At 44.4% G+C, this 57,671-nt stretch carries 55 protein-coding genes, 1 tRNA gene and 1 other RNA gene (1 of these 57 running past the window's edge); 9 read left to right on the top strand and 48 right to left on the bottom strand.

All coding sequences use genetic code 11. The features are described 5' to 3' along the window. Positions 1 to 389: the 3' portion of a DNA topology modulation protein gene (locus tag C4K46_RS04035; protein WP_209627595.1), read on the top strand. It extends 121 nt beyond the left edge of the window; the window shows 389 of its 510 coding nt (coding positions 122–510); its start codon lies off the left edge, out of view; the stop codon is at positions 387 to 389. Positions 390 to 481: 92 nt separating this feature from the next. After that, a complete protein-coding gene (locus C4K46_RS04030; protein ID WP_209627594.1) occupies positions 482 to 1,930 on the top strand; it encodes an alpha-amylase in 1,449 nt (482 codons plus the stop codon). A 119-nt stretch (positions 1,931 to 2,049) separates the two neighbouring features. On the opposite strand, the gene C4K46_RS10605 is transcribed toward C4K46_RS04030, so the two are convergent. From C4K46_RS10605 to pcrA, 26 genes are all read right to left on the bottom strand, one after another. Beyond that, the gene (locus tag C4K46_RS10605; protein ID WP_209627593.1) at positions 2,050 to 2,274 is read right to left on the bottom strand and encodes a 2-dehydropantoate 2-reductase N-terminal domain-containing protein; all 225 of its coding nucleotides are present in this window, start codon (positions 2,272 to 2,274) and stop codon (positions 2,050 to 2,052) included. Beyond that, positions 2,261 to 2,464, bottom strand: a complete 204-nt coding sequence (locus C4K46_RS10600) for a ketopantoate reductase family protein (RefSeq protein ID WP_209627592.1) — start codon at positions 2,462 to 2,464, stop codon at positions 2,261 to 2,263. The genes C4K46_RS10605 and C4K46_RS10600 overlap by 14 nt, the downstream gene beginning before the upstream one ends. Next, entirely contained in the window at positions 2,461 to 3,864 is a 1,404-nt protein-coding gene (locus C4K46_RS04015; protein ID WP_209627591.1) for a sensor histidine kinase, read from the bottom strand. Before C4K46_RS04015 ends, C4K46_RS10600 begins: the two co-directional genes overlap by 4 nt. Continuing rightward, on the bottom strand, positions 3,854 to 4,528 hold the full coding sequence (locus C4K46_RS04010) for a response regulator transcription factor (RefSeq protein WP_209627590.1): 675 nt from the start codon (positions 4,526 to 4,528) through the stop codon (positions 3,854 to 3,856). Before C4K46_RS04010 ends, C4K46_RS04015 begins: the two co-directional genes overlap by 11 nt. A 136-nt stretch (positions 4,529 to 4,664) precedes the next feature. After that, positions 4,665 to 5,096: a hypothetical protein gene (locus C4K46_RS04005; protein ID WP_209627589.1), complete on the bottom strand. Its 432-nt coding sequence runs from the start codon at positions 5,094 to 5,096 to the stop codon at positions 4,665 to 4,667. 199 nt (positions 5,097 to 5,295) lie between these two features. Continuing rightward, positions 5,296 to 7,836 (bottom strand): M1 family metallopeptidase, encoded by a 2,541-nt coding sequence (locus C4K46_RS04000; RefSeq protein ID WP_209627588.1) that lies wholly within the window; start codon positions 7,834 to 7,836, stop codon positions 5,296 to 5,298. Positions 7,837 to 8,145: 309 nt separating this feature from the next. Continuing rightward, positions 8,146 to 8,799, bottom strand: coding sequence for a phosphate signaling complex protein PhoU (gene phoU / locus C4K46_RS03995; protein WP_209627587.1), 654 nt, complete (start codon positions 8,797 to 8,799; stop codon positions 8,146 to 8,148). 33 nt (positions 8,800 to 8,832) lie between these two features. Continuing rightward, positions 8,833 to 9,591: a phosphate ABC transporter ATP-binding protein PstB gene (gene pstB, locus C4K46_RS03990; protein ID WP_209627586.1), complete on the bottom strand. Its 759-nt coding sequence runs from the start codon at positions 9,589 to 9,591 to the stop codon at positions 8,833 to 8,835. Positions 9,592 to 9,603: 12 nt separating this feature from the next. Further along, complete coding sequence (gene pstB / locus C4K46_RS03985) at positions 9,604 to 10,407, bottom strand: phosphate ABC transporter ATP-binding protein PstB (protein ID WP_209627585.1); 804 nt, start codon at positions 10,405 to 10,407, stop codon at positions 9,604 to 9,606. An 8-nt stretch (positions 10,408 to 10,415) separates the two neighbouring features. Beyond that, the gene (pstA, locus tag C4K46_RS03980; protein ID WP_209627584.1) at positions 10,416 to 11,306 is read right to left on the bottom strand and encodes a phosphate ABC transporter permease PstA; all 891 of its coding nucleotides are present in this window, start codon (positions 11,304 to 11,306) and stop codon (positions 10,416 to 10,418) included. After that, positions 11,296 to 12,210: a phosphate ABC transporter permease subunit PstC gene (gene pstC, locus C4K46_RS03975; RefSeq protein WP_209627583.1), complete on the bottom strand. Its 915-nt coding sequence runs from the start codon at positions 12,208 to 12,210 to the stop codon at positions 11,296 to 11,298. Before pstC ends, pstA begins: the two co-directional genes overlap by 11 nt. 9 nt (positions 12,211 to 12,219) lie before the next feature. After that, a complete protein-coding gene (locus C4K46_RS03970) occupies positions 12,220 to 13,086 on the bottom strand; it encodes a phosphate ABC transporter substrate-binding protein PstS (protein ID WP_338059774.1) in 867 nt (288 codons plus the stop codon). Between the two features lie 86 nt (positions 13,087 to 13,172). Continuing rightward, a complete protein-coding gene (locus tag C4K46_RS03965; RefSeq protein WP_209627581.1) occupies positions 13,173 to 14,480 on the bottom strand; it encodes an RsmF rRNA methyltransferase first C-terminal domain-containing protein in 1,308 nt (435 codons plus the stop codon). Next, complete coding sequence (locus C4K46_RS03960) at positions 14,481 to 15,248, bottom strand: inositol monophosphatase family protein (protein WP_209627580.1); 768 nt, start codon at positions 15,246 to 15,248, stop codon at positions 14,481 to 14,483. Next, positions 15,238 to 15,516: a UPF0223 family protein gene (locus C4K46_RS03955; protein WP_209627579.1), complete on the bottom strand. Its 279-nt coding sequence runs from the start codon at positions 15,514 to 15,516 to the stop codon at positions 15,238 to 15,240. Before C4K46_RS03955 ends, C4K46_RS03960 begins: the two co-directional genes overlap by 11 nt. 3 nt (positions 15,517 to 15,519) lie before the next feature. Then, positions 15,520 to 15,921 carry a Spx/MgsR family RNA polymerase-binding regulatory protein gene (locus C4K46_RS03950; protein WP_209627578.1) on the bottom strand — a complete coding sequence of 134 codons (402 nt, stop codon included), beginning with the start codon at positions 15,919 to 15,921 and terminating at the stop codon, positions 15,520 to 15,522. A 124-nt stretch (positions 15,922 to 16,045) separates the two neighbouring features. Beyond that, the gene (locus C4K46_RS03945; RefSeq protein WP_209627789.1) at positions 16,046 to 16,963 is read right to left on the bottom strand and encodes a bifunctional riboflavin kinase/FAD synthetase; all 918 of its coding nucleotides are present in this window, start codon (positions 16,961 to 16,963) and stop codon (positions 16,046 to 16,048) included. 25 nt (positions 16,964 to 16,988) lie between these two features. After that, a complete protein-coding gene (gene truB / locus C4K46_RS03940) occupies positions 16,989 to 17,867 on the bottom strand; it encodes a tRNA pseudouridine(55) synthase TruB (protein WP_209627577.1) in 879 nt (292 codons plus the stop codon). A 49-nt stretch (positions 17,868 to 17,916) separates the two neighbouring features. Continuing rightward, entirely contained in the window at positions 17,917 to 18,351 is a 435-nt protein-coding gene (locus tag C4K46_RS03935; protein WP_209627576.1) for a GNAT family N-acetyltransferase, read from the bottom strand. A 38-nt stretch (positions 18,352 to 18,389) separates the two neighbouring features. After that, on the bottom strand, positions 18,390 to 19,667 hold the full coding sequence (locus tag C4K46_RS03930) for a DUF2130 domain-containing protein (RefSeq protein WP_209627575.1): 1,278 nt from the start codon (positions 19,665 to 19,667) through the stop codon (positions 18,390 to 18,392). Positions 19,668 to 19,678: 11 nt separating this feature from the next. Next, a complete protein-coding gene (locus C4K46_RS03925) occupies positions 19,679 to 19,861 on the bottom strand; it encodes a hypothetical protein (protein WP_209627574.1) in 183 nt (60 codons plus the stop codon). After that, positions 19,824 to 20,858: a hypothetical protein gene (locus tag C4K46_RS03920; protein WP_209627573.1), complete on the bottom strand. Its 1,035-nt coding sequence runs from the start codon at positions 20,856 to 20,858 to the stop codon at positions 19,824 to 19,826. Before C4K46_RS03920 ends, C4K46_RS03925 begins: the two co-directional genes overlap by 38 nt. 100 nt (positions 20,859 to 20,958) lie before the next feature. After that, the gene (locus C4K46_RS03915; RefSeq protein ID WP_209627572.1) at positions 20,959 to 22,716 is read right to left on the bottom strand and encodes an ABC transporter ATP-binding protein; all 1,758 of its coding nucleotides are present in this window, start codon (positions 22,714 to 22,716) and stop codon (positions 20,959 to 20,961) included. Further along, on the bottom strand, positions 22,709 to 24,487 hold the full coding sequence (locus tag C4K46_RS03910) for an ABC transporter ATP-binding protein (RefSeq protein WP_209627571.1): 1,779 nt from the start codon (positions 24,485 to 24,487) through the stop codon (positions 22,709 to 22,711). The genes C4K46_RS03915 and C4K46_RS03910 overlap by 8 nt, the downstream gene beginning before the upstream one ends. Then, a complete protein-coding gene (locus C4K46_RS03905; RefSeq protein ID WP_209627570.1) occupies positions 24,480 to 25,112 on the bottom strand; it encodes a TetR/AcrR family transcriptional regulator in 633 nt (210 codons plus the stop codon). Before C4K46_RS03905 ends, C4K46_RS03910 begins: the two co-directional genes overlap by 8 nt. A 130-nt stretch (positions 25,113 to 25,242) precedes the next feature. Then, positions 25,243 to 27,528 carry a DNA helicase PcrA gene (pcrA, locus tag C4K46_RS03900; protein WP_209627569.1) on the bottom strand — a complete coding sequence of 762 codons (2,286 nt, stop codon included), beginning with the start codon at positions 27,526 to 27,528 and terminating at the stop codon, positions 25,243 to 25,245. Between the two features lie 185 nt (positions 27,529 to 27,713). Here pcrA and C4K46_RS03895 point away from each other — a divergent pair, with 185 nt between their 5' ends. After that, entirely contained in the window at positions 27,714 to 28,910 is a 1,197-nt protein-coding gene (locus tag C4K46_RS03895) for a cation diffusion facilitator family transporter (RefSeq protein ID WP_209627568.1), read from the top strand. Positions 28,911 to 29,049: 139 nt separating this feature from the next. Here C4K46_RS03895 and lepB read toward each other — a convergent pair whose 3' ends face one another. The 4 genes from lepB to C4K46_RS03875 form a co-directional block, all read right to left on the bottom strand. Continuing rightward, positions 29,050 to 29,607 (bottom strand): signal peptidase I, encoded by a 558-nt coding sequence (lepB, locus tag C4K46_RS03890; protein WP_209627567.1) that lies wholly within the window; start codon positions 29,605 to 29,607, stop codon positions 29,050 to 29,052. 959 nt (positions 29,608 to 30,566) lie between these two features. Further along, positions 30,567 to 32,069, bottom strand: coding sequence for a pyruvate kinase (gene pyk, locus C4K46_RS03885; protein WP_209627566.1), 1,503 nt, complete (start codon positions 32,067 to 32,069; stop codon positions 30,567 to 30,569). A 63-nt stretch (positions 32,070 to 32,132) separates the two neighbouring features. Then, on the bottom strand, positions 32,133 to 33,140 hold the full coding sequence (gene pfkA / locus C4K46_RS03880; RefSeq protein WP_209627565.1) for a 6-phosphofructokinase: 1,008 nt from the start codon (positions 33,138 to 33,140) through the stop codon (positions 32,133 to 32,135). An 83-nt stretch (positions 33,141 to 33,223) separates the two neighbouring features. After that, on the bottom strand, positions 33,224 to 36,322 hold the full coding sequence (locus tag C4K46_RS03875) for a DNA polymerase III subunit alpha (protein WP_209627564.1): 3,099 nt from the start codon (positions 36,320 to 36,322) through the stop codon (positions 33,224 to 33,226). A gap of 235 nt (positions 36,323 to 36,557) precedes the next feature. On the opposite strand from C4K46_RS03875, the gene C4K46_RS03870 reads away from it, so the two are divergent. Together C4K46_RS03870 and C4K46_RS03865 are read left to right on the top strand one after the other, a co-directional pair. Then, a complete protein-coding gene (locus C4K46_RS03870) occupies positions 36,558 to 37,262 on the top strand; it encodes an ATP-binding cassette domain-containing protein (RefSeq protein ID WP_209627563.1) in 705 nt (234 codons plus the stop codon). Positions 37,263 to 37,273: 11 nt separating this feature from the next. Further along, entirely contained in the window at positions 37,274 to 38,065 is a 792-nt protein-coding gene (locus C4K46_RS03865; RefSeq protein ID WP_209627562.1) for a hypothetical protein, read from the top strand. A gap of 142 nt (positions 38,066 to 38,207) precedes the next feature. Here the strand turns inward: C4K46_RS03865 and C4K46_RS03860 are convergent, their stop codons facing one another. From C4K46_RS03860 to C4K46_RS03825, 8 genes are all read right to left on the bottom strand, one after another. Continuing rightward, positions 38,208 to 38,561 (bottom strand): hypothetical protein, encoded by a 354-nt coding sequence (locus C4K46_RS03860; protein WP_209627561.1) that lies wholly within the window; start codon positions 38,559 to 38,561, stop codon positions 38,208 to 38,210. Positions 38,562 to 38,582: 21 nt separating this feature from the next. Continuing rightward, positions 38,583 to 39,335, bottom strand: coding sequence for a hypothetical protein (locus C4K46_RS03855; protein WP_209627560.1), 753 nt, complete (start codon positions 39,333 to 39,335; stop codon positions 38,583 to 38,585). A 22-nt stretch (positions 39,336 to 39,357) separates the two neighbouring features. Continuing rightward, positions 39,358 to 40,122, bottom strand: coding sequence for a hypothetical protein (locus C4K46_RS03850; protein WP_209627559.1), 765 nt, complete (start codon positions 40,120 to 40,122; stop codon positions 39,358 to 39,360). Positions 40,123 to 40,124: 2 nt separating this feature from the next. Further along, on the bottom strand, positions 40,125 to 41,039 hold the full coding sequence (locus tag C4K46_RS03845) for an ABC transporter ATP-binding protein (protein WP_209627558.1): 915 nt from the start codon (positions 41,037 to 41,039) through the stop codon (positions 40,125 to 40,127). A 114-nt stretch (positions 41,040 to 41,153) separates the two neighbouring features. Continuing rightward, a complete protein-coding gene (locus C4K46_RS03840) occupies positions 41,154 to 41,309 on the bottom strand; it encodes a hypothetical protein (RefSeq protein WP_209627557.1) in 156 nt (51 codons plus the stop codon). A gap of 19 nt (positions 41,310 to 41,328) precedes the next feature. Next, the gene (locus tag C4K46_RS03835) at positions 41,329 to 43,128 is read right to left on the bottom strand and encodes a serine hydrolase domain-containing protein (RefSeq protein WP_209627788.1); all 1,800 of its coding nucleotides are present in this window, start codon (positions 43,126 to 43,128) and stop codon (positions 41,329 to 41,331) included. Positions 43,129 to 43,445: 317 nt separating this feature from the next. Beyond that, on the bottom strand, positions 43,446 to 44,255 hold the full coding sequence (locus tag C4K46_RS03830) for a CPBP family intramembrane glutamic endopeptidase (RefSeq protein ID WP_209627556.1): 810 nt from the start codon (positions 44,253 to 44,255) through the stop codon (positions 43,446 to 43,448). A 92-nt stretch (positions 44,256 to 44,347) separates the two neighbouring features. Then, entirely contained in the window at positions 44,348 to 46,147 is a 1,800-nt protein-coding gene (locus C4K46_RS03825; protein ID WP_209627787.1) for a serine hydrolase domain-containing protein, read from the bottom strand. A gap of 250 nt (positions 46,148 to 46,397) precedes the next feature. On the opposite strand from C4K46_RS03825, the gene C4K46_RS03820 reads away from it, so the two are divergent. Next, positions 46,398 to 47,072 (top strand): response regulator transcription factor, encoded by a 675-nt coding sequence (locus C4K46_RS03820; RefSeq protein WP_209627786.1) that lies wholly within the window; start codon positions 46,398 to 46,400, stop codon positions 47,070 to 47,072. Continuing rightward, positions 47,069 to 47,968, top strand: a complete 900-nt coding sequence (locus C4K46_RS03815; protein ID WP_338059773.1) for a sensor histidine kinase — start codon at positions 47,069 to 47,071, stop codon at positions 47,966 to 47,968. Before C4K46_RS03820 ends, C4K46_RS03815 begins: the two co-directional genes overlap by 4 nt. A gap of 181 nt (positions 47,969 to 48,149) precedes the next feature. On the opposite strand, the gene C4K46_RS03810 is transcribed toward C4K46_RS03815, so the two are convergent. From C4K46_RS03810 to dnaG, 5 genes are all read right to left on the bottom strand, one after another. Continuing rightward, a tRNA-Ser gene (locus tag C4K46_RS03810) sits at positions 48,150 to 48,237 on the bottom strand. 25 nt (positions 48,238 to 48,262) lie between these two features. Continuing rightward, positions 48,263 to 48,611, bottom strand: a transfer-messenger RNA (tmRNA) gene (gene ssrA / locus C4K46_RS03805). A gap of 99 nt (positions 48,612 to 48,710) precedes the next feature. Then, positions 48,711 to 49,049, bottom strand: coding sequence for a metal-sulfur cluster assembly factor (locus tag C4K46_RS03800; RefSeq protein WP_209627555.1), 339 nt, complete (start codon positions 49,047 to 49,049; stop codon positions 48,711 to 48,713). A gap of 30 nt (positions 49,050 to 49,079) precedes the next feature. Further along, positions 49,080 to 50,192 (bottom strand): RNA polymerase sigma factor RpoD, encoded by a 1,113-nt coding sequence (gene rpoD / locus C4K46_RS03795; protein ID WP_209627554.1) that lies wholly within the window; start codon positions 50,190 to 50,192, stop codon positions 49,080 to 49,082. A gap of 2 nt (positions 50,193 to 50,194) precedes the next feature. Further along, positions 50,195 to 51,982 carry a DNA primase gene (dnaG, locus tag C4K46_RS03790; RefSeq protein WP_209627553.1) on the bottom strand — a complete coding sequence of 596 codons (1,788 nt, stop codon included), beginning with the start codon at positions 51,980 to 51,982 and terminating at the stop codon, positions 50,195 to 50,197. A gap of 149 nt (positions 51,983 to 52,131) precedes the next feature. Between dnaG and mscL the strand changes: the two genes are divergently transcribed. Then, on the top strand, positions 52,132 to 52,512 hold the full coding sequence (gene mscL / locus C4K46_RS03785) for a large conductance mechanosensitive channel protein MscL (protein ID WP_209627552.1): 381 nt from the start codon (positions 52,132 to 52,134) through the stop codon (positions 52,510 to 52,512). A 92-nt stretch (positions 52,513 to 52,604) separates the two neighbouring features. Here the strand turns inward: mscL and rpsU are convergent, their stop codons facing one another. Continuing rightward, positions 52,605 to 52,781, bottom strand: coding sequence for a 30S ribosomal protein S21 (gene rpsU / locus C4K46_RS03780; protein WP_000048054.1), 177 nt, complete (start codon positions 52,779 to 52,781; stop codon positions 52,605 to 52,607). A gap of 253 nt (positions 52,782 to 53,034) precedes the next feature. Here rpsU and C4K46_RS03775 point away from each other — a divergent pair, with 253 nt between their 5' ends. Continuing rightward, complete coding sequence (locus tag C4K46_RS03775; RefSeq protein ID WP_209627551.1) at positions 53,035 to 53,451, top strand: hypothetical protein; 417 nt, start codon at positions 53,035 to 53,037, stop codon at positions 53,449 to 53,451. Between the two features lie 76 nt (positions 53,452 to 53,527). On the opposite strand, the gene C4K46_RS03770 is transcribed toward C4K46_RS03775, so the two are convergent. The 4 genes from C4K46_RS03770 to C4K46_RS03755 form a co-directional block, all read right to left on the bottom strand. Further along, on the bottom strand, positions 53,528 to 54,214 hold the full coding sequence (locus C4K46_RS03770) for a DUF4956 domain-containing protein (protein WP_209627550.1): 687 nt from the start codon (positions 54,212 to 54,214) through the stop codon (positions 53,528 to 53,530). A gap of 12 nt (positions 54,215 to 54,226) precedes the next feature. Then, positions 54,227 to 54,958, bottom strand: coding sequence for a polyphosphate polymerase domain-containing protein (locus tag C4K46_RS03765; protein ID WP_209627549.1), 732 nt, complete (start codon positions 54,956 to 54,958; stop codon positions 54,227 to 54,229). Between the two features lie 573 nt (positions 54,959 to 55,531). Next, entirely contained in the window at positions 55,532 to 57,007 is a 1,476-nt protein-coding gene (locus C4K46_RS03760) for a M56 family metallopeptidase (protein ID WP_209627548.1), read from the bottom strand. A 23-nt stretch (positions 57,008 to 57,030) separates the two neighbouring features. Further along, on the bottom strand, positions 57,031 to 57,402 hold the full coding sequence (locus tag C4K46_RS03755; protein ID WP_209627547.1) for a BlaI/MecI/CopY family transcriptional regulator: 372 nt from the start codon (positions 57,400 to 57,402) through the stop codon (positions 57,031 to 57,033). Positions 57,403 to 57,671: the final 269 nt, after the last annotated feature.

The raw sequence follows: 57,671 nt of genomic DNA, 5'->3' as shown, positions 1-57,671 counted from the left end.
AAGTCAGTGAGCGCGAAGATATGGAGAATAAGGTTGGCGATTTTTTAAGTAAAAATACTCATTGGGTTATTGACGGTAACTATTCTTGGTGCCATTATGAAAAACGGATGGAGCAGGCTGACTTGATTATCTTTATGAACTTCAATCGCTGGAACTCCCTCTATCGAGTGATTAAACGTTACCTTAAATATCGCGGGAAAGTTCGTGAAGACATGGCAGCTGATTGCCCCGAAAAACTAGATTGGGAGTTTATTCGTTGGTTTTTAAGAGACGGACGAAAGAAAACTGCTCGTGAGCGTTATGCAAAAGTATGTCAGACCTATGCAGATAAAATTACCATACTACATAACCAAAAGGAACTGGATCGTTTCACAGAAAACCTAAAGTAGTCACGGCATTTTATCCAGCACAAAGTTTTTCCAAACTTTCTTCCACAATTTTTGGTAAAATGTTAGCAAGAATTTTGAAAGAGGTTTTAGCTATGGAAAATCAAACTTTATTTCAAGCCTTTGAATGGTATTTACCCGACGACGGTCAGCACTGGACGCGGCTCGCAGAAGCGGCACCTGATTTGGCAGCCAAGGGGATCAGAAAAATCTGGCTACCTCCTGCTTTCAAGGGAACTGGTAGTAACGATGTCGGCTACGGCGTTTATGATCTGTTTGACTTGGGTGAATTTGACCAAAAAGGAACTGTTCGCACCAAATACGGCAGCAAGGACCAATATCTCCAGGCTATCGCTGCCCTCAAAGAAAACGGCATTGAACCCATCGCTGATGTCGTCTTAAATCACAAGGCAGCCGCGGATTACACCGAAACCTTTACAGTTGTCGAAGTGGCAGCTGACGACCGAACGCAAGTGCTTTCTGAACCCTTTGAGATTGAGGGCTGGACCCATTTCACCTTTGAAGGACGTCAGAAAACCTACAATGACTTTGATTGGCATTGGTACCACTTCACTGGTACCGACTACGATGCCAAGAGCCAAAAGTCTGGTATTTACCTCATTCAGGGAGACAATAAGGGCTGGGCTAGCGATGATTTGGTTGATACCGAAAATAAAAACTACGACTATCTCATGTATGCTGACCTTGATTTCAAGCACCCTGAGGTCGTCCAAAATATCTACGATTGGGCGGATTGGTTTATCGAGACCACTGGTATTCACGGCTTCAGGCTGGATGCAGTCAAGCACATTGATTCCTTCTTTATGAAAAATTTTATCCGCGACATCAGTCAAAAATACGGCCAGGATTTCTATGTCTTTGGTGAATTTTGGAAGGGTGATAAGACTGCTAACGATCTCTATCTTGAAAAAACCGACTACCAAATCGACCTGGTCGACGTCAAGCTCCACCAGAATTTCTTTGATGCTGGAAAAGCTGGAGCTGACTATGACTTGCGGACTATTTTTGATGGGAGCTTGGCTCAAAACCATCCTGAATCAGCCGTTACTTTCGTAGATAACCACGATACCCAAAGGGGACAGGCTCTAGAGTCTACTGTGGAGGAATGGTTCAAGCCGGCTGCCTATGCCCTGATTTTGCTGCGAGAGGCTGGACTGCCTTGTGTCTTTTATGGAGACTACTATGGAATTAAGGGGGACTATGCCCAGACTGACTTTAAAGAAGTTTTGGACAAGCTACTAGACATCCGCCTTAATCTGGCCTACGGGGAAGAGAGAGACTACTTTGACGACCCCAACTGTATCGGCTGGACCCGTCTCGGGCAAGAAAACGCTCAACCAATCGCGGTTCTTCTAAGCAATCATTCTGCTAACAGCAAACGCATGTTTGTCGGTGAAAATCGGGCTGGGCAAGAATTCTCCGATTACTTGGGCAACTGCTCTGACACCGTCACTATTGAGGCGGACGGCTGGGCAGATTTCCCCGTCAATGAAGGATCACTAAGTGTCTGGTCTGTAAAATAAGACAATTTATTTCCTTATCTTATGCCATCTTGAATAAAAAAAGACAAACCAGAATAACATCTAGTTTGTCTTTAATCTGAGAACTTCCTTAATGGGAAGTTCTTTTTTGTAGATACGTTTCAATAAAAGGTTGATAAGATTGCCAGATAGGCATAGGGAAAAGCCAGCAAGTAGTCCTCTTGGGCAAAATAAGGAGCCAGCTTCCTATCAATATCCCAGTTATTTTGTAAAATCAGGATTTGTCCAGAAGCCTTGGCTTGCGCAAGGTCTGCCGCTGCCTCTTCTAGCTGCTTGCTATTGACGGTCAAGAAAATAAAATCATAATCCTGCTCAACTTTGCTCACTAGTCGTGGCTGAAAAAGATATTCTTGGTATTCCTGCTCTCTTTCGCAAATCCTTCAAAAACAGGCGGAAACCCGCCTGATATTTTTTCAATTTTTGCTCACGCACCAAGACATCAACTTCATTCTTTCTCGACAAGAGCCAAGCGTAAGTCAGCCCGATCGTCCCTGCACCATAAATCAATACTTTCATCGGCTATTTCTTTTCTTATTATTTTTACTATCCATTTTGATAGCAATCTTTACCTCAAAGATGGTACCCTTGGGGCGATTGTCCTTGACCGTAATGGTCCCTTTGAGGGCATCAGCGATTTGCTTGGCTAGAGACAGGCCCAGCCCAAAGCCCCCTTTTTGTCGGGTCCGGGCCTTATCTACCCGATAAAAACGATCAAAGATTTTCTTCTTGTCCTCGGCTCCAATCCCTGGTCCATTATCCGCCACACTCATAAAGAGGTAGCGTTCATTGGCTGTAATGGTAAAGGAGATTTCTCCATCGTCTTCGGTATATTTAACTGCATTATCAAAAAGGATAGTCATCAGCTGCTTGAGCAGGGTGCTATCGGTCTTAATCATCTGGCGCACCCGGTTTTCATAATGAAAAACCTTGCCATTTTCTGAAGCGATAATGGCATAGTTGGCAAAGGTGGTCTCAAAAAAGCTGGGCTCAATATCGGTAATTTCAGCCTTGATTCCATCGTCCCTGCGGGCCAGGTTGAGGAGGTTGGTCGTCAGCATCCGCATATTTCTGACCTCCTCTAGGCTGGATGCGATATTTTCACTGGTGTCCATAATGGTTGCCTCAGGCTTACGAAAGAGGGTTTCCAGACGATTTTGCAGAACGGCCAAGGGGGTCCGCAGCTCATGGCTAGCATTTTCCACAAAGGCCTTCTGCTTTTGCATACTCTCTAGGAGGGGCTTGACACTCACTCTGGCCTGATAGATACTTGCAACAATGGAAATCAGCCAGAAACTAATCATCACGACCACGATTAACTGTTCATGGCTCTGGCTGGTCTGCTCCAGCTGATTGATGTTAATCAAAACGGCCGCATACTTGACACTGGGAATGTCGTTGCTGGGGTCAATATCAAAGAGCAACATCCGGTAGGTTTCTTCCTGACCATAGCTATTGCTGACCTTGACCTGGCTGATTTGATTGAGCTTTTTCTTATCAAATTCAATCTTATCTAGACCTAGAAAATTGTCTCCTGTTGTGATTTGTTTATAATTTTCGTCAAATAAAATGGCTTCTGTATTGGCACTGACACTGGGTTTGTTCTGGCCGTCTGGCTCCCCTTCGGCCTGATGGGTTTTATCAGCAGGACCTGAACTCTTGTCGGTTTGATTATTATTTTGTGGGCTGGCCACATTGTGCTCCAGGCCCACAGCCCTGGTGAGGGCCAAGTTTAAAACAGAGGCTGGACTTTGACTGAGCCGCGTCAAATTATCATCAACGGTTGTATAGAGCCCTGAACGCATAACCTGGATAATCAAGAGGGTCATGGCTGAAAAAATCAGGGTAAACACGCCAAAATAGCGAATGAAATAGGAAAAATCATCCGCATATAAGGTCTTTTTAAGTTTATTCAGCATCTTTCAAAATGTAGCCGACACTACGAAGGGTTTGTAAATTCTTCGCAAAAGTCGTTCCTTTCAGTTTTTTGCGAATTTTCGACACATAGACTTCTACGACTGAGATAGTTGTATCGCTATCAAAGCCCCATAACCGGTCAAAAATCTGGGTTTTTGGTAGGATAACATTTTGATTTTGTAGGAAGTAAACTAATAAATCAAATTCTTTTCCTAGCAATTCAACCGCTTTCCCATCTACTAGGGTCGCATTGGTCGATAAATTGACCTTGACTTGACCGTAAGAGAGGGTGTTTTCATTGAACTTACCTGAACGTTTGAGCAAGGCCTGAATCCGCATTTTTAACTCTTCCAAATAGAAAGGTTTGGTCAGATAGTCATCTGCCCCTAATTCAAAACCATGCCCCTTGTCGTCCAAGCTTTCCTTGGCTGTCATGATAAGGACTGGAGTGGTGACTCCCTTGGCCCGCAAATCTTTCAAGACCTGGAAACCGTCTTTTTCTGGCAACATGAGGTCCAGCAGAATCAAGTCATAGACTCCACTTTCGGCTTCGTAAAGCCCCTCTTCACCATCAAAGACCTGCATAACATCTGCAAAATCATCCAAAAAGTCAAATACTGAATTTGAGAGCCCTAGGTCATCTTCAACTAATAAAATCTTAATCATATCTTTCTCCTTCCAATCTCAGAAAGCAGCTCGCTTTCTACCTATCTAGAACTTGGAAATCCCTTTGCTAGAGAGCTAAAACTAGCTCCAGCTGAAATTTCTTCTTTTCTATTATATCATGACTTAGCCTAAATTCTTAAGAATTTGTTGTCTTTGATTGATTATTTTCTTGAGAATTGTCCTCTTTTGTTGTTCCATCGGCATTGGCAGGTTTCTTATTTTTACTTCTGCCACCTTCTGGACCAGCTTGGTTTCCATTTCCTTGGGGAGGCATATTGCCATTGCCAGGGCCCATATTACCTTCTCCATTAAAGTCTTGAGGAGGACGATTTCCTGCTCCTGGTCCTGCTTGATTTTGTCCGTTTTGATCCTGTGGTCCATTATTATTGACCTGGCTAGGGTTGCCTGCTTGAACAGCCTGCTGTTGACTTCTCACAGTCACTGCTCCCAGGCTAAAACCTCCAGCCAAACCAAGAGCCAGAGAAGTTCCAGCTACTAGACTGAGCCACCACTTAGGGCTTCTCTCTACTACGACCATTTTTTCATTATTTACTTTTTCTTTAGACATTCTGTTATTTTTCCTGCTTTCTATTTTTTTATGATTTTTTCTAGGGCTATTCTACTAGCTAGGGTGAATTTCTCAATCTCACCTCATCACATCCTTTCTTTAATATAATACTATCTTATCCGTCTTTTCTTAAACAGTGCTCAATTTTTTCTTAAAGGATGCTAAAAGAAAAGAACTGGCCAAACCAGTTCTTTTTCTCTTAGATAGTAGCCTGGATAGCTTCTTGGACAGCGGCTTTTTCACGCTCAATCAGCTCAACCCGGGCAGCAATTTCCTTGATTCCCATGCTGATGTTGCGGCTAATGGACAAATCAGATAGTTGAGGCTCAAAGAAGGCCTTAAATTCTGCTAATTTTTCAGCTGTTTTAAAGACATTGGCTGGATAGATAACAAAGCGGTCAAAGCTCATATCGCCACCCAAGGTTGCCTTAATCCAGTTCCAATTTTCCTTACTCCAGCTCCAAACCCTGTCCTGGGCGAAATCTTGGCGGAGGAAGTTGAAATACCAGCTAGCCAGGTCTTGAGGTTTTACGATTTCCTTATCTTGCCACTTGACTAGGAGGTCTTCCAGGGTGCTCTTGTCCTTGGTTTGGGAGAGGGCACCTAAAATCTGCATCTTAAAGGCCACATCTGTCGTTTGAACATAGGTATCTAAGTAAAGTTCGGTCAGAGCCTTGCTTTCATGATGCTTGACTTGGTTGGCCAGGACCTGACCACGAATGGCTGCTGGTAATTTCTCCAGCTGGTTCTGGTAGTGGTCAAAGATTTGGCTGGCCTTTTTAGAAGCTCTTTCGTCATCCGCATGAATCATCTGAGCAACAACTACTTGCCGGACCAATTCGTCCTCATCGCTTTCACCAGCCTTCTTCTCAAAGCCTAGTCGATCAAAGTTATGCTGATTCAAACGGATAGTCAAGTCTTTAAAGGCTGCTTCTGCTGGACTTTCAGGATCTAAGAAGCGCTCGATAGCTGCCAGGGTTTGGGCCAGGGCATTGACTACCATATTTGACTCTTCCTTAGCTAGTTTTCCGAGAACAGGCAGAAGCTCTGCATAAGAGATTTGGCCACTTTCAGCCAAGAGCCTGCGCTCTTGCACTACTTGGAGCTTGCTGGTATTGTCCAGCTGGTCTAGGTTTTCCAGGAGGTCATCTAGAATCTGACCTTGATAATTGGTGATGTAGTGGGCTGTATTTTCGGTATTAAAGCGAAGGGCGCCCTTGTTTTGGGCTGCGAGAGCGCTATAATTTGGAATTTCCAGACTTTCACTGGTCAGGGTATCAGGCAGGCCAGTCCAGTTGCTATTGAGCGGAATGGGCCAGATGCGTCCCTTGTCCTCATGTTCCCCGATGAAGAATTGTTTTTGACTCAACTTCAGAGTATCATTTTCCAGGCTGACATTCAGGACAGGATAGCCAGGCTGTTCCAACCAGGCATCCATAAAGCCAGCCACATCACGATTGGAGCTAGTGCTCAAGGCTTCCCAGAGGTCTAAACCAACGGTATTGCCATACTGGTGCTTTTGGAAATAGGCATGAAGCCCCTTAGCAAAGGCTTGATCGCCCAACCAGCGGCGCAGCATATGCATCAGGCGGCTTCCCTTGGCATAGACGATAGCCGCATCAAAGAGGGTGTTGATTTCGTCTGGGTGCTTAACCTCGACATGGACGGATTGGACGCCGTCTGTGGCATCACGTTTGAGGGCATGGGGTGCTCCAGTGGTTTGGAAATCTTCAAAAATCTTCCAGTCAGGCTCAATCGCATCAACTGCCACATACTCCATCATGTTAGCAAAACTTTCATTGAGCCAGAGATCGTCCCACCATTTCATAGTAACCAGGTTACCGAACCATTGGTGGGCCAATTCATGGGCCACAACTAGGGCTACAATTTGCCGGTTGGCAACTGTTGAGTTTTCGTCGACCAAGAGATAGATTTCACGATAGGTAACCAGACCCCAGTTTTCCATGGCACCTGATGAAAAGTCTGGAAGGGCCACTTGCAAGGCCTGAGGAATGGGGTATTTGACCCCAAAGTAGTCCTCGTAAAAGTCAATGACTCGCACAGCAATATCTAGGGCAAACTCTGAATTAGCCAAAGGATGAGCCTTGGTCGAATATACTCCGACCAGGGTCCCATTTTTGGTTTTCTTGGTTAAGCCCTGCAATTCTCCTGCTGCAAAAGCCAGAAGGTAAGAGGACATGCGTGGTGTGGTAGCGAACTTCCAAATCCCTGTCTTTTTACGATTTTCAACCTCAATCTCAGGCATGTTTGATAGGGCCACATCTCCCTCTTCCTGGTCGAATTTCAGAGACAAATCAAAGGTGGCCTTGGCTTCTGGCTCATCGACACTTGGAAAGGCCTCCCGGGCAAAGTGGCTCTCAAACTGGGTGGAGAGGACTTCCTTTTTTTGCCCATCTACTGTATAGTAGGAGGGATAAATACCGGTCATATTATCCGTAATCTTTCCCGTGAACTGGACCAGTAAGGTCACTGGACCGCTGCTGGCTAGCTGGATATGGAGGGCTTCTGCTGGGTCGTCCACTTGAAAGTCACAATCCTTACCTGCCACTTGAACCGACTGAATGGTCAAATCCTTCTGATGGAGGGAAATCTTACTATCCTTAGCCAGACCACTTAGACTGACCCGCCCTGAGAAAGTTTTTTCTTTTCGATTTAAGTCCAGAAAAATATCATAATGCTCTGGAACAAAAGTATCAATAAAACGTGCAACTGCCTGCATGATTATCTCCTTTAATTATAGTTCTTTTATCCTTTCTATTTTAACATAAAAATCCAAGAAGATAAAAAAGAAACTAAAAGAAGGAGGCCGCCATCCTCGGACTTGACTTGGCGTCTGGCTTTTTATGAGCAGGATATGTTAGCCTTGCTAACACAAACGGATTAGTAAGGCTTGCTTTCAGGTCGGACTTAGCCTACTTCTAGCTTGGATTGTAACTGACTTCTTAGAAACAAATAGGCCCCGCCCGAAAATCAGGCGAGACATGTATTATCTATTTGTATTTTAAATCATGGTTGGGCTAAGCTGGGCTTATAATTCAATAATTTTTCCTGTTTCAAAGTAGACAACCCATTCACAGATATTTTTAGCATAGTCCCCAATCCGCTCTAGGTAGGAGATGACTTGGAAATAATCGCGTCCAGTCACGATAGCTTCTGGATTGTTTTTGATTTCCTCGGTTGCTAGTTCTCGAATGCGGTCAAAGTATTCGTTGATTCGCTCGTCCTGGGCTGCAACAGCATAGGCTTGGTCGGTATTGCCTGACAGATAAAGGTTAAGGGCCTCTTCAACAAAGTTCTTTACTTCCCGGCCCATCTTACTAATCTCATCTTCGACAGACTTGATGCGCAATTCCCCCTTCATGCGGATAGCGGCCTGGGCGATTGAAACAGCATGGTCGCCCATTCTTTCCAAATCGCTACTAGCCTTAAGAACAGTGATTACTGTCCGCAAGTCCTGAGAAACGGGCTGTTGGAGGGCGATGATTTCTAGCGATTTCTTTTCAAGTTTGATTTCGTATTCATTTACATCAGCATCATCATTGATGACTTCCTTGGCCAACTCCCGATCGTGTGAGACAAAGGCCCGGACGGTCCGATTGATTTGCGAGAGGACTTCATTTCCCATCGCATAGAATTGATTATGAAGTTTCTCTAATTCCTCTTCAAATTGTGATCTAAGCATATTCTTTCCCTTTCTGATAATAAGTCTTGGCTCTTAACCAAATTTTCCGGTGATATAATCCATGGTCTCTTCTCTTTCTGGACTGAGGAAGATGGTCTTGGTCAGGTTGTACTCAACCAGATTGCCATCTAAAAAGAAACCGGTTCGGTCAGATAAACGCGAAGCTTGCTGCATGGAGCGAGTTACCAAGACCATGGTATATTTTTCCTTCAAGCCGTAAAGTGTCTCTTCAATCTTGCCAGCAGAAATAGGGTCCAAGGCCGAAGTTGGCTCATCTAGTAGGATAATCTTGGGGTCAGTTGCCAGGACCCGGGCAATACAGACCCGCTGCTGTTGCCCTCCAGAGAGACCCAGGGCTGAGTCGTGCAAGCGATCCTTGACCTCATCCCAAATGGAAGCTCCTTTAAGAGAATACTCCACTGCCTCGTCTAAGACCTTCTTATCCTTGATGCCCTTGAGACGTAAGCCATAGACAACATTTTCATAGATAGACATAGGAAAGGGATTGGGCTGTTGAAAGACCATGCCGATTTCCTTACGCAAGTCAACCACATCTGTCCTAGGGCTATAAATATTGTGGCCATTATAGCTGATGGCCCCGGTCAGGGTGACTTCTGGATTGAGCTCGCCCATTCGATTGACTGCCCGAATTAGGGTAGACTTGCCCGATCCTGAAGGACCAATCAAGGCCGTAATTTCATTAGGATAGAAGTCGATAGACACTTCATTGAGCGCTTTTTTATTATTGTAATAAACTGATAAGTCTTTTACCTGTAAAATAGGTTCTGTCATCTTCTATCCTTCCTAACCAAAACGACCCGATACATAATCACTGGTAGATTGTAATTGTGCGTTTTGGAAAATTTTCTTGGTCGCATCGTACTCGATTAAATCCCCCAGGTAGAAAAAGGCGGTGTAATCACTCGAACGGGCTGCCTGTTCCATACTGTGGGTCACGATGATGATGGTGTAGTCCTTCTTCAACTCTGCCATGGTTTCTTCCAGCTGCATGGTCGCAATCGGATCCAAAGCCGAAGCCGGCTCATCCATAAGGAGGATGTCTGGCTTGACAGAGATAGCCCGCGCGATACAGAGCCGCTGTTGCTGCCCGCCTGACAAAGTCAGAGCTGACTTATGCAAGTCGTCCTTGACCTGGTTCCAAAGGGCAGCCTGCTTGAGCGAGGTCTCGACAATCTCGTCTAATTTAGCCTTGTCTTTGACACCTGCTCTTTCATGGGCGAAGGTAATGTTCTTATAAATAGACTTGGCAAAGGGGTTGGGTCTTTGAAAGACCATGCCGATATGCTTGCGCATTTCGTAAACGTTGATTTCTGGGCGATTGATATCGATTCCCTCATACCAAATCTCGCCAGTTACCCTAGCAATATCAATCGTATCATTCATCCGATTTAGACTGCGTAGATAGGTGGACTTGCCTGAGCCCGAAGGGCCAATCAAGGCCGTAATTTTATTTTTTTCAAACTGCATATCAACGCCCTTAATCGATTCATTGCTACCGTAGTAGACATGGAGATTCTTGGTTGATAGGGCAACTTTTTCCTCGGGAATGCTGATGATATGCTTTTCATCCCAATTATATTTTGACATGATGGCTCCTATTTTTTAGCAGATGTTAATTTTGCATGTAGTTTATTTCCGAGAGTCCGGGCTGATAGGTTAAAGATGAGGATAAAGATTAAGAGCACTGCGGCACTACCAGCAGAGACCGCAACGGCATCAGGGATAGTCCCCTCACTATTGACCTTCCAAATGTGGACAGCCAGAGACTCAGCCTGACGGAAAATCGAAATGGGGCTGGTGACACTGAAAATATTCCAGTTGGACCAGTCAAGGGCTGGAGCTGATTGCCCAGCTGTATAGATCAAGGCTGCCGCCTCACCAAAAATCCGCCCAGAAGCTAGGACAATCCCTGTGATAATCCCAGGCAGGGCCTCAGGTACAACCACATGCTGGACCGTTTCCCAGCGAGATAGACCCAGGGCCAAGCCCGCCTCACGTTGGGTATGATGGACCGTCCGCAAGCTATCCTCAATGTTTCGGGTCATCTGGGGCAGATTAAAGACTGTCAAGGCCAGGGCCCCTGAAATAATCGAGAAACCATATTGAAACTGGACAACGAAAATCAGATAACCAAAGAGTCCCACTACTACTGAAGGCAAGGAGGACAAGATTTCGATACAGGAGCGGACAAAGCTAGTCACCGGTCCTTTCTTAGCATACTCAGCCAAGTAGATTCCCGCTCCAAGAGAGAGGGGAATGGAAATGATTAGAGTGATAACCAGAAGGAAAAAGGAATTATAGAGCTGGATTCCAATCCCTCCTCCTGCCTGATAAGAAGAAGACTTACCAGTCAAGAACTTCCAGGAAACATGGGGCAGGCCCCTTACCAATATATAAAGGATTAAGGCTGCCAGAATGGTGACGATAATCCCTGCAATCGCATATAGAACACCCGTAGCTAATTTATCCGTTTTTTTAGCGTTCATAATTTCTCTTACCTTCTCTTGTGATGAATTTAATGGCAGAATTAAAGGCCAGACTCATTAAGAGCAGAACCATAGCCAAGGACCAGAGGACATTATTATCCACTGTTCCCATAACGGTATTTCCAATTCCCATAGTCAGAATAGAGGTTAGGGTGGAGGCTGGTGTTGTCAAGGAAGTCGGCAAGACCGCTGAATTTCCGACCACCATTTGGATAGCCAAGGCCTCACCAAAGGCCCGTGCCATGCCAAAGACTACAGCCGTGAAAATACCAGATTTGGCTGCATTTAAAACGACCCGCCAAATGGTCTGCCAGCGAGTGGCACCCATGGCATAAGAGGCCTCACGATAGTGCCTAGGAACAGCTCTGAGGGCGTCTGTTGTCATAAAGGTAACGGTCGGTAAAATCATGACAAAGAGGACGAAAATCCCTGATAAAATCCCAAAACCAGTTCCTCCAAAAATGGAGCGGACAAAGGGAACGATGACCTGCAGACCGATAAAACCATAAACAACAGAAGGAATTCCTACCAACAGCTCAATGGCCGGTTGGAGAATTTTTGCCCCCTTAGGAGAGACCTCGGTCATAAAGACCGCTGCCCCAATGGCAAAGGGAGTCGCAATCAAGGCCGATAAAATGGTGACGATAAAGGAGCCTAAAATCATGGGTAAGGCACCATAAGCTTTAGCTGATGGATTCCACTTTTGACCAAAGAGAAAGCTAAAGACATTGACCTTGTTGACAGTGACGGTGGAAATTCCTTTAGAAATAACAAAAATCAAAATCATGAAAACGATAAAGACAATCAAACAGAGACTTAATAGGGTAATCGTTTTACCGAATTTTTCCAATCTAGAATTTTTTGAAGGTGATACAAGCTTCTTAGCTAGTTCTTGATTTTTCATGTTTCTCCCTTACTTAACAGTTACATTACCGTCAGCATCCTTGCTGACCTTCATATCGTTAATCGGAATATAGCCCATCCCTTTAATGACCCCTTTTTGGACCTGATCAGAGAGGACATAGTCCAGAAAGTCCTTGGTCAATTCGGTCGGCTCTCCCTTGGTGTACATGTGCTCGTAAGACCAGAGGGGCCAATCATTAGTCGTAACATTCTCAGCAGTTGGTTTAAAACCATTCAACTGAATCGTCTTGACCGACTTATCAACGTAGGCAAAGGCTAGGTAGGAAATGGCGCCTGGAGTTTGAGCAACGATAGACTTGACCATGCCATTAGAGTCCTGCTCCTGGCTTTGAATGGGACTAGCCCCCTTCATCACCGTCGTATCAAAGGTTGCTCGAGAACCTGAACTGGCTGCCCGGTTGATAATGGAAATTTCCAAATCCTTGCCGCCCAGCTGCTTCCAGTTGGTAATCTTGCCTGTAAAAATCCCTTGCAACTGCTCGAGGCTGATATTTTTTACATCGACCTGCTTGTTGACAATGACTGCTAGCCCAGCCACGGCTACCTGATGATCCACCAGCTGGTCGGCCGCAATACCCTCTTTTTCTTCAGCAAAAACGTCGCTGTTCCCGATTTGGACTGCCCCCGACTGGACCTGGGAAAGTCCAGTCCCTGAGCCTCCTCCTTGGACATTGACAGTCTTGCCCATGTTTTCACTGGAAAAATCATCTGCTGCCGCTTCGACTAGGGGCTGCAAGGCGGTTGAGCCAACCGCAGTGATAGACTCCCCTCGATCAATCCAGGCTGCACAGCCAGACAGACCCAGCAGCGATAGAGCAAAGACGGCAAATAAGCTTCGTTTATATCTTTTTTTCACTTTTTGTCTCATTTCCAATTTTCTTTCCTTTTGAAGGCTTTCACATCTTCCACTATACCATAGATAAAGGCTTTTGAAAAGATGTTTTATGACTTAAAACGCAGGCCCTTGGGAAAATAATTTTTCAGGGTCTGATTGGCTACTTTGGCAAAGCCTAGACCATTGCCCCCGGCAAGAATTTGGTACCAACCGTTGGGTGTTTTCTTTTTTAAAGGCAGGCTTTCTCCGGCCACATACTTTTGAAAGTCCTCTTCGGTCAACGAGAAACTCTCCTTGACCTGGCTGGGTTTAAGGCTAAGCCCCAAAGCAAAGCTAGGTTCAAAACGTTTCTTCTTAAAAGTCCCTAAATGTAGACCGTTACGGGCTATCTTTAACTTGGAGACATCTGGCAGACCTAGCTGCAATAGATAGAGTTCCTGACCAAAGGTCTCTAGCACCCCTTCTAAATCGACCTTCAAGTGTCCCTTAGCAAAATCTTTCCATAAGGCCAACTGCTCGGGATTGAGGTTTGATTTAGCGGGCCTAAACTTCCCAGAAGGATTATGACCTAAAAAGCGGAACTTGGCCACGAACTGCCCCTCTCCCTTGAAATGATGGGGGTACATTCGCCCCGTCTGAGCCAGGCCTAGACCTTGACTCATACCATTGATTTTGGGCAAATCCAACAATTCTAGCTCATAATTTTCTAATAACCAGTTTACAATTTCTTCGTTTTCTTCCGGTGCCCAGGTGCAGGTCGAATAAACCAATTCTCCCCCCTCAGCCAACATCTTGACGGCCTCTTCTAAGATTTCTCTTTGAAGCTTGGCGCATTGACTAGGATAGTCCAGGTCCCAATAGTCCATAGCATCGGGTTGTTTGCGAAACATCCCCTCACCTGAACAAGGGGCATCTAAAACAATCAAGTCGAAATAGCCCTTAAAAACCTGAGCCAATCTTTGGGCCGACTCATTGGTCACCAGGACATTATTGGCCCCAAAGCGCTCTATATTTTCCACTAAAACCTTGCTGCGCTTTTTGCTGATTTCATTAGCAACTAAGAGGCCTGTATTAGCTAAATACGATAGAAGATGGGTTGATTTTCCTCCCGGAGCTGCTGCTAGATCCAAGACCTTGGAGCCCTTTTTAGGCTGGGCTAGCTGACCCACCATTTGGGCTGCCGGCTCCTGGGAATAGACCAGACCTGTCACATGCTCAATCGACCTACCAGACACCTTACCATAATAGCCCCAATTAGTCTGGGGAATGGGATGTTCAAAGGTCTGCTGGACTTCCTTGAGAGGATTGACCCGAAAGGCTGATTCTGCTTCTAAGTCAAAACTAGCAAAAAAAGAACTAGCCTCCGCTCCCAAAAGTTGCTTGTACTTGTCTTCAAATCCTTCTGGAAACTGCATCTAGTCCTCCTTTTTGATATAGTTTTTAAATTCACTTATTTTTTCCTTAGGCAGCATAATAACTCCTTGACGAGTCTGGAAGTCTGGCCTTTCTCCATCAAAGGTTAGGAGACAATAGCCCAACTTTTCCCCCATAACTGCTGCTGCCGCATAGTCCCAAGGCCAGATATAGGAGAGATAGGTCAGCAACTGGCCTGATAAGACCTTGGAAAAACTAATTCCAGCACTACCATATACCCTGACACCCAAGGTTTCCTTGGCCAAGTCAGCGACTCCCCAGTGATTGCTCTCCAGCATGCCTGCATTGGCCGCCAATAAAAAGTCAGACAAGGGTTTGTTTTGAAAAGGAGGCAGCTTTTTTTCATTACAATAAACGTCAAATCTACCACCACCATGGTAGATTTCCCCACGGCTGACATCGTAAATAATCCCGAATTGTCCCACACCATCCTCAAAGTAGGCCAGCATAATGGCATAGTCCCTTCTTTGGGTGACAAAGTTTGTAGTCCCATCAATCGGGTCAATAATCCAGACCGGGCCCTGGTCAATCTGATGGCGCAAGCCCTTTTCTTCTGCCAAGATTCCATCCTGGGGATAGCGGGCCAAAATCCGCTCCACCAAAAAGTCCTGGACTTCCTGGTCTAGTTGGGTCACCAAGTCGGTCGGACCAGACTTGGTCTCCACCTTGAAACAATGGTCCTGGTGGTCCAAAAGATAAGCGCCAGCCTGATAGACCAAGTCCCTAGCAAAGGCAAATCTATTTTCCAAGAGAAATCATTCCTTTCTCCTTACTTTTGGCCGCTTGCACAGCCCGATAAAGAGAGTAGCCACTAGCCCGTTCAAACTCACGGTCCAAGCGCTTTTCCTCTGCCTTACTGGGCACGACCTCTTTAAAAGCCGCATAAGAGACCAACAATTTCTCGGCTGCTAGCTTATCCTCATAGGCCGCCTCAACATGATTGAAAAAAGAAAGCACTGAAGCAAGCTCTTCAGTGCTCCACGATAAATCTAGTGGGTAACTATAATTTTTATTCATACTTTACTCAATTTCAGCTTTTAGGGTTGCATTTCGCAGCTCTTGCTGGCGATAACTGCGCGGTAAAAAAGCACGGATTTCATCTTCATTAAAACCGATTTGCATTCTCTTGCCGTCTAGAATAACTGGCCGCCGCAAGAGGCTCGGATTTTCCTCAATGAGTCGAATCAACTCCGAGATAGATAAACTTTCTACATCCAAGTCTAATTTTTGAAAGATTTTTGAACGAGTTGAAATAATATCATCGGTCCCATTTTCAGTCAGCGACAAGATATGCTGTAACTCGGGCGCCGACAAGGGACTGGTCATGATATTGTGCTCTTTAAAGGGGACATCATGGTTTAACAACCAAGCCCGCGCCTTGCGGCAACTGGTACAACTCGGTGATAAAAATAATGTAATCATGCTTTTCTCTTCTTCATTGTTAATAACTATTTCTATTATACTAAATTTTATGAGACTTGACTAGCACTTTCTGACATTTCTCATTATTCTTTAAAGGAAAAGCCGGGAAGAATCCCTTACTTTCCTAATTTTTCCACTGCCTTGCAAACTTTTCATCTGCTTCTAGTTGTTCTACCAGGGCCTCCACACTATCAAATTTTACCATATCCCGAATCTTATCCAACCAAAAGACCTGGATGGTATCTCCATAAATATCCTGAGAGAAATCAAAAATATTAGCTTCAAAGCGTAACTCGGTCCCCTCAAAGGTCATGTTCTTTCCAACGCTGGCCATACCGCGATAAAGTTTGCCATCATGCTCCACTTCAACCACATAGACCCCGTCTGCCGGTAAAATCACCCGATCCAAGGGAGCAAGATTAGCCGTAGGAAAACCAATTGTCCGCCCACGCGCATCTCCATGGACCACCATGCCCCTGGTGGATAAGGGATGACCCAATAACTTGGCCGCTTGAGCCACCTGCCCTGCCAGAATGGTCTGGCGAATCCGAGTGGAGCTCACCTTTTCACCCTGCTCGGTCACAGCTGGAACCACTACAAAGGGACCAGAAAAATATGTCGCCAAATCCTCAACACCCTTGCAGTCTGAGCCAAAGTGATAGTCAAAACCAGCCACCAAGGCCCTAGCCTTTAGTCTTTTCACATACTTATCAAAAAACTCCTGGGCCGTATGCCGGGCAAAACGACTGGTAAAATCAATCAAATAGAAATAGTCTACCCCTAAATCAGCCAACTGTGCTGCCCGCTCCTCGGGCGTGGACAGGTGCAAAAGCAAGTCCGGCTTATAACGAACAAAGGCCAACTTAGGCGACTCAGGAAAGGTCAATAGGGCAATCTTTAAGCCCTGCTCCTTGGCTAATTTTCTAGCTTCTGCAAACAGGGCCCGATGCCCCTGATGAAGGCCGTCAAAATAGCCCAAGACCAAGACCGTATCCTCCACCTGTTCAATATCATATTCATTTTTTATTCTAATCGTTTTCATCATCTACCTATTTTATCATAAAATATCAGAGAAAGACCTTTTTAGGCTTGTAATCGGAACCCCTTTTTTCTAAAATGGCAACCAGGCGCTCCTGATAAAAAGCAGCTAAGAGTGGAGCTGCTGAGGACCATTGAATAAAACGACCAAAGCCAACTTCCTGCAGGTCCTGCTCTGACAAGTCAATCCTTTCCAAATCACCAATTCCCAACTCCAAGGGTTGTAGGAAAGATTGATCCTCCTTATCCATTTGCTCTGCAATTTGAGCGAGGGTCAAGGAGTTAGCCAAGTCCATACCAGCCGCCTTGGTCCGTGTCAAGTGTGACATGTGGCTAGCATAGCCCAGCTTTTGGCCCACATCAACAGACAAGGTGCGAATGTAAGTCCCCTTGCTGCATTTGACCCGAAAGCTGAAGAAAAGACAATCCTCCCTATAGGTAAGAGGACTGGTCCGCTCAAAAGAGTAAATGGTCACCTGCCGCTCGGGACGCTCCACTTCCTGCCCTGCTCGAGCGTATTCATAGAGCTTGCGCCCGTCCACCTTGACCGCTGAGTACATGGGGGGAATTTGCGTGATTTGACCAAGGAAAGATTGCAAAGCAGCGTCCACTGCGCTTTCTTCGATAGCTTGACTCACAGGTGTTTTCTCAACAAGCTCACCACTGGCATCTTCTGTTGTCGTCGAAAAACCAAGGCAAATTTCGCCCTCATAGACCTTGCCTTCCTCTTGCATATATTCAATTAAGCGGGTCGCCTTACCGACCGCAATGGGCAAAACCCCGACCACATCAGGATCTAGCGTACCACCGTGCCCAATCTTTTTGGTCCCCAAAATCTTGCGTAGCTTAAAAACCACATCATGCGAGGTCATCCCCGCCTCTTTTTTCAAGTTGATAATTCCGTTCATGGTAGTATTATAGCATATTCAGATAAGAAAAAGAACAGACGGAAACCGCCTATTCTTCAAGATATAGTCCAAAGCCAGTCGTGACTTTTTCAAAGCCAAATTTTTCGTAAAAGCGATAAGCAACTTGCCTGTCAACCCCAAGTCCGCTATTGAGAGTCAGGGCTTTGACTCTATTTTGCTCTGCGATTTTCTTCAACTCATTCAGCAAGGCAGTCCCAATGCCTTTTCGACGGCTCTCCTGACGGACAGACAAGGCAAGAATACGAAAATAGCTTCCCTCATCTTCAAAGAAACATAATTGCACATAGCCTAAAAATCCAAGAATTTCCTCCTTCTCCTCGGCGACTAAACAGCCATAAGTAGAATTTGACAAAATATTTTCCAAACGCTGGCTCAGTAATTTCTGTGTCGTTGGATAGCCCAAATCCTCATAAAGCGGAAGCAAGGCGGATACATCTGCCAAACTTGCCTGTCTAATTTTCATAAGCTTTTCCTATCTTTAAAATAGCAATTAAGAGCTTCCTACTCCCCCTTCAAGGCCTCAAACTTCTTTTTCATGGTTGGGTTTTTGCGGGTCAGTTTTTTAACGGAGACATCGTCCAGCTTGTTATTGGCCAGACGCAGCTGATTTTCACTGGTGAGCAGGGCCGACTTGACCGCTTCCATCCGCTTGATTGCCTTGTCAATCTCATCAATCGCTTTGCCAAAGTTGGTGCTGGCTGAATTGTAATTTTTGGCAAAGGCGACCTTGAAGGTCTCTAAATCTTCCTCAAAATGGGTAATATCAATATTTTGCTCCCTAACCAGGGCCAGTTCCTGCTTGTATTTAAGCGAGTTAAGGGCTGCATTTCGTAAAAGTCCAATCAGCTGGATAAAGAACTGGGGCCGGACAACATACATCTTTTGGTATTCATGGCTGACATCCACAATCCCCGTGTTAAAGTAGTCGTTGTCAGCTTCCAACATGGTAACAAGCACAGCGTATTCACATTTCTTCTCGCGCCGGTCCTTGTCCAATTCCTTATAGAAATCACTGTTTTTATGCTTGGTCTTGGTTGTATCGGCCTCATTTTTCATCTCAAACATAATGGAAATGATTTCAACACCATTTTCATCAAGCTCACGGAAAATAAAATCTCCCTTGGAGCCCGAAGCGCTCGACACCTCATTATCCTTGCCAAAATAAGCGCGGGGAAAGGCATAGGAACGTACCTTGTTGAACTCGCTCTCGGCGTATTGCTCCAAGCTCTCACCGATAGCCTTGGTTGATTGCTGGGCCTTAAAATTCTTGTAAAACTCTACCTGCTCATTAGCGGCTTTCAGCTGGGCCTCATAATTTTGCTTGACCGAGGACAAGGACAGCTCATTTTCGGTCGACTGCAAACGGAGCTGATTTTTAGCCTCATCCCGCTCCTTTTCAAGAGAAGCCAGCGATTTTTGCAGTTGATTTTCATGTTCCAAACGGAGGGTCTCAAGCTGGTTTTCCAGCTTTTGCACTTCCTTATCCTTATCCAGCAAGCGTTGCGCCAAGTCTTGCTCCACCTCTTTTTTGAGCAATTCTTTCTCGGTCGCAAAGGCTTCAATCTGGTGCTGCAAATCCGCAATTTCCTGTGATTTTTCAGCAAGCAAGGCCTGTTGCTCGTTGGCTGCCTTTTGCTGAGCCAAAGCCAACTCCTGCTCCAAGCGGGCATGGATTTCACTCTCAAACTCACTGGTGCGCACCTGCGCTAAAAGCTCGCTGTACTGCGTTTCATTTACCGTAAAAATCGTCCCACAATGGGGGCATTTAATTTCGTTCATGGGCTACCTCGTTAATTCTTTTTCTTTATTTGATATAGTATACCCGCACCTACTACTCCAACAACACTTTTTACGCCTTTTTTTAACCAAGATTTTCCAATTTTTTCATGTTCTCCACAAAACAACATCTTTTCATCATATACTTCTTTCTGACATTTAGGCCATTTGCATTTTTTTATTTCCAAGTTTTTCATAATCTTCTCCTTCTATCCCTTGTAATTTATTAGTCTCCAGTAGATTACTAATCTTTTCCGATATATCTTCTGTTAATTTTAAAACATTTCCGCTATCTCCTTTACTTGCATTGTCAATCTTCCATGCTATTGATTTTTTGTTTTTCCCAATTTCCTTTAGTAATGTTTGTTGAATGAAAGCATTGTAATTAGCAAGGCATGCCATGATAGGCTGTTTTTCCCCTAAAATTGTATAAGCAATAACATTCAATTGAACAGACAAGTTTAAATAAGTCATTGATTGTTGAAGAAAAATATTTATTCTGTCTGCTTCTTTCTTTTCTGTCTTTGGGTTAACAAAGTTTATACTATCATGATAGACAGCTAACATCAACTTAGCGATTGTATCATTATTTGTTTTGATTACCGAAAAAAGCAACTGCTCTCGTAAAGATTTATCAGAAGTTGTTAACCCCTCAATAATCATCTGACGCGCGCTAAAAAAAACTGCATATCTATCATTATACTGCCCTTGCTCAACTCTTTCTACTGAACGATTCAATTCATCTAATCGTTCAACTATTGTAGCTAGTTGTCCTTGGATTGCCGATAATTCTAATGATGAGCCTAAATTATTTACAAGTCTTTCTTCAAGAGTAATAGAACTTTGAAATTTTCCAGTGGATACATCTTTTAGAACAGCATATGCTTCACCTGTCTTTTTCTTTATACCAAATTGCCACTCTCCTGAATTTAATTTTGCTTGTGCATATTCTGATAATTTTGCAACATATTCTTTTTTCTCCTTTCCATTATTATTTACCAATTTATCTAATAAACCAGCTTTTCCCATATAAGAATATATACTCTCAGTTATCTTATTATTCACTGATAAAATTGCTGCTTTTTGTAGTGAACTTAGAGAGTATGATGAAAAATCATAATTATATAAATCTTTTGAGAAAATATCTATGTTCAAATCTTTTACCAAAGGTAAATAAACTTCAAATTCATTCATTTTTTAATCCCCTTATATAAAACTTATCCTCCCCCATTATACCACATTCCCACAACTCAAAAAAGCAAGCGCCTCTACTAGTGCTTGCTTTTGAAGTTGCTTAAATCGGTTGATTTTCTTCTTGTCCTAATTTCCAACTGGTAGCACTGCGACGTTCTTGGATAAAACGGCTATAGATGCCGTCTTGGGCTAGAAGTTCCTGGTGCCGACCTTGTTGAACGATGCGTCCTTGATCCAAGACCACGATTTGATCGGCATTTTGGACGGTCTTGAGGCGATGGGCAATCATAATAATGGTCTTATCATGGGTTAGGGCCTCAATAGCCTGCATTAGGGCTTCTTCGTTTTCTGGATCAACATTGGCTGTGGCCTCGTCCAAAATAATAATCGGAGCGTCCTTAATAATGGCCCGAGCAATGGATAGGCGTTGTTTTTCCCCACCCGAAAGGCTGGCTCCACCTTCACCAATCTTGGTCTCGTAGGCTTCTGGTAGGCTCATAATAAAGTCATGGCAGGCTGCCTTTTTAGCCGCAGCCACTACTTCCTCATGGCTGGCACCAGGCTTACCAAACTTAATATTGTTCTCAATACTATCTTCAAAGAGGTAGACATGTTGAAAGACAAAGCTAAAATTGCGAATCAAGCTATCATAGCTATAATCTTTCACATTCCGGTCTCCCAGATAAATACTGCCTTGGTCCACATCCCAAAAACGGGCCATGAGATTGCAGAGGGTAGTTTTACCGCTACCTGAGGGACCAATAAGAGCGGTTGTCGTTTTTTCAGGAATGGTCAAGCTGACATCGTCAATAATTTTTTTCTGCTCATAAGAAAAGTCAACATGATTGAGTTGCAGAGCATAATGGCTAGGTTCCATCTCTTCTCCCTCAATATCCATGGGTTGGATGGCCAAGATTTCCTCAACCATGGCAACCGATAGGTCTACCGCCCGTAAAAGGGAAGAAAAACTACCGACACCATCCAGACTTTCATAGACCATAAAGGAGCTAATCAGCATCATGATACAAACCAGCAGATTCATGCTGCCATCTAGGTAAAAGTAGATGGACAAGCAAGACATGCCTAGGCCAGTCAGCTTGGTAACAATTCCTTGGCTTGCGATATAGGGTACTGTAACCAGAGTCGTCTTGGTATCCACTCTTTGCTTGGTGTCAATCGAGTGGGAAAGTTTTTTGGCCGAGGACTGGACCATATTATAGTTTTTGACCTCAGCAATCCCCTGGCTATACTCAAGTATTCGCCCAACTAAGTCCTCATCTGCTTTGTGCTTTTTGTCAATGATAGGAGCTACTTGCTTACGCATGAGACTATTGGGCAAAAGAAAGAGCAAGAGACCCAGCACTAGAAAGAGGCCGATTCGCCAGTCATAAAGGAGGACAAAAAGGGTAATGATAGCGGCGGTCAGAAAGCCCTGACTCGTAATCATAACCACCCTGGTTGCCACATCAGACAAGGCCTCCAAGGTATTGGTTGTTACACTGGTAATCTTACCCAGACTGGCTTGATTAAAGTAGCCCATGGGCAGATAGCGGAGATGCTCGGCAATCTCAATCCGCTTCTGAGCACAAGTCCGATAGCCTGCCTCGGTCTGCAACATGGTAATTTTCAAGGTTAGGAAAATATTTAAAACAATGGAGGCTAGCATGATGGCCAGAATCAGACCAAGAGTGCCTAGGCTCATATTTTTTTCCAGCAGGGCCATGACTAAAAGCCCAATCGCTGGAATCCGAAAGGCGATAACAAAGGCTTTTAAGACCCCTAGGTAAACAGATAAATAAAATTGTTTTCTTTCTTTTAAGTCACAAAAGTTAAAGAAACGTCTCAAGGTGTCAAGCATGGGCCAGACCTCCTTCTAGATTAGATTCTCCATCTTTAACTGCTATATGGGCCTGCCACATAGCATGATAGAGAGGGCAGCTAGCCAATAGTTCCTGGTGCTTGCCACAAGCTTCTAGCTGACCATCCTTGATAACTGCAATCTGATCAGCCGTCACAATGGTTGATAGACGGTGGGCAATGACAATCAAGGTCTTTCCTTGGACTAAGCGAGCTAGACTAGCCTGAATTTTGGCCTCATTTTCCGGATCGGTATAGGCAGTTGCCTCATCCAGAATGATGATGGGAGCGTCCTTGAGCATGGCTCTGGCAATGGCAATCCGCTGACGTTCCCCGCCTGACAAGCGACCACCTGCTGGGCCGACCAGGGTATCAAAGCCCTTTTCCAGCTGCATAATAAAGTCATAGCAACCACACTTACGAGCAATCTCTATGACCTCTTCATCACTAGCCTGGGGCTTACCCAAGCGAATATTTTCCATAATGCTTTCATCAAAGAGGTAGTTGTCCTGGGTGACATAGGCGATGTGCTGGCTATAATAGTCCAGAGGTATCTGCTTGACATTGACCCCGCCTAGGTAAATAGCCCCCTTGTCAACATCCCAGAAGGAGGCCAGGAGTTTGGCAATAGTAGACTTGCCACTGCCTGAAGGACCGACCAAGGCCGTAACTTCACCCGGCCTAATCTCTAGTGAGAGCTGGTGAAGAACTTCCTCATCCTCTTGATAGCCAAATGATACCTCCTCCATCACCAGACTAGAATCCTCGATTTCTTCTTGCAAATATTCCGGCCGCTGCAAATCCGCCTTTTCTAGGATAGAGATAATCTGGCCAAAAGTGCTAGCAATCTTGCGTAAGTCATCCATATAGCTGGCCACTAGGATTAAAGGAGTTAAGAGACTAAGGGATAGGATAATCAGCAAGATTAAATTGTTAGCAGAAATCCAGCCCCTTAGGTAAAAAAAGCCCCCAGTTGGCAATAAAAACAAGAGGTTAGCTGGCAGGACCGCTGTTAAAAGGGCCATTTCCAACTGGCACTTGCGCATCCAGTCGATAAAACAGTCTGCTCCAGCCTTGGCTGCTTGAACAAACTTATCATAAGAAAATTTTTCCTTACCAAAAACCTTGATGACCTCAATCCCATTGATATACTCTACAGCTGTATCATTGAGGACCTTGGTCTTTTCCACCGTATTTTCAAAGTCCCCTTGACTCTTACGCATCATATTAGCATAGGCTAGGATAGCTATCGGAATTGTCAAAAGAGACAGGAGGGTCAAGCGCCAGTCAATCATTAGCATAGCGATTAGAACAACCAGAGGGCCTAGTAGGTTAGAGGTAAACTCTGGAATCAGGTGGGCCAGGGTAGTCTCTGTCGCATCTACCCGCTCAACAATGATATTTTTATAACTACCTGACGATTGATTCAGGACCTCTCCTAAAGGCAACTTGGCCATCTTTTCGGTCAAATGATAGCGCATCTCCGCCAAAATAGCAAAGGTGGCCTTGTGGGACAGGGCAGTTGAAAGAGCATGAAAACCCCAGTAGCCCAGCCAGCATAGACCTATCCATAGACTCATTCCCAGATAAAAATTCCAGTCTTGATTGCCAGCTAGCAGTTGGCTAATGATATTTCCAATGAAAAAATATGGCAAAAAACCGCTAATGACCGAGGCAAAAGCGAAAATCAAGCTAGCCACAAAGTAAAATTTATGAGGCCTGATAAACTCTAAAATCCACGACAAAAGCGATTTTTTCTTTCTGTCAACCATTTCTTTCCTCCTCTATAAGACCAAAAAATTTTGGCCAGTCAAAAAGCATAGTTAGATAGTCACAATATTTCATTGCTTCCTCCTTGGTCCAATCCTGAGCCAAGGGTTTGAAAAAGGCGGTATAGTAAGTCTCTAGGGCTGATTCCAAATACTTTTTCTCCAACAGATACTTGGTTTTTCCAGCCTGATGAGCCTTCAGCAAATAACCATAAGTCTCCTCGACGTCATAGCGGGTCGTTTCCTTTTGGAAATTCATTCGGCTTGTCCCCTCCGATTTAAACAAGAGCAACTGCATATCTTCCTTATGATTAAAGAATAGCTCCATGGCTGCTCGAGTATCCTCAATATTATAGCCACGAAGTTTATATAATTCATCCTCAGCTAGCAGTCTATCGTATTCTTCCTTTTTTTCGGCTGCTACGGTCGCAAAAGTATCCAAAGTCGGCTGAATAAGAGCGAAAAATAAATCTTCCTTGCCCTTAAAGCGCTTGTAGAGTGCCCCTGTCGTCACACCCGCCTGCTGGCAGATCCTTCTGACAGATGCCCCACGATAACTGAATTTGGTGAATTCTAAGCGTGCACTAGCTAAAATATCTTGTCTAATCTTGTCTTGTTCGACTTCCATGGGCTCCCTTCCTTTCGGTCGATAACATAGTTATCAACTTCCTATTTATATTATAATTTCTGATAATGTCAATGTCAAGTAAAAGTAAAAACTATTCACAAATCAAGCAGATTGGGAATAGTTTCCTTTTTTATTTATCTTCAATCGGTCTTAAAAAACTAGCGAGCACCTTTTTCAGTCCAATTTCTGGGAAATTGATTTTCAGCTCCTGCTTGTCGCCTGTGCCCGACACCTCAAGCACCGTCCCCTGGCCCCATTTCTTATGCTGGGCCAGATCACCAATGGACCAAGTGACTGCTGGGCTCTCGCTGTTGGCTTGCTTGCCAAAAGGCAATTGACTTGAGGAAAAAGAAGTTGGCCGTGCCTCTCGCTTGCGCTCCTGAAGCGCCTCTTGCAAGCTCATTCCTTGCCCAAACTGCTGGGTGCTGCTATTAGCATAAGTCACCTTAAAAGCACTATTTGCCGGCCTGGCCTGGCCTTGGTAAGCCAGCAAATCCGAGGAAATCTCCGTCAAAAAGCGAGTTGGACGGTTGAAATTGGTCTTCCCGTAGAGCAAACGCGAATTGGCATTGGTCAAAAAGAGAACCTCTTCGGCCCGAGTAATCCCTACATAGGCCAAGCGGCGCTCTTCTTCTAGCTGGTCATCATCTTCTGTAGCTCGGCTTAAAGGAAAGACATTCTCCTCCATTCCGATGATAAAGACCACTGGAAACTCCAAGCCCTTGGCTGCATGGAGGGTCATCAAGGTCACCTGGCTATTCACCTGGTCCCCGTCATCCGTATCAGCCACCAGGGCCAAGTCGTTGAGAAAACGACTCAGCTTGTCCAGGCCACTTTCTTCCTCTCCCTCTTCTACCTTCTCATCAAAGTTTTTAGTAACAGAGAGAAATTCCTGGATATTTTCTAAACGGGCCTGACTTTCCAAGGTATTTTGGATTTGTAGGGCCTCAGAATAGCCCGTCTTATCCAGAACTTGCTCGACTAGCTCTGTCAGGGGGAGCCTATCCAAGGACTCCCGCCAGGACAGAATAAGCTGGGCAAAATTAATCAAGGCCTGGGCCGCCTTACCCTTAATTGATGAAAAAAGAAGATTTTCAGCCGCTTCTAGAAGCGAGAGGCCCTGCTCTGTTGCAAAAGTTCTTAATTTTTCAACCGTTCCAGGTCCTATCCCTCTCTTGGGCTCATTGATAACCCGCTCAAAGCTAATATTATCCCGAGGATTAGCTATGAGGTTCAAGTAGGCAATCAAATCCCTGATTTCCTTACGGCTGTAAAACTTGGTCCCTCCCACCATGGCATAGGGGATATTGGATTTGAGCAGGGCTTCTTCAATGGTCCGCGACTGGGCATTGGTCCGATAAAGCACCGCAAAATCTTGGTATTTGTATCTTCCTTGAGATAGCAATTCATCAATCTTTCGAGCAACAAAGAAGGCTTCGGCCTGTTCATCTTCGGCCCGATAATAGATAATTTCTTGCCCTTCCTGGTTTTGGGTCCACAGTTTCTTAGGCCGCCGATTGCGATTATTGCTAATGACATCATTGGCTGCTTGAAGAATTTTCTTGGTCGACCGGTAATTCTCCTCCAGCAAGACCAGCTTGGCAGTAGGATAGTCCTTTTCAAAGTCCAGGATATTTTGCATATCCGCCCCCCGCCAGCCATAAATAGACTGGTCAGCATCCCCTACCACACAGATGTTTTTAAAACGAGAGGCCAGAAGCTTAACTAGCTGGTACTGGGCATGGTTGGTATCTTGATACTCATCCACATGGATGTATTGATAGCGCTGCTGGTAATAAGTCAACACATCTGGATTGCTATCAAAAAGGCGCAAAGTCAGCATAATCAAGTCATCAAAGTCCATAGCCTCCGACTGGCGCAATTCCTTCTGATAGGCCGTATAGCACTGGGCAACCACCTGACTATAAACATCTCCAGCTAGCTTAGTGTAAGCCACTTCATCAATCAAGTCATTTTTGGCATTGGAAATGGTCCCCAAGATAGACCGCTCATTCCACTTCTTGGGATCGAGATTCAGACTTTTAAGAATTCGCTTCATCAAGGTCCGCTGTTCTCCAGGATCCAAAATGGTGAAATTGCGATTATAGCCGATATGATCAGCTTCCCGCCTTAAAATCCGCACACACATGGAGTGAAAGGTCGCAATCAAGCAATCCTCGGTCGCCGGGTTTAAGAGGGCTGCCCGCTCCTTCATCTCCCGTGCGGCCTTATTGGTAAAGGTAATGGCCAGGATATTCCAAGGGTTGACCATTTTTTCATCAATCAAATAGGCAATCCGGTGGGTCAAGACCCGGGTCTTACCAGACCCTGCCCCAGCCATAATCAAGAGGGGGCCTTCTGTTGTCTCAACAGCCTCAGCCTGCCGGTCATTCATGCCTTTTACTAAAGGATTCATCACTTCTCCTACTTCTACTTTGTATTAAATTCTAATTTTCAATCCTCTCTATTCTACCATAATTCAGATTTTTAGGGCAAAATTCTTAGTAGAAAGAGCAAAAAGAAGCCGAAAGAGGGCCTCTGTTTGAAAAGTCTTAGAAAACTTGTTATAATCATGAAAAAGACTACCAGAGAGGAGCTACCATGCGCAACCCTGCTAATAATCTCAAACTAGCTGAACGCGGAGCCATTTTAGCCATCGCTGTCTATATCGTCCTATCCAGCAGCAAGATTATCATGGGCTCCTTACTAAACTCCTCCAGTTTGGTAGCCGACGGTTTTAACAATGTTTCTGATATTGTGGCCAATCTAGCAGTCCTTATCGGACTCAGAATGGCCCGAAAGCCCGCTGACAAGGACCACCGCTTTGGCCACTGGAAAATTGAGGATTTGGCCAGCCTCATTACCTCCTTCATCATGTTTTTTGTCGGTTTTGATGTTTTAATTGACACCCTACAAAAAATCATTTCTAATAAGGAAGAGCCCATTGACCCCTTGGGAGCCCTTGTCGGTTTACTGTCAGCCATCATTATGCTGGGGGTTTATATCTACAATAAAAATCTAGCCAAGAGAGTCCAGTCCAAGGCGCTTGATGCCGCAGCCAAGGACAACTTGTCAGACGCTGTGACCTCTCTAGGGACCAGTATCGCTATTTTGGCCAGCGCCCTGAACTTCTCCATTGTCGATAAGATTATGGCCATCATCATCACCCTCTTTATCCTAAAAACAGCCTATGAGATTTTCATGGAAAGCTCCTTTAGCCTGTCAGACGGTTTTGATGAAAAATTGTTGGCCAGCTACCAAGAGGCTATTCTCCAAATTCCCAAGGTTAAGGCCGTCAAATCCCAGCGCGGGCGCACCTATGGTAGCAATATCTATCTGGATTTGATTCTGGAGATGCATCCAGATTTATCTGTCTATGAAAGTCACGATATAACTGAGCAGGTCGAGGAACTTCTTAAAAGCAAGTTTGGCGTCTTTGATATTGATATCCATGTAGAGCCAGCCCCCCTGCCCGAAGACGAACAAGCAGAAAACATCTACCAAAAACTCTACAAATACGAGAAAATCATCCTATCTGAAATTCCCGACTACGAAAAATTACTGGCTGATGACTTTACCTTTATCAGTCAGACCGGCCAAGTCAGCAAAAAAGAAGCCTTTCTAAAGCAGACCAGCCAAGGAAACAACCACTTTGAAAACTTTGAACTGATTTCAATCAGTCAAAAAACCAAGCTTATCACCTATGACCTAGCTGGTGCCCGCCATTCTAGCATCTGGCGTCGACATGAAAACTGGCAAAATATTTATCACCAAATTACAAAAAAAGAACAGGATTGAGGCTTTGATTAGCCCCCAAGGTTAGACTCTTCTTGTCTAACCTCGGGAGGCGAGTCACTTGGCCTTCCTGTTCTTTTTCTATAAAGGAGGTAACACTCCTGCTAATCGTCTATCCAAGAAGATGCTCTTTTAAGCAAAACTACTTGGTCTCAAGAAAACCAAATTTCTTGAGTGGCAATAGACGAAAGGCAATCACTCCCTTGACCTGCTTACTTGGAATCAAACCAAATTTACGACTATCATTTTCATCCTGCCGATTATCATTTAAGATGAGGTAGGAGTCAGTGGCAACCTGATTTTCCTCACTTTCAGTCAGGGTTTGCAGGGTGAAATCATGGGTAAAATAACCGCTACTATCAGCACTTGTCAGATAACGCTCTTTGAGACCGGTCAAATAGCCCTCTGTTTTGATTTTATTATTTAGATACAAGACATCGTCCATATAGGTGACAGAATCCTTGGCCTTGGCAATCACCCGACCAGTGTAATCTTTTCCGTCAACTTCATACAGGACCAAGTCGTCCCGCTCAACAGAATCCGTCCTCGTAGCCAGAACTAAATCCCCCTGATTAAGGTAGGAATTGGCATCTACCATCCTAACCCGATAAGGAGTAAACACAAAACAACGAAGAAGAATCAAGACCAGACAAACCAGCCCTAAAATCAATAAATTACGAATTAAATCTCTCTTTACCATCTAAACACTCTTTCATAAGATACAAGGCCCGTTAAGAAAACGAGAGAAATTTAGGAAACCTGACGAAGAAGCCTCAGCTTCTAGGAAGGTTTGTCTAATTTCCGAAGTTTTTAGGGCATGTTCAATTTCATAAGATATGAGGGCATTAGCGCCGCCTACAAGCAGATGTCTACTGCATCTTGAAGTCACTACTATCTCGTTAGCGAATTCTCCTCGCTGAAGCCCGAATTCAATTATAAGATACAAGGCCCGTTCGCAGACTGCTTCATCGCTATTGCCAAACGCAATTCTCTGAAACGAAAGTCACTAATGTGCCCTTTCTACAGCCTGCACTAATTTTACAAGCAAAAAATATCGTTTTGCTTGTAAAATGTCGAAAAACGAGAGAAATTTAGGAAACCTGATGAAGAAGCCTCAGCTTCTAGGAAGGTTTGCACCTAAAGGTAGTCTTAGCTGTAATTGGCTAAAGCCAAAACAGCTACCTCTCTAATTTCCGAAGTTTTTAGGGCATGTTCAATTTCATAAGATATGAGGGCATTAGCGCCGCCTACAAGCAGATGTCTACTGCATCTTGAAGTCACTACTATCTCGTTAGCGAATTCTCCTCGCTGAAGCCCGAATTCAATTATAAGATACAAGGCCCGTTCGCAGACTGCTTCATCGCTATTGCCAAACGCAATACTCTGAAACGAAGGCCGGCTACTTTTATTCTATTATACCATTTTTTAGTAAATAAACAAAATAGGTCAAAATGAGAAAGAGGACTAGAAAAAGCTAGATTAAGGCTGATGTTTTGCTCAAGCTTATAACTTAACAAGACTTACAAAGCCAGAAAGAATAGAAAACTAATGCTTCTGGACCACTAGCTCAGCTTATTTAAAATCCAAAAGGACAGGACCAGATTGGTCCTGTCCTTCATTTAACTTTTCGCCATCTGCTAGAGTTGACAGAGAGCCTGATTAACGAACGGTGCGGATACGCATAGTGTTAGTTCCACCAGTTCCGACTGGTACACCAGCCACGATTACGATGTTGTCTCCTGATTCAACTAAACCTGACTCGAGGGCAACCTTTTCAGCCACTTCAAACATGTCATCTGTTGTACCTGGTTTTTCAGTAATAACTGGAATGACACCCCAGTTAAGCATCAAGGAACGTTGTACCAACTCATCGAAGGTTACAGCCAAGATGTCTGCATCTGGACGGTATTTAGAAATCAAACGTGCTGTATTACCTGATTCAGTAATGGTAACCACCAATTTGATATCCATTGAGCGAGTAGCATCTTTCACAGCTGAAGCCACAACCTCTGTCTTGTTTGAACGAGCAAAGTTATCAGAGTTGAGACGACCATATTCGTTCAAGAGAGTTTGAGCGTTCTTGTCAATTGTTGCCATAGTAGTAACAGACTCAAGTGGGTATTTACCGTTAGCTGACTCACCTGAAAGCATGGTTGCGTCTGTACCGTCGATAACCGCATTAAAGACGTCAGATACTTCTGAACGGGTTGCTCTTGGCTTTTCAGTCATGGTTTCAAGCATGTTGGTTGCAGTGATAACCACTTTACCAGCCGCATTAACCTTAGTGATAATCATTTTTTGGTAAACTGGAACCATTTCAAATGGTACTTCGATACCCATGTCACCACGCGCAATCATGATACCGTCAGCTGCTTCGATGATTTCATCCAAGTTATCAATACCTTGTTGGTTTTCGATTTTCGCAAACAATTTCACATGTCCGTTGCCAGTTTCTTCACAGATTGAACGAACTTCGTTGACATCTTTAGCTGTCCGAACAAAGGAGATAGCGATAAAGTTAATTCCTTGTTCCAAACCAAAACGAATATCGTCATTGTCACGCTCAGCAAGTGCTGGGAAAGGAATCTTAGTATTAGGGATATTCACACCCTTTTGCTTAGCGATGATTCCGTCGTTTTCTACTTCGACTTCAAATTCACGACTAGCTGCATCCTTAGCAGTTACACGCAAACCAAGTTTACCATCGTCAATCAGGATTTGGCGACCTACTTCTACATCATCAAAGATGTCCAAACCACCAGCAACGTTAAGAGCAATCAATTCGCGGCTAGACTGGATTCCTTGCTTGGTCGCTACACGAATCTTTTCACCAGTCTTGTAAGAATACTCTTTAGCGTCACCTTCAAACAATTCAGTCCGGATTTCTGGTCCCTTGGTATCCAAGAGGAAACCAACTCTTTGACCTGCGATTTCTTCGGCCCGCTTAACGGTAGCCATACGCTCACCTTGCTCTTGGTGGTCTCCATGTGAGAAGTTGAAACGGAAGGTGTTGGCACCAGCTTCGATTAGCTTGGCAATGTTTTGAGCAGATGCTTCTACATCCAGTCTTTCACCCCAGTAGCCGTCATCTCCAAATTTTTTACCGCCACGAATTTCGACAGCAGGACCTAAAGTTGCAACGATTTTAACGCGTTTGTTCATTTCTTATGAAACTCCTTTTTTCTATTCTGGTCTTTTATGACCACTATAATTAACTAATAAATATTACGAAAGTTCTCTGTTCAACTGAGCCAAGTCTAGGTCAGCTACATGGGGATTGTTAACCACAATCTTACCGTCATCAGTCAAGCCAAATAGGGCTCCTTCTTCTGCTGTACCCAGGATTGGGTTTTCCACCATTTGCTCATTGCGGATACCAACGGCCAAACCACCGCGACCTTCCTTGAGCAACTTGACAGCGTGAGCCCCCATACGAGAAGCCAGTACCCGGTCACGAGCGGTTGGAGAACCTCCGCGCTGAACGTGACCTAAATCGGTAATCCGCAGATCGGTTTCGTCTCCAGCATTCTTAAGCTTTTCAGCAAATTCACGCGCTGACATCACTCCTTCAGCCAAAACGATGATATTGTGGCGTTTTCCACGCTCATAGCCCAGCTTGATATTCTTAACGATGTCCTCAATCTCAAAGCCTTCTTCTGGAACGATGATTTCATCTGCCCCTGAAGCAATCCCCGCCCAAAGAGCAATATCACCGGCATTGCGGCCCATTACTTCGATAACGAAGGTCCGACGGTGGCTAAGGGAGGTATCGCGAATCTTATCAATCGCCTCCATGGCTGTCGTTACAGCTGTATCAAAACCAATGGTAAAGTCTGTTCCAACGATATCGTTATCGATGGTTCCAGGAACGCCGACTGCTGGGAAGCCATGCTCGGTCAAGCGCATCGCTCCATGGTAAGAACCGTCTCCACCAATCACGACGACCCCTTCAATCCCATGTTTTTTCAACTGTTCAATCCCTTTGAGTTGTCCCTCAAGTTGGGCAAATTCAGGATAGCGAGCGGAGTGCAAGAAGGTCCCACCACGAGAAATGATGTTTCCGACAGAAGCCCCGTCCAACTGATGGATATCACCAGCAACCATTCCAGCATAACCATCGTAAATTCCGTAGACTTCCATCCCTTGCGAAATCGCTTCACGGACAACCGCCCGAATAGCAGCGTTCATTCCGGGGGCGTCCCCTCCACTGGTTAAAACAGCAATACGTTTCATTTCGTTTCTGCTCCTTTTTCTTTTTAACATTCTTTCTGATTATACCACAATCGCGGGGAAAATACTCTCTTTTTCCCAAATTTTTAGCGATAAATCGTTTTCATGCTGATTTTTTCCAAATCGGCCTGGAGCTGGCTGGATTTTTCGACTTTTAAATGGGGTGCAGAGACGGTTTGCTTGTCCTCCTCATAGCGGAGAATAACGGGGATATTCCCCTGGTATCTTTGGAGAATTTGGGCGATTTCCTGGTCTCTTTCATGGTTTTTAAGCTGGATCCAAAAACGTTCCTTGACCGCTTCTTCCAGCTGGTTTAAAATCATCTGCAAACGGCCGTCCCTTTCCTGAATTTTTCCAGTTAGATAGTAAAAATTCTTTTCTTCTAAGTGGCTAGCAAATTGCTGGTAGCTGGCTGGAAACAGGGTGACATCCAAGCGATTTTTGGTATCGCTGACCTGTAAAAAGGCCATATTTTCCCCCTTCTTGGTCCGGATAACCTTGATGGTCTCCACTTGGACCAGGATGGTTGCCTGGCTATCCTGCACCAAATCAGCTAGAGCCGTGAAGGGGTGCTGGGCTTCCCTGCTTAAAGCCAGCAAGGGATGGTCGCTCAAACCTACGCCAAGCAGGGACTGCTCTAGCTCATACTTTTCGCTTTGGCTATAGTCCTCGGCCTCAATCCAGCTATAGGTCTGATCGGCAAAAAGGCTACCCAGTTCCTTGACAAAAACGATGAGATTGGGTAAATTTTGGAGAATTTTTTGGCGATTAGACTCAAAAAGATCAAAAAGTCCAAGTTGAATGAGCGGGGTCAAAAGCGGAATTTTCTGGTAGTTTTCTGGCAGTTTGAGCATAAAATCTTCAACGCTCTTAAAAGGTCTATTCTCGATAATCCAATGCGCAAAATCGCGGGGCAGGCCCTTGATATTTTTGAGCCCTAGGAAAATCTTTTGTTCCTGAAACTTGTCATAATAGGGAATGCTATTGATGCTTAGGGGTGCTAGCTGAAAGCCAAAGTCCAGAGCATCGCTAATATAGTCGCTACTGGAGTAGTTGAGCATGACCTGGAAAAAGACATCTGGGTAATGGGCCTTAAAATAGGCCAACTGAAAGGCCAGGGCCGAGTAGGCATAGGCGTGACTGCGATTGAAACCATAGCCCGCAAACTTCTCCATCACTGCAAAAACTTCCCTGGCCTGGTCTTTAGAGTGCCCCTTTCCCAAGGCGCCTGCAATAAAGTCCTCTGCCATTTGGTGCATTTCCTGGGCCTTTTTCTTGCCCATGGCCCGCCGTAAAATGTCGGCCTTGCCCAGACTAAAACCACCAAATTCTTGGGCCACCTGCATGACCTGCTCTTGATAGAGCATGATTCCATAGGTGGGTAAGAGAATCTCAGCCAGACTATCATCGACTAGCTCTACCGGCTCCTGGCCGTGCTTGCGCTTGACAAAATTATCAATATAATCACTCGCACCCGGCCGATTAAGACTGGTAGTCGCTACGACCTCTTCAAACTTGGAAGGCTGGACACGCTTCAGGAGATTGATGGCTCCGGCCTGCTCAAACTGGAAGATACCCTTGGTTCTACCAGCTGCAAAGAGCTTTAGGGTGGCCTGGTCCTCCAAATCAATCTGCTCAATCTGAATATCTAAACCATATTTATCCTTAGTTAATTCCTGCATTCTTTGGACAAAGGTTAGATTGCGCAAGCCTAAAAAGTCCATTTTCAAAAGCCCATTGCTCTCGACTCCATGGGCATCGTACTGGGTGATGTACATATCTTCCCCGTATTTGAGGGGGAGATGGTCGGTCAAATCATCATCGCTCATGACGACCCCGGCCGCATGAATAGAGGTCTGGCGGGGATTGCCCTCTATCTTCTTAGCAATCTCAAAGGCCTTTTGGTATTCGGGCTTACTATTGATAAGCTGACGAAAGGAAAGTTTGCCCTCATAGGCCGAGCTAAGATTGTCCCGAAAACTAATCTTTCGGGTCATATTGGTCAATTCGTACTCGGGAACACCAAAGCGCTTGAAAACATCCCGAATAGCCTGCCTGGCTCCAAAGGTCGAATAGGTCACGATTTGCGCCGCATGGAGGGTCCCGTAGCGGTCTCGGACATAGCGGATAAATTCTGGCCGATAAATATCCGGAATATCGATATCAATATCGGGCATGGTATAGCGCTCTAGATTTAAGAAACGCTCAAAAAGGAGCTTGTTTTTCACTGGATCGATACCAGTGATTTCTAGGGCATAGGCTACCAGACTACCTACAGCCGAGCCCCGGCCCATCCCCATATAGTAACCCTGGCTACGACCGAAACGCAAGAGATCCCAGACGATTAAAAAGTAATCATCAAAGCCCATTTTATGGATAACGGTCAGCTCTTTTTCTAGGCGCTCCTGGTAGACAGCAGCAAGCAAGCCCTTGGCCTCAAGTCCAGCCTGGGCCCTTTCTCGCAACTCCTCGACAGCTTCTCGCTCAGGATTGAAACGGGGAAGTTTTAGCTGGTTATTGATGGCATAGTCAACCCCTGCTAAAAGCTTATTAAGGTTAGGCAAACACTCTGGATAGGTCTCTGCAAAGGCCGCTTCAAACTGGTCCTTGGATAGGAGAAACTCCTGGCTAGGCAGGGGGCCTACCTCACTCAAACTAATATTTTGCTTGATGGCCTGGAGCATCTGCAAGGTTTCCAAATCCGAACGGTCAAAATAACGGACCGTGTGTAGGGGGAGGCAGGGTCGCTCCAATTCCCTCCTAGGAGTTTGAGGGAAGACTCCAATATAAAAAGAGCAGGGCAAATCCAAGCCTTCAATCCCCTCATAATAGGGAACAATGACCGCTAGCCCTTCCAGGAGGTGACTCATATCCTCCCAGTTTTTCTTACCTGTCATCTTGAGACTGGAAATCTTCATCAGATTGCGATAGCCCTGACTATTGAGGGCCAAGAAACGCAAATTGAGGCTCTCTTCTTGGTAGTCCAGATTGACTTCCAGCCCTAAAATTGGCTGCAAGCCTTGAGCCTTGGCCTCTTCCAAAAAAGAAAAAGCCCCATATAGATTATCCACATCCATGATTCCCAGATGTTTATAGCCCAAATCCTTGGCTGATTTGACGTATTTTTTTATAGAAATCAAACTATCCATAAAGCTATAAACAGTTTTGGTATCTAATTGGGTCATCTCTTTGCTCCTTGCAGTCTTATCTCCTCTTATTATACTAGATTTTGTCAAAAATAGCACCTGAATAGGGGGCCTGCTTCTGATTTCATTCCCCACCCAGAGTTGATTTTTAGCGCTGTAAATTGTATACTGGAAAGAGAAAAGTCCCTTTATAAATTTCGGACCGTTCCTAAATATCATTTAGCAAATCGATGACTGACACACCAAGAAAAATTCCCTAGAAAAAGGAAGTTCTATGACTAAAATCCCTTTGCTTTACTTGGAAAAACTATCCAAGACTTACGGCCACTATCTAGCCTTAGACGCCATTGATTTAACCCTAGAAGCTGGACAAATCGTGGGTCTATTGGGACCCAATGGTAGCGGCAAGACCAGCCTCCTTAAACTGATAAATGGTCTCTTGCAGCCCGATAGCGGGACCCTTTTAATCCAGGGCCAAAAGCCCTCCCTAGCCAGCAAAAAGATTATTTCCTATCTGCCGGATCTAGATCACTTTCATCCGGACATGAAAATCAACCAACTAGTCGGCTATTTTCAAGACTTTTATCCAGATTTTAGAGCTAGTAAGGCTCAAGAGCTCCTTGATGAGTTGGCCCTTGATGGCCAAAGGCCTTTTAAAGACTTGGACAAGGCCCTAAAGGCCAAGGTCAAGTTAATCCTGGCCATGAGCCGCCAGGCTGACCTCTACTTACTCGATGACCCTATCTGCCAAGGGGACCCCGCTAACAGTGCTTATATATTAAGAATCATCAAGGAAAATCGTCCCAAAGAAGCCTCAGTCTTAATCGCTAGCCACCTACCGGTGGACTTGGAAGAGATTTTGGATCAGGTTATCTTTATCAAGGCCGGAAAAATCTTGCTCCATGAGCCAAAAGAAAAGCTCTATCAAGAGAAGCAAGAAAGTATTGAGCAGATTTTTCGCTTTCAATACCGTTTATAAAGGAGGCAAGTATGTTTGGAAAATTATTAAAGCATGAACTAAAAGCTAGCTATAAAATCTATCTTATCCTCTTTATTATCCTGGGAGGCTTTAGCCTCTTGACTGGTCTTTTGGGGATGATTTTTAATAGGAGCGATAACAACACCACCTTACTCCTCCTTCTCCTTATCTTTTTAATGATTGGCTTTATGGCTATTGCCCTCCTAGTGACCAACCTCATGGTTTGTATTCGCCGCTTTTATCGGACGGTCTTTGGAGCTGAAGCCTATCTGACCTGGACCTTGCCTGTCAATCCTCATCAGGTTATCCTCTCCAAGCTGACCAGCAGTATGATTTGGTATAGTCTCAGTCTCTTTGGCCTGATTTTTGCTAGCCTGGCTATCTTCTTATTAGCTAGCCCCAACAATCTGAGCTATGCCCTCCATACCCTAAAAGCCATCTCTTCTTGGTCAGGCTTTACCCTTCTTTTGAGCCACCTAATTAGCATGTTAGCCAACTTTCTCTATCTTTATCTGGTAATTTGCTTGGGACAACTGGCTCAAAAACACCGGCTGGCCCTTAGTTATGCAGCCTTCTTTGGGCTCTGGGCTGCAATTACCATCCTTGAATCTCTCTTTTTAATCAAGGCCGAAAGCCCCTTTGCCTACTACCACTATTTCTATCCTATCTTGCGTCTGCTGGATCCTAGTTATCACGCGCCAGATGAGTTGCTACTCTTTGTCTGTATCTACGATTTCATAAAAATAGGACTCTTTTATAGCGGTAGCTATCTTATCACCAAAAATAAACTCAATCTCCAATAAAAAACTAGCTGTCAACCCTATTTATGAATAGAGTTAGGCAGCTAGTCTTTTTTTCTGGTAGCTTATTTTTTGATTAGCAAGATGAAGTTCCGTTTGACTAAGTGGGGCAAGCTTGAGGCTGGACAAGCACCTAGCCCTGTGGCTAGTCCCTTTTTAAATACCTAATCGTTTTTTTCATCTGCTGGCGATTAGAAAAAACAGTAAGGCCGCCGACAAGTGCCGTTCCCAGCCCCTTGAGCGGTTGATAAATAGCCAAGAGGAGGCCTGCTCCCAGCAAAAGATAGCCGATTCCCAGTCCAAGCTTGGAATAGGTCAGCGCTTTTTCAGGCCTTGGATAGGTCTCCTCAGCCATCCGCCTACTCATATTGCTTAGCTTACTATTGTGCTCTTTGAGCAAGTCCTGTCGCTTCTCCTTTTGCCTTTTCAAATATGCTTCTTGTTTCTTGAGCAGGTCTTGATTTTTTTCAAGAACTGTTTTTTTATGGCCTGTCATCATTTTCTCCCTTTGGTAAAATATTTATAAATCCTGTTTTTTAAAGATTTGAAGGCTAAACCAGCCAAAGACTACTGTTTGAGCAAGTGTAAATAGGATGTAGAGCAGAGTTGTCGCTATATCCGCCACTCTGGTCAGATTAAAATCTAGAACAATAAAGTCAAACAAAGCATTGCCCGGTAGTAAGGAGGCAGGAAGAGTAGTAAAAGTTACATAAACCATAAAGGCGACCACCCCTGCAAAAATAGAACGGCGCCAATAGATAGCAAGACTGACAAATTGGATGATGGCCAGAGAAAGCAGAAATTGCACAAAGAAAGTCAAAAGGAAAGACCAGACAAGGCTAGCGGACACATTCCCAAGGCCGTGTAGTAGGCTAGATTCCACAAACAGCAGGCCATAATAGAAAAGGAGATTAGCAAAGGATAGGATAGCAAGCGTGATATTTTTCAAGATGAAAAACTGAGCGCGCGACAGGCCCTTAGTCAGCCTGGCTTGATAATGTTTTCCTGTCAAATCACTCCCCAAAAAGAGAAGAGACATGACAAGCGTAACAAGAAAAATCGCGAACGAATCAAAAGTCCCCTTAACGAGAGACTCCATCCCCGTCAAGGGACTTGTAGTAAGAAATCTTGGTATGAGAGACTGATTTCCCGCAATACCAAGCAGGCGCCCAAAAAGATTTAGCTGAACATAGATAAAAAATAAAATGGTTGTCGCTCCAAGCACTCTAGAACGCCTGAGCTGATAAAAATCAGCCTTGATAGCATCAATCATAGTCCACTTCCTTTGCAATCAATTATAGGTCCTGCTTCCTAAAGATTTTTAGGGCAATCCAGCCAAAGATTGCGGCTTGTGCTATCATAAAGACAATGAAAAAGAGACTGGTCGTCACATCAGCCGCCTTGGCCATGGGAAACTCGATATTGATAAAGTTGAAAAAGGCGTTGTTTGGAAGGAGTCTAGCCGGAGTGGTCAGACTTGCTGTAAAGATGATAAAGCCAACCAGACCAGGAATAGGCGAATGCGTCCAGTAGCTAAAGAGATTGACCAATTGAACAACTGCTATAGTAACGACTAGCTGGGCAAGGAGGGTCAAAAGGAAGCTGAAGAAGAAGCTAGCTGACACTTGTCCAATCCCATTCAAAAGGCTAGACTCTACAAAGACTAGTCCATAAAACAGGACGAGATTGATAAGAGAGAGAAGAGCAATCGTTACATTCTTGGATAGGAAGAATTGTCCCCGCGACAAGCCCTTGCTCAGGCTATTCTTGTAGCGTTTATTCATCAAATCGCCCCCCAAGAGTAAGAGAGCCAGAATCAGGGTGAAAAAGAGAATGCTATTAGAATTAAAGCTACTCTTCATCAAGGCTTCCGCACCTGTCCATGAACCAGTAGACATCTGAAACTTAACTTGTCCGTCCATCATCACAGACATATCTACATCATTACTGGTCCTGAAGAAAACCAAGGTCTGAGAATAGATAAAGAGAAGAATCTCTGTCCACCAGAAAATTTTAGAGCGAAATAACTGATAAAGATCGGATTTTACGGTATCAAACATGCTTAGTTCTCCTCTTCTACTAGGTTGGTAAAGTAAGACTCAAGACTGGTCTTTTCATCATGAATTTGGCTGACATCAATATCCTCCTGTACCAAGGTCTGGACAAGAATCTTAATCTGGTCTGCCCGCTCAAAGATATGGATTTCGTTCTTGCCCACTACCTTAAAGCTCATACCCAGAAATTCTCTAATTACACGACTGGCTCCCTCGATATCTGAAGTTTTTAGAACGATGTATTCATCACTAGCCGCCTCAAACTCTTCCTTGCTCATTTCCTTTATCAGCTGGCCATTTTCGATAATACCAAACTTAGTGGCAACTTGGTAGAGCTCAGCTAGGATATGACTGGAAATAATAATGGTCGTGCCGTATTTTTCGTTGAAATGCTGAATCATCTTTTTAAATTGGCTCATACCGATAGGATCTAGCCCATTGGTCGGTTCATCTAAAATCAAGAGGTCAGGACGCGAGAGAAAGGCAATAGCAATCCCCATACGTTGCTTCATTCCCAGAGAAAAGGCGCGGAATTTCTTCTGCGGGTTATTTTCCAGGCCGACAATGCTTAAGACATCCGGGATAACCGTGTCCGCATTAGGCACACCGTAGGCCTTGCAATAGTAAGCAAGATTTTCATAGGCGGACAGATGCCCGTAAGCTACGGGATCCTCAATAACGGAGCCCACGCGCTTGAGGGCCTCATTCCAGGTCCGCTCATCTCTTGAGCCAAAGATTGATACCTGACCCTCGTCCGCATAGACCAGACGGGTCAAGATTTTCAGAAGAGTGGTCTTTCCTGCACCATTTCGCCCAATCAGACCATAAATATCCCCTTTTTTAATGGTCAGGTTTAAGTTTTTTAAGGCAGTTTGTTCCTTATATATTTTTGTGAGATTAGTCACTTTTACTACTGTTTCCATAGTATTCCTTTCGTTTTTCGCTTATTTTAAAAATGCTAGAGGCCTTGGCCACATGCTATACCTCTATCATACCATTTATTTTGGCTAAGTTTTTTTCCTAATTCTAAAAAGTTTCTAAACTTTTTTGACTTCTGACAATTTCCCCCTATTTTTCTTGGTATATTTCAAGCGCACAGGCGCTTTCTTCCTTTCTTCAGCTAACTTGCCAATAATCGCCAGGGCTCCAAAGGCCACAATCGAGCCCAAGATAAGGTATTTTACTTTTTTCATAGATTATCCTTTCTAACTTTTATAACACCCAAAATTGGTAAAGGTTCCAATAAAGGATATTGACTAGCATGATAAAGGCGGTTGAACTAGTTGCAATCGTGAGAGTCTTACGCGCCTTACTGGTAGATTTAAAGGCAGAGCGCCAAGCGACCGGTAAAAGAGTGCTAACAATCAAGAGCAGTCCTATCACAAGGAAAAGCATGAATTGCCAGCGACCAACAGCTGTTGAACCGCTTGTTTCAATAGCTACAAAGGCAGTCATAAAGTTGACCGGCACAATGAGTACAAGCCCCGCAGTCACATAATACCAAATCTTCCAAGCTAAACTGGCAGCTTGTTGATTTTTCTTGCGGAAAATCAAACGATAAAGTTTAAGAATAAAACCGCCGATATAAACGAGTAAGGCATAAACTACCGCCCCTGCTGCCAAAATCAAAGTGCCATAATCCTTCATCACATCCCACATAGACAACTTAAGCCAGTCAGTACCTCGCGTGCTGATTACATAGCGACCCTGGTTTTTTCCTGCCGTCCAGAAACCAAGTATCTGACTGATAATCGGGAAAGTATCAGGATTTTCAATATAAGAAGTTGCAAGTACCATTTTATCCAGAGACAAAGGACCTCGGTGAATGGTACGAGCTATACGATAAAAGCCAGGCTGGAAATTTCCCAGGTCTTCTTTAGAAGCTGACTTTGCCTTACCGTAAAACAATTCAAGCATTTTACTGGTATAATTCATTTCTCCACCTTGGTTGACCATGACGATAGAGGCAATACCGGATTTCAAATCAAACATAAGACTAGCTGTAAAACCTGTTGTATTCCCTCCATGCCCAAGAACTCTAGTGTTTTCATACTCTATTGACCACAGTCCGTGAGCATTATTTGGAATACTTGAGTTTGTATAAGTGGAAGTCGTGCTGTAAAAAGTTTCCCACGTTTCTGCTCGTTTAAAGAGCGTCTCCTTGCTCAAGAGGGCTTGGGCAAAAAGCTTAAGGTCTGACATTTTCCCAACAGCCCGCCCTGCTGGATAAAGCCCTACTTCAAAAGGTGTCAGCCCCTTTGACTTACCGTTTGCATCATAGGCTTTTTCTGTCTTGCGTTTTTTCTGTACATAGGCATTATCTGACAAATCAGGTTTGAGGGCGGTATACTTCATATCCAAGGGCTGGAAAATATGCTCGTGCACATAATCCGCATAAGACTCTCCGCTGATTCGCTCCACGATATAAGCCGCCAGAGCCGTTCCATAGTTGGAGTAGGACGTTACTGTCCCTGGCTCATGGCTCTGTGCTGGCTGCTCCCCCTTCAGTAATTCTTCCAAACTCTTGTCAGCTCCCATATAAAGAACTGTCTCATCAAAACCGGCTTGGTGATTCATCAAATCCAACATGGTAATAGGTTTGTCATACTTAAGAGTTTTTAGGAAGCCTTTCGGTAGATATTCTCTAATGTCAGTTTTTAAGTCAATCTTCCCTTCTTCCCAAAGCTGCATGACACTGATCCAAACAGTGATTTTGGTCATTGAACCCCATTCAAAGACAGAATCGTCATCTACTGCTAGTTTCTTTTCCTTGTCCATATAGCCAAAGTTATGTTGATAGAGAGTATTGCCCTCCTTGTCAATGACAGCTGTTGCCAAGCCTGCACTGGTCTTTTCGTGCTCCTTATAGTAGTCCTCAATCTTCTGACCGATTTGGTCGTAAGACGTGCCTGACGGCAATTTTTGCTCATCAGCGTAAGTGTGCCCCGCTCCAAGAGCGACCAAGCCACAGGTTACCAGCGCCACAGCGCCCTTCAAAAATGATAGTTTCATCATTTCCCTCCTTTAATTTTGATGACATTTAAAAATATTTCCCATGCTTATTGTGAGTCCAATTCCAGCGTTTCTGCCCTTAACTCTTTTCGCTTCTTTTTTAGATTGTCTAAGCCCTCATTCACTAGTCTGAAAGTTAGGCAAACAAGAAAGGCTAGTAGCCATTTGATAATCATGTGTTTCTCCTTTGTTTTGATTATATTTCTAGTTTAAGGACTAAACTTCAAATATTTATCAAGCAATTCTAAAATATTTCTAAAGTTTTTTGAACAGATAATAAAAAACCAGCAGAAAAACTGCTGATTTGATTGAAACACTTATTTTTTCTGCTCGCCCTTAGTCAGCCAATAGGCTAGGACTAGGAGGAAGGGAGAGGCAAAAAGACTGGTTGGTCCAGCTCCAAAGGAGGCCAAGGGAGTGATTCCTGCTAGCATAAAGAAGGGCAGGGTCAAGCCTCCAACCGCATCCGCCACCCCATGAGCAAAGGCTGGTAGCCAAATGGTCTGGCTCCGCTCATAGTAAATATCCCAGATAATTCCTGTTGTCACTGCATTGATACAGTAGGGAAGGAAATTTATCAGGCGCTCACCCAGAGTCAGATTGCCCATTAGAAGCAGCAAGGGCAGGTGCCATAGGGTCCAAATCAGCCCACCTAGAATCCGGCCTTTTGTTGAACCGTATTTTTGCTTCAGATAGGGGTAGAGAATCCCCCGCCAGCCTACTTCTTCACCCAGGCCAGCCAGACTAATAACTAAGGTCCAGACAGTAAAAATCATCAAAAGCGAGATAAGAAGAGAACCACTCAACTTAAAGACAAAATGTTGCGGAAAAATTAAAAAATAAATAAGCGCGGGGACAAAAATAGAAAGGACTGTCCAAAACCAAGTAGCCAGATAATCAGGCCACTTGCTCGCCAACTTCAACTTCCAGCCAATCTTCTTGACAGGCGTGCCGGCTAGAAAGGCAGCTACCATTGGAGCCAACATGCCGAGTAAAGAAAAGAGGGTACCTAGATTTTTTTGATTGCTGGCGATGAAATAAACAGAAATGAGTTGTCCCAGAGTGCCTAAACCAAAAGCCCAAAAGAGGAACTTTTTAATCTTGGAGGTCGAAATAGAATCTTGCATTGAAAATGCTCCTTTCCTTTTTAGTTCTATCTTTGGCTAAACTTCAAAGATTTTGAAATTTGGGATAAGTAAGATAGTTTCAACTATCCTACTTATAAAAGCCACCACTGGTACAGAGACCAGTAGAGAATATTAGCTAGCATGATAAAGGCTGCCGAGCTAGTCGCGATGGTCAAAAAGTTCCGTGCCTTGCTAGCTTGTTTGAAGAGCGAAGGCCAAACAAAAGGAAGAAGACCACTGGCGATTAAGGCAAGGCCGACTAGGGCAAAAATCATAAATTGCCAACGACTACTTGCCGTGGAAGCCGTAGCCTGAATGGTTGAGATAGCGGTCATAAAGTTGACTGGCAGAAGTAAAATCAAGGCTCCCGTTAGGTAGTGCCAAAGTTTCCAGGCCAGAGGAGCCGGGTTCTGCTCCTGCTTACGGAAAATCAAACGATAGCATTTGATCAAGATAGCTCCCAGATAGGCTAGCAGGACATAGGCCAGGGCCAGACCTGCAAAAATCACAAAAGCATAATCCTTGATGACATCAAATGTGGACATTTTGACATAGTCAGAAATAGGCAGGCTAATCACATAACGACCATCCTTTTCTCCAGCTGTCCAAAAGCCCTGGTGAGCAACAGAATGACTAGGATCGGTGATATAAAGGGTGTGGGAGGTCATTGGCACCATCTTCATCAAAGAAAGCGGTCCCTGATTAAAGGTGCGGGTGATACGGTAAAAACCAGCTTGGAAGTTCTTGACCGCCTCTTTAGAGGCTGATTTTTTCTTACCATAGATGAGCTCAGTCATATCACTAGTAAAGGTGGTCTCGTGACCTTGATTGACCATGATAACCGAAGCAATTCCTGACTTCAAATCAAGCAAGAGACTAGTCGTAAAGCCGGTGGTATTTCCACCATGACCTAGAGTTCTAGTATTTTCATACTCTGTCGACCAAAGACCATGGGCATTGATGGGGATATCCGCTTCTGGGTACTTATAGCTGGCGCTATAAAAGGTCTCCCAGGTTTCGGCCTTCTTAAAGAGAAGCTTTTTTTCAAGCAGGGCCTGGGCATAAAGTTTTAAATCAGACATTTTCCCGACTGCCCGCCCAGCTGGATAGAGGCCTACCTCAAAGAAACTAGAACCCATTAGCTGACCCTTACTATCATAAGTCTTTTCTGACTTGCGCTTTTCTTGGACAAAAGCATTATCCGATAGGTCTGGTTTAAGGGCGGTATTTTTCATTCCCAAAGGCTGGAAAATATGCTCGTGAACATAGTCTGCATAGCTCTGACCGCTCACGCGCTCCACGATATAAGCAGCCAGGGCCGTACCATAGTTAGAATAGGCAGTTACCTGACCAGGCTGATAAGTTTGGGGTGGCTGATCTTTCTTTAGTAGCTCCTCCAAACTCTTATCATGACCCAAATAAAGGGTTGTTTCATCAAAACCTTCTTGATGATTCATCAAGTCCAGCATGGTCAGAGGTTTTGAATACTTGAGATTTTTTAAGAAATTCTTGGGGAGATAGGTCCTAATATCGGCCTTGAGGTCGATTTTCCCCTCTTCCCAAAGCTGCATGACACTGACCCAGACTGTGGTCTTGGTGGTTGAGCCCCACTCAAAGACAGAATCATCGTCTACTGCTAACTTCTTTTCCTTGTCCATATAGCCAAAGTTCTGTTGATAAAGTGTCTTGCCGTCTTTATCAATGACGGCCGCTGCTAGGCCAGCACTGGTCTTTTCATTTTTATGATAATAATCCTCAATTTTCTGACCGATTTGGTCATAAGCAAGGCCCGACGGCAACTTTTGCTCATCTGCCCGAGCATGTCCTGCACCAAAAGCTAGCAGACCGCAGGTCACTAAGGCTAGGCTTGCTTTTAAGAATGATTGTTTCATCATTTGATTCTCCTTTATTTTGATTACACTTCTAGTTTATCGACCAAACTTCAAATATTTATCAAGCAATTCTAAAATATTTCTAAAGTTTTTTGAAAATCAAATCTACTATTTTCGAAAGAAGCAAAGAAAGCTTGAAATAGTAGGCTTTCTAGTAAAACATATATTTATTTGTTTTACTGGTAAATATTTGTCAAAGGAAGACCCAATGGATATAATAGAAGAAAATGGTAAAAGAAAGAGAGTTACTATGGCGCGGATTTTAATCATTGAGGATAATTCTGATATCCAAGAAATCTTACTCGACCACTTGGGTGGGGAGCATGACATCACCCCTGCTTACTCCGGCACAGAAGGATTGAGCCTCTTTGCGACGAGAGAATTTGACCTCATTTTACTAGACATCATGCTGCCGGGCAAGACTGGAAATGAGGTTTTAAGTGACATTAGAAAAAGTCACCAAATCCCCATCATCATCATGACTGCCCTCAGCGACAAGGGCTTGGTCAGCCAGTACCTACTTGCTGGCGCCAATGACTACCTTGTCAAACCCTTCAATCTTGAGGAAGTCCATGCCCGTATCGCTGTCCAGCTTCGCCAGCTAGAGCCTGCGACCGACAATCTGCGATATGGCAAACTTTCCCTGGATAGAAACCTCTTTGAAATCAGAAATGGAGAGGCAAGAGCTCGTTTGTCTAAGAAAGAATTTCTCATCTTGGAAAAACTTATCGCCCACCCCCAAAAAATCTATACCAAGGAAGAACTCTATGAGCAAGTCTGGGGGGAAATCTATATGGCAGGTGATAATACCCTCAATACCCATCTCAGCAAGCTCCGCAAGAAATTAGCAAAAATCGATGACTCTCAGGACTATATCGAGACCGTCTGGGGCTTGGGCATTCGCTTGAAAGGAGATAAATCGTGATTTTTCTTATCATCAGCCTAATCTTTCTCTTGCTTTTAATCATCAGCCTCGCCCTCTTTCACTCCTACCACCGCTCACTCCTGCGTCAACTGACGGCGGCAGTGGCTAGTAAACACAAAAGCGGTAGCCAGAGTCGTCTCCTGACACCAGCAGATAGGGCAGACTTTCAAGCTCTCACGCTTGAAATCGACAGCCTTTTTGATGACTTACACAAGAGCAATTCCCTGGCCCAAGAAGAAAAAAAGACCCTGGATAGGGTCATCAGCAATATTGCCCATGACATACGCACGCCCCTGACAGTAGCTAGTGGCTACACCCAGCAGCTTTTGAAAACGGCGGGCCCACAAGAGGCAACTAGTCTAAAAAAAGTAGCCACCCAACTCCAGGTCGTATCCAACCGCCTTGAAGATTTGCTGGAATACCGCCGGCTATTAGAAGGCGCTGTCCGCTCGGAGCTTACGACCTTTGATTTGTCTCAGCTAACCACGCGCGAAATCCTCCAGTATTACGATGCCTTTCAAAAGGCAGGAATTGAGCTGGAGCTAGATATTGACGATAAGATTGAAGTCCTGTCCGACCCTACCATTTGCCAACGCTTTATCCAAAATCTGATGAGCAATATTCTCAAACACGCCAAGGAAGAAGCCCATATCTCCCTCAAGCTAGAGGACTCCTTTATCCTATTGTGCTTTAGCAATCAACTCAAACAGCCCATTCAGCGTTTGGAGCGCTTGACCAGTCGTTTTTATTCGGAAAATATGTCTCGTTCAGAAGAGTCATCTGGCTTGGGCCTCTATATCATCCAGCAGTTGGTCGAATTGATTGACGGCGAACTCCTCTTAGAGGCTTCCGAGCAGGATTTCACTGCCATTATTAAATTAAAAAATCATTTATAAAATAAAAAGCCGACTTTCCTACTGCAGCCTGAAAGCCTGGCTCTATCATATCTCTAGCTGTAAAAGTCCTCTATCTTATGGGACTTTTTTGACTAGAAAAAAAAAGACAAGACCTCTTGGTCTTGTCCAGGCTTTAGTTTTCGTCACCCACTAGAGTTGACAAAGATATTTTTAAAATAAACGGAAGACATGGGATTCGAACCCACGCACGCTTTTACACGCCTACTGCGTTTCCAACACAGCCTCTTAAGCCTCTTGAGTAATCTTCCATGATAGAGGTCAGACAAATAACCTCAATGGAGCCGGTGGGAGTCGAACCCACGTCCAGACACCTGCCAGCATATTTGTCTACAACCATAGGCTATGTCTTATTTTAACTTAACTTTGACACATAGCTCAAGTCCAAGCCAAGCGAGTCTATCAATCTCTTGCAGGGCCGCTAGACCAGACCCTACCGTAGCTTGCTAAAATAAAGACCTAGCATTAGACACAAGCCATCCAAATCAGGTCACGCCCGCTGGTTTTTAGGCAGCTAAAGCGTAAGAATTATTATTTTTTGCAGTTATATTTAACTGGCGTTTTACATCCGCTAGATGAGTCGCAAAATATGCCTCATAATGCCTGTCGAATCCGTAACGACCCCAAGACATAAAAATATTATACCATAAATTCTAGAAAATGCAATTTGAAAAGACGAGAATATATAAATAAGGTTTGGGACCGAGGCCCAAACCTTATTAGATTAACGTATTCCCAAAGCAATGCGGGCATAACGGCTCATTTTTTCAACGGTCCAAGCTGGATACCAGACCAGCTTGACCTCAACCTTACTTACTTCTGGTAGGGTCCGCAGGGCATCGTGGATTTGGTCAGTCAAGAGATCTGCCAGAGGACAGCCCATGGTCGTCAAGGTCATATCAATCTCTGTCTCTCCATTTTCGCCATTGAAACGAATTTCATAGATAAGGCCCAGATTGACAATATCAATTCCTAGCTCAGGGTCAATAACCTGCTCCAAACTTTCCAGAATTCGATTTTTGATGGCATCGATTTCTTCTGCTGTATATTTTTTATCTGACATAGCTTTTCCTCCACTCTTGATAGTTTATTCTTATTCCTCAATAAAGTCGCGCAAGGGTTTGCTGCGGCTTGGGTGGCGCAATTTACGAAGGGCCTTGGCCTCAATTTGCCGAATCCGCTCCCGCGTCACATTAAAGACCTTGCCCACATCTTCTAGGGTCCGCATTTTTCCATCGTCCAGACCAAAACGCAAGCGCAGGACGTTTTCTTCGCGGTCAGTTAGGGTATCGAGGACCTCGTCTAGCTGTTCACGCAAGACGACCCGAGTAGTATAGTCCACTGGATTTTCAATGACTTCATCCTCGATAAAGTCTCCCAGGTGGCTATCATCTTCTTCACCGATAGGGGTTTCCAGAGAAACAGGCTCCTGGGCAATCTTTAGGATTTCACGAACCTTGTCAGGAGTCATATCCATACGTTCGGCGATTTGCTCTGGGCTTGGATCCTGACCTAGCTCTTGAAGGAGGTTCCGTTGCTCACGAACCAACTTGTTAATGGTTTCGACCATATGGACAGGAATCCGAATCGTTCTAGCCTGGTCAGCAATGGCCCGGGTAATGGCCTGACGAATCCACCAAGTAGCATAGGTTGAAAACTTGAAGCCCTTGGTATAGTCAAACTTATCCACGGCCTTCATGAGTCCCATATTTCCCTCTTGAATCAAATCAAGAAACTGCATACCGCGGCCGACATAGCGTTTGGCGATAGATACCACCAGACGCAAGTTAGCTTCTGCCAAACGTTGCTTGGCCTCGGTGTCTCCCTGCTCAACCAGAATGGCTAGCTCCTGCTCCTCTTCATTGGTCAAGAGTGGCACAACCCCAATCTCCTTGAGATACATCCGGACTGGATCGTTGACCTTGGCTGAATTACTTCCTAGCAATTCCTCATCGCTCAAGTCTGCTTCTTCCTCCTCATTGTTTAGGACCCGGGCACTTGGATTGCCGGCCTTATCGGTAATGGAAATTCCTGCATCTTGAATCCGTTGCAAGAGGTCCTCAATCCCATCTGCATCCAAGGTAAAAGGAATGATGAGCAGATCATTGATTTCGTCATCGACTGCTACACCTGTTTTCTTATGGTTGCGGATAAATTCTGCAACCTGGACATCAAATGTTGTTACTTCTTTTTGTTTTGTAGCCATTCCTACTCCATTCTTCTTTTTTGAGCAATTAAACGCTCGATTTCCTGTATTGCTGCATCGTGGTCCCCTTTATGAGAGGCTTCACGAACATTTTTACTAATCAGCTGATTGTCCTTGCGGAGCAACTCCTTGTCCCTTGTGGCTTCTACCTCTGCCAACTCCTCAGTTGCCACTTCCTCAGGTAGGTCCTCTTCCAGGACCAGATACCAGGCCTGCTGGACCGCCTCTGACTGCTGGGAAAGGTCCTGAGGAGTAACCTCCCCATTTTCCTTAAGAATTTCAAACAAGACCTGTAATTCTGCTGTATCAAAGGTAAAATCCTCTCTTAGCCGATAGTCATTCAAAATCATAGGATGACTAATCATTCGGCTAAGTAGGTGGTTTTCCGCCTTGTGCAGTCGAGATAGGTGCTTAGCTAGGGGTAAGTCATGAGGAAGCGGAGCCGGAGCCAAGCTACTAGAGTAAGTGGTCTCCCCAGCTTGTCGACTGGACAAGCGGCTATTATTTACCGCCTGCTCTACCTGTTGGTAGTCAAAGTCCGGTAGCAATTCAGCCAACATGTAAATATAGGAATTCTGGGCCGTAATCGACTGGACTCCTGCAATAATCGGGGCCAAACTTTCGACAAACTCAATCTGGGCTTGAAGATTTTCGATATTTTCTGGCTTTAGATAGCCAATCAGAAACTCCACATTACTTATTCGCGTTTTGGTCAGCAAATTTTGCAAGTCCTCAGCTGAATTTTTAGCGATAAACTCATCCGGGTCCATCTGGTTAGGAATCTGGACAATCTCAATGCTTAAATCCTGCAACTCCTCTAAGGCCTTGGCTGTGGCTGCTTGACCAGCCCGGTCGCCATCATAGCTAAGGATAAGTCGCTTACTATACTTGCTTAAGTGGCTGACATGCTCACGCGTCAGAGCTGTCCCCATGGAAGCCACTGCATTCTCAATACCTGCCCGGTAGGCCGCAATCACATCCATAAAGCCTTCCATCAGATAGACCTCATGGTTCTTTTTGATAGAGGCCTTGGCCTTGTCTAAATGATAGAGTTCATAACTCTTATTAAAGATAGCAGTCGAGCGACTGTTCTTATACTTGGCTAGCTTTTGCTCCTGCTGGTTTTGGCGCCAAATCCGACCTGAAAAGGCAATAACTTGCCCTTGATCATTGGTCAAAGGAAAGACAATCCGATCCTGAAAGGCATCATAGACTAGATTATCCTCTGCCAGGTTAAAGAGGCCAGAGTCCATCATGGTCTGCTCAGAAAATTTCTGCTGCATACTCTGATAGAGATAGTTGCCCTCCCGCGGGGCAAGGCCCAGATGAAAATGCTGAATGACCTCATCTGTCAAGCCACGCTGGTGGAGGTAAGAGCGGGCCTCCTCCCCCATGGTCGTCGTCATCAAAATAGCATGATAAAACTTGGCCGCCTCCTGGTGAATATCATAGAGACCTTGATGGGGGTGGCTTCGTCTTGCCTGCTGGCTAGGTCCTTCTTCTATCTCTAAGGCTAGGCCCGAGCGCTCGGCCACAATCCTGACCGCATCCATAAAGGTGACGCCCCGATAGTCCTCGATGAACTTAAAAACATCTCCCGAACGACCGCAACCAAAGCAATGGTAGAACTGCTTATCCTCTACCACATTAAAAGAGGGGGTCTTTTCTCCATGAAAGGGACAAAGCCCTAGGAAATTACGACCAGCCTTGGTTAGGGCCACCGACTCTCCTATGACATCAACGATATTGACGCTATCTTTAATTTCAGAAATTTTTTCCTTTTCCAACAAGGCCAATACCTCCAATTTATCATAGAATATCAACTTATATTTTATAATAAAATCAAGCAAATGTAAAACATTCTAAATCATCTAGCTTGAGAAATTATTAAAATTAAGCTATAATGTAGACTAAAATAAAATTTCTGAAAGGAAACCACATGCTTAAAGAATTGAAAAACTTTCTCCTTCGCGGTAATGTTGTTGACCTTGCCGTTGCCGTAATCATCGGTGCTGCCTTTGGAGCAATCATCACTTCTCTTGTAGATGATATCATCACTCCGCTTATCCTAAATCCACTTTTGGAGGCTGCACAGGTTGAAAATATCGCTGCCCTTACTTGGAACGGTATCCGCTACGGAAGTTTCATCAGTGCTATCCTCAACTTCCTCATCATTGGTACTTCTCTCTTCTTTGTAGTCAAGGCTGCTGAAAAAGCACAAGGTCTTACTAAGCAGGAAGAAGAAAAAGAAGAGGAACCTGCTGGTCCAACTGAACTAGAAGTTCTTCAAGATATTAAAGCCTTGCTTGAAAAGCAATAAAATAGATGGAAAAAGCACTGAATCATTCAGTGTTTTTTGCTTGTCTTAAAAAGGGAAAGAAAAAACAGGTCGAAACCTGTTTTTTATAGTCATTAGAATTTCTTGCGCTTACGAGCTGCTTCTGATTTACGTTTACGTTTTACAGAAGGTTTTTCATAGAATTCACGTTTACGTGTTTCTTGAAGAGTACCAGCTTTCGTAACAGCACGTTTAAAACGGCGAAGAGCGTCGTCAAGAGACTCATTCTTACGTACTACTGTTTTTGACATTATTTTCACTCCCTTCAAGTTAGAATTCAGTTTATTTTAACACAAGGCGCCCTCTCTGTCAAGATATTTTTGTCAAAGGAATGTGGTAGCCTTTTTTAAAAAAGTTAAAAATTGCTGGAAAAATTGATAGAAGGCTTAAATGGAGGTTAGGAGAAAATGGACACTTAGCTCTCTTTTACCTAAAGAGATTGACTTTCCTCTAAAAAAGGAGAATAATAAGGACAGATAACTTTTATGCTTAAGGGAGAATAAAATGGAACACGACCCACTAACTAGCTACTCTTTCTTTCTGGTAGGCCTTTTCCTGACCCTCGTGATAGATAAGATTCCCAGTCGAAGATTTTACTCCTCCAAGGCCAGTCAAGAGGAGCAAGACCGAGACCAGGAGAAATTCTTGGATATTTACTTTGCCCTTATCTTAGCTCTGGCTACAGCCTCCTTTCATCATTTTTTTATTCCTGCTGCTTGGGGCATTATGCTGGCTCTACAAATCCTTCTTTATCGAGAAACCGGCTACCTTAGGCATGGCCTCCTCTTGCTCTTGCCCTTTATTTTGACTGTGGGGCTTGCTTTCTTGACCGACTCTGGCCACATAAAACTTGGGGCCTTCCTGGTAACTAGCTTTCTTGGTGGGCTTTACCTCTACCTCCTAAACCGAACAGAAGAATGATTTCAGCACTGACTTTAACTGACAGCAAAAAGGCCTGTAAACACTGTCAAAAGAGTTTTCAGGCCTTGCTGATTTCTTATAAGGTCTTTTTCTTCTTGGCAATCTTGCTGAGGCTGACTTCCTTGACCTTCTCATAGAGGAGAAATTCCTTGAGGAAATCCTGGTCGCTTAGCGAGGGTTGGAGTTCCACTACATATTCGAGCTGGAGACTTCGATTGCCCTCTATTGACTTGATACTAGCCAACTCCTGCTGCTTACAGCAGCGACTAAAGAGGGCCTCAAAAAGCAGTTCATAGTCAAAGTCAGCTGGTAGCTTGATTGTCAGATAACGCCTGGTCTGGCTGACCTGACTAAAGCTAGAATTTTCAAAGATAAATAGGGCCAGGGATAAAAGTAAGGTGAAAAAGACTGCCAAGCTGACATAGCCCATTCCTGTCGCGATACCAATGGCTGTCGCAATAAAGATTGCTAATAATTCCTTGGCTCCTCCTGCTGCTGAACGAAAGCGAATCAGGCTGAAGGTCCCGGCTACCGCTACACTGGTTCCCAGATTTCCATTTACTAAAAAGATAATCAGGGAAATAATGGTGGGCAAGAGGGAAAGGGTGATGACGAACTCCTTGGTATAAATGGTCTTGTATTTATAAACCTTGGCCAGCAGCAATCCTAGCAAGAGACTGACTCCGAGAGAGAAGATGAGCATCAAGGGATGGACCTTGACATCCTTGGCTAGAAAGATACTGTTAAATAATTGTTCAAGCACTGGGTAACCTCCTTAGGATTTAACTAACTTGGTTAATCTTTCTTGGCTCTTGAGGTAGGCCTTGCCATATTTTGAGAAGGATTGATCAAGCAGTTTGTACTTCTGGAGGGCCTGGGTCAGCCAGGTCGGGTAGGCACCAGCAACCTTGACTTCTAAAATAACCTTGTCCTCCTCTAGCAGGGGATAGCCATAGCGGCCGGCACTGATGTCCAAATCATAGTCCCGATAAAGGAGCTGGGAGTCGACCGTCAGGCGTACCTTGTGCTCCTTTTTAGCCTTGAGGGAATGGCGCTGATAGGCAATATACATCTTGGGCTTCAAATCAAGGTAACGATCTTGAAGTCGAGCCAGCTCTTCCACCACTCGCTCATCATCAATGCTTTCATCCTTGATTCCTTTTTCAATAAAGTTCAAGACAGAAAGAGGATTGGAAACTAGGCGGTACTTGTAACCAACTTCATCTTCCTTCTTTTTGATTTCTAGGAAAACTTGACTGTGGTCGGTCGGCTGGGCTTCATAGGTCCGCATTCTAATCTTTTCACGGCCATTAACCCTGGCCAGAGAATCCTGGATGACTTGATAGTCATCTGTATCAAAATAGATATTGGTAATACTTGACTGGGCATAGTCATCATCTACCAGATAGTCTTTGAGATCTTCCTTAAGACTGGCTAGGGTCGCCTTGTCTAAGATATACTTGGTTTCGATGCGTTTAAAGTTGGTTTGTAATTTTTTCTTGGTCATAGCTTTTTCCTTTCTTATTCTACATTTGTAGTATATAGCTTTAAAAATAAGGGAAGCCTTGATTCATAAATAGAATCTCACTTCCATGCCTTTAATCTTTTGAGAAAAGTTGGCGGATAAGTCTTCTTTTCTCCTAGTTCTGGTCTACCTGGCCCATTAGACTGGTTCCAAGATAGCTGGTCGATTTTTGCAGAGACTGATAAAGTCGCCAGAAGGAATTGACAATAAGTCTCAGGCGCTCCCACTCCTTTCCTTGCTAAATCAGCTTTTTTACTTTCTACAATTGTAGTATATGTTTATATTCTACAATTGTCTTTTTAATTTGTCAAGCATTATTTTTAAATTTTTTGAAAAATAAAAAAGATGGACTCGGAAGGCTTCCGAGTCCATCTCATTCTTATTGGCTTCACGTAGTCCAGTGGTCTGTATCAGCGACTGGAAAAGCAAGGCTAATCTCAAGCTTGAGATGTTAAGAAGGCAAGGCTAAGGGCTAAAAGACTTGTAAGCCTAGTAGCTATTTCCAAGAGCTTTTAGAAGCTCCAGACTTGCTGCCTTAGCAAGCCAAGAGCTAAGCTAGTCATCATCCTTATCGTCATCATCGTCCTTGTCATCGGCATCATCATCGTCGGACTTACTGCTAGCTCCGCCTTGCTGGGCAGAAGGGGCATAGTTATTAGCAGTTCCAGCAGCTGGAGCTTGGTTAGAGGCAGCAGTTTCTGGAGCCTGACTTTGACTGGCACTGCTTGGCTCGGCCTGGCTGGAGCTAGGTGCTGGCAGTGTTTTCTCGACTAGACTGGTCTTATTAGACCGAATAATGGAGCCATCCTTCATCCGAACATGGTATTCATAGCTGACCTTGCCATGAGAGAAATGGACAGTATAGGTCTCTTTCTGTCTTTCAATCTTAGGATTGCTGATGTCCTTGCTGGATAGGCCAAGATCCTTGAGGCTGGCCGCTAGGGCCTCTTCTGGGCTAAGCTGCTTTTGGGTCTGACCCTTATCCTTCTGCCGGTTCATTGCTAGCTTTTGCTGGGTCTTTGGAGCGGAACCAGCTTCAAGGGCAAAGATGGAACTGGATAGGATAAGTAAGATTGGAAGGGCCAAAAGACAGACACTAGAGAGGAACTTGCGGGGCAGACGGCTGTCCATAATGGCTACAATCCGTCGTTTTAACTTAAATTTATCGGAGTAAAAGCAGGTACTGAGGACCTGGGGATTTTTCTTGCTCCGGTCAATCATGGTCAGGATGGTTTCCCCATAAAAGGAACGGTAGGCCATATCTTGCTCCCGTAAAACAGCAAAATCACAGTACATCTCACCGGCTTCTTGAACTTCCTTACAGGAGAAATGCACGATTGGATTGAACCAATAGAGGCATTTTACCAAGATGACTAAGAAATTCACCAAAATATCATGGTGTTTGTAGTGGGTCAATTCATGCTGAAAAATCAGGCTTAATTCTTGCTCTTCATAATCTAACTCAGGCAAGATAATCATCGGTTTTCTAAGGCCGACCAACATGGGACTAGGTGATAGGGGATAGTGCAGAAGTTCAAAATTCCCCTTGATTCCCAATTTTTCCTTGGCTAGGATCAGCTGGTCGAGCAGGGCTGGATCGTCAATCTTCTCCCCCCAGCGAGCCAACATTTTCCTAAACTTAAAGTAGGCCAGGATATATTTGCCCAAGTAAAAGAGACAGCCTAAAAGCCAAATGACCAGGAGAATCTCAAACCAAGGCAGATCCAGGAGCTGGCTCCACCAGTTACTGCTTGGACTGGCTTGACTGGCTACTTCTGCCTCGCCTACTCTTACTAAGCCTTCTGTCACAACCGGACTGGTATTTGCTGCTTCTAGCGGTAGCTTAATCAAGCCCCCTCCTACTTGTGGTCGCCAAGGAAAGATAAAAGCAATAATCGTTAAAATCCAGACAAAATAGCGGACCTTAATCGAAATTCTATTTTTTAAGAGGCCAAAAATCAGGCCTAGAAACAAGACTAGCAGTGATGTATATAGACTTGTTAGTAAAAAAGATAGGATTGCATACTTCATATCCACACCTCAAATATCTCCCTTTATTTGTTTAAAAGATCACGTAATTCAGCTAAGTCAGCTTCCGAAAAGGAATTGGTCTGAAAGAGGGTCTTAACCAAGCCACCCATGGACTGGCCATGGTGGCGCTTGATAAAGTCAGAGGTCTCAAGGGCCAGATAGTCCTCCTCGGAAACCAAGGCCCGGTACTGGCGCTCCCGCCCCTTTCGTACACTGGCTAAAAAGCCCTTTTCGGTCAGGCGAGCCAAGACCGTCAGTAGGGTCTGGGGTTTCCAGTGGTTTTCCTCTCCCAACTTGTCCATAATCTGGGCTGAAGTCGTTGGCTCAGGTAGCTGCCAAATAATCTTTAAAATGGTAAATTCTCCGTCAGGTAAGCGTTTAATTGTCTTGTCCATAGAAGCTCCTCTCTTATAAAATTTCTTGTCTTCAAATATATTCTACATTTGTCTAATTAAAAAGTCAAGCAGATAGTAAAGAAAAGGCTCCTTTATTCAATAAAAACAAGCTCTTCTCTGCTTTCCCTAAATTTCCAGCTTTTCTTACCTAGGATAAATAAAAATTAAAGGAGATAGCAAAATCTCCAAAAATGCTGATATAACAGGATTTTTCAAGATCTTTCTTGGAGAAAAAACCTTGATATTTTCCTCTTTATCCAAGTTACTTT

Source organism: Streptococcus oricebi, from assembly GCF_017883985.1.
Taxonomy (GTDB): domain Bacteria; phylum Bacillota; class Bacilli; order Lactobacillales; family Streptococcaceae; genus Streptococcus; species Streptococcus oricebi.
This window is presented reverse-complemented; position numbering and strand designations above follow the sequence as displayed.

Coding starts and splice junctions, on each gene's coding strand:
- C4K46_RS03850 (WP_209627559.1), bottom strand. CDS start 40,122: ATGTTTGATACCGTAAAATCCGATCTTTATCAGTTATTTCGCTCTAAA.
- rpsU (WP_000048054.1), bottom strand. CDS start 52,781: ATGTCAAAAACAGTAGTACGTAAGAATGAGTCTCTTGACGACGCTCTT.
- C4K46_RS03825 (WP_209627787.1), bottom strand. CDS start 46,147: ATGAAACAATCATTCTTAAAAGCAAGCCTAGCCTTAGTGACCTGCGGT.
- lepB (WP_209627567.1), bottom strand. CDS start 29,607: ATGGTAAAGAGAGATTTAATTCGTAATTTATTGATTTTAGGGCTGGTT.
- C4K46_RS03860 (WP_209627561.1), bottom strand. CDS start 38,561: ATGATGACAGGCCATAAAAAAACAGTTCTTGAAAAAAATCAAGACCTG.
- C4K46_RS03820 (WP_209627786.1), top strand. CDS start 46,398: ATGGCGCGGATTTTAATCATTGAGGATAATTCTGATATCCAAGAAATC.
- C4K46_RS03870 (WP_209627563.1), top strand. CDS start 36,558: ATGACTAAAATCCCTTTGCTTTACTTGGAAAAACTATCCAAGACTTAC.
- rpoD (WP_209627554.1), bottom strand. CDS start 50,192: ATGGCTACAAAACAAAAAGAAGTAACAACATTTGATGTCCAGGTTGCA.
- C4K46_RS03835 (WP_209627788.1), bottom strand. CDS start 43,128: ATGAAACTATCATTTTTGAAGGGCGCTGTGGCGCTGGTAACCTGTGGC.
- C4K46_RS03945 (WP_209627789.1), bottom strand. CDS start 16,963: ATGAAAACGATTAGAATAAAAAATGAATATGATATTGAACAGGTGGAG.
- C4K46_RS03830 (WP_209627556.1), bottom strand. CDS start 44,255: ATGCAAGATTCTATTTCGACCTCCAAGATTAAAAAGTTCCTCTTTTGG.
- C4K46_RS03930 (WP_209627575.1), bottom strand. CDS start 19,667: ATGAACGAAATTAAATGCCCCCATTGTGGGACGATTTTTACGGTAAAT.
- C4K46_RS03915 (WP_209627572.1), bottom strand. CDS start 22,716: ATGCTTGACACCTTGAGACGTTTCTTTAACTTTTGTGACTTAAAAGAA.
- C4K46_RS04010 (WP_209627590.1), bottom strand. CDS start 4,528: ATGATTAAGATTTTATTAGTTGAAGATGACCTAGGGCTCTCAAATTCA.
- C4K46_RS03910 (WP_209627571.1), bottom strand. CDS start 24,487: ATGGTTGACAGAAAGAAAAAATCGCTTTTGTCGTGGATTTTAGAGTTT.
- mscL (WP_209627552.1), top strand. CDS start 52,132: ATGCTTAAAGAATTGAAAAACTTTCTCCTTCGCGGTAATGTTGTTGAC.
- pstB (WP_209627586.1), bottom strand. CDS start 9,591: ATGACAGAACCTATTTTACAGGTAAAAGACTTATCAGTTTATTACAAT.
- C4K46_RS03895 (WP_209627568.1), top strand. CDS start 27,714: ATGCGCAACCCTGCTAATAATCTCAAACTAGCTGAACGCGGAGCCATT.
- C4K46_RS03955 (WP_209627579.1), bottom strand. CDS start 15,516: ATGAATAAAAATTATAGTTACCCACTAGATTTATCGTGGAGCACTGAA.
- pyk (WP_209627566.1), bottom strand. CDS start 32,069: ATGAACAAACGCGTTAAAATCGTTGCAACTTTAGGTCCTGCTGTCGAA.
- C4K46_RS03925 (WP_209627574.1), bottom strand. CDS start 19,861: ATGAAAAACTTGGAAATAAAAAAATGCAAATGGCCTAAATGTCAGAAA.
- phoU (WP_209627587.1), bottom strand. CDS start 8,799: ATGCTTAGATCACAATTTGAAGAGGAATTAGAGAAACTTCATAATCAA.
- C4K46_RS04015 (WP_209627591.1), bottom strand. CDS start 3,864: ATGCTGAATAAACTTAAAAAGACCTTATATGCGGATGATTTTTCCTAT.
- C4K46_RS03775 (WP_209627551.1), top strand. CDS start 53,035: ATGGAACACGACCCACTAACTAGCTACTCTTTCTTTCTGGTAGGCCTT.
- C4K46_RS03800 (WP_209627555.1), bottom strand. CDS start 49,049: ATGTCAGATAAAAAATATACAGCAGAAGAAATCGATGCCATCAAAAAT.
- pfkA (WP_209627565.1), bottom strand. CDS start 33,140: ATGAAACGTATTGCTGTTTTAACCAGTGGAGGGGACGCCCCCGGAATG.
- C4K46_RS03845 (WP_209627558.1), bottom strand. CDS start 41,039: ATGGAAACAGTAGTAAAAGTGACTAATCTCACAAAAATATATAAGGAA.
- C4K46_RS03875 (WP_209627564.1), bottom strand. CDS start 36,322: ATGACCCAATTAGATACCAAAACTGTTTATAGCTTTATGGATAGTTTG.
- C4K46_RS03855 (WP_209627560.1), bottom strand. CDS start 39,335: ATGATTGATGCTATCAAGGCTGATTTTTATCAGCTCAGGCGTTCTAGA.
- C4K46_RS03760 (WP_209627548.1), bottom strand. CDS start 57,007: ATGAAGTATGCAATCCTATCTTTTTTACTAACAAGTCTATATACATCA.
- C4K46_RS03765 (WP_209627549.1), bottom strand. CDS start 54,958: ATGACCAAGAAAAAATTACAAACCAACTTTAAACGCATCGAAACCAAG.
- C4K46_RS10600 (WP_209627592.1), bottom strand. CDS start 2,464: ATGAAAGTATTGATTTATGGTGCAGGGACGATCGGGCTGACTTACGCT.
- pstC (WP_209627583.1), bottom strand. CDS start 12,210: ATGAAAAATCAAGAACTAGCTAAGAAGCTTGTATCACCTTCAAAAAAT.
- C4K46_RS03865 (WP_209627562.1), top strand. CDS start 37,274: ATGTTTGGAAAATTATTAAAGCATGAACTAAAAGCTAGCTATAAAATC.
- C4K46_RS03965 (WP_209627581.1), bottom strand. CDS start 14,480: ATGCAGTTTCCAGAAGGATTTGAAGACAAGTACAAGCAACTTTTGGGA.
- C4K46_RS03755 (WP_209627547.1), bottom strand. CDS start 57,402: ATGGACAAGACAATTAAACGCTTACCTGACGGAGAATTTACCATTTTA.
- C4K46_RS03935 (WP_209627576.1), bottom strand. CDS start 18,351: ATGAAAATTAGACAGGCAAGTTTGGCAGATGTATCCGCCTTGCTTCCG.
- C4K46_RS03905 (WP_209627570.1), bottom strand. CDS start 25,112: ATGGAAGTCGAACAAGACAAGATTAGACAAGATATTTTAGCTAGTGCA.
- C4K46_RS03920 (WP_209627573.1), bottom strand. CDS start 20,858: ATGAATGAATTTGAAGTTTATTTACCTTTGGTAAAAGATTTGAACATA.
- pcrA (WP_209627569.1), bottom strand. CDS start 27,528: ATGAATCCTTTAGTAAAAGGCATGAATGACCGGCAGGCTGAGGCTGTT.
- pstA (WP_209627584.1), bottom strand. CDS start 11,306: ATGAACGCTAAAAAAACGGATAAATTAGCTACGGGTGTTCTATATGCG.
- C4K46_RS03840 (WP_209627557.1), bottom strand. CDS start 41,309: ATGAAAAAAGTAAAATACCTTATCTTGGGCTCGATTGTGGCCTTTGGA.
- truB (WP_209627577.1), bottom strand. CDS start 17,867: ATGAACGGAATTATCAACTTGAAAAAAGAGGCGGGGATGACCTCGCAT.
- C4K46_RS03950 (WP_209627578.1), bottom strand. CDS start 15,921: ATGATTACATTATTTTTATCACCGAGTTGTACCAGTTGCCGCAAGGCG.
- C4K46_RS04030 (WP_209627594.1), top strand. CDS start 482: ATGGAAAATCAAACTTTATTTCAAGCCTTTGAATGGTATTTACCCGAC.
- C4K46_RS04005 (WP_209627589.1), bottom strand. CDS start 5,096: ATGTCTAAAGAAAAAGTAAATAATGAAAAAATGGTCGTAGTAGAGAGA.
- pstB (WP_209627585.1), bottom strand. CDS start 10,407: ATGTCAAAATATAATTGGGATGAAAAGCATATCATCAGCATTCCCGAG.
- C4K46_RS04000 (WP_209627588.1), bottom strand. CDS start 7,836: ATGCAGGCAGTTGCACGTTTTATTGATACTTTTGTTCCAGAGCATTAT.